The following is a 56,052-nucleotide window of genomic DNA, read 5'->3' as shown; positions in this document are numbered from 1 at the left end:
ACATGTCGAGGCCGCACATCTGGAGTACTACCTTCCCGACGGGAGGGTCCTCCTCGGGGACGCCTCCTTCCGGGTGGGGGAGGGCGCGGTCGTCGCGCTGGTCGGGGCCAACGGGGCCGGCAAGACGACGCTGCTCCGGATGATCTCCGGTGAGCTGCAGCCGCACGGCGGCACCGTCACCGTCAGCGGCGGCCTGGGCGTGATGCCGCAGTTCGTCGGCTCGGTGCGGGACGCGTCCACCGTCCGTGACCTGCTGGTCTCGGTGGCGCCCGCGCGGATCAAGGCCGCCGCGAAGGCGGTCGACGAGGCCGAGCACCTCATCATGACCGTCGACGACGAGGCCGCGCAGATGGCGTACGCGCAGGCCCTCAGCGACTGGGCGGAGGTCCAGGGGTACGAGTTCGAGACCCTCTGGGACATCTGCACGACCGCCGCGATGGGCGTGCCGTACGAGAAGGCCCAGTTCCGCGAGGTGCGCACGCTCAGCGGCGGCGAGCAGAAGCGGCTGGTCCTGGAGTACCTGCTGCGCGGCAACGACGAGGTGCTCCTGCTCGACGAGCCGGACAACTATCTGGACGTCCCCGGCAAGCGCTGGCTGGAGGAGCGGCTGCGGGAGACCCGCAAGACCGTGCTCTTCATCTCCCATGACCGGGAGCTGCTGTCCCGGGGCGCGCAGAAGATCGTGGCCGTCGAGCCGGGCCCGACCGGGTCCGACGTGTGGGTGCACGGCGGCGGCTTCGACACCTTCCACGAGGCGCGGCGGGAGCGGTTCGCGCGCTTCGAGGAGCTGAAGCGGCGCTGGGAGGAGAAGCACGCGCAGCTGAAGAAGCTGGTGATCAACCTGCGGCAGGCCGCCGCGGTCAGCCACGAGATGGCGTCCCGGTACGCCGCCGCGCAGACCCGGCTGAAGAAGTTCGAGGAGGCCGGCCCGCCGCCGGAGCCGCCGCGCGAGCAGGACATCCGGATGCGGCTGCGCGGCGGCCGCACCGGGGTACGGGCCTTCACGGCCGAGAACCTGGAGCTCACCGGCCTGATGAAGCCCTTCTCGCTGGAGATCTTCTACGGCGAGCGGGTCGCCGTCCTCGGCTCGAACGGCTCCGGCAAGTCGCACTTCCTGCGGCTGCTGGCGGGCGACCCGTCGGTGGCGCACACGGGGACGTGGAAGCTGGGCGCGCGGGTCGTGCCGGGCCACTTCGCGCAGACCCACGCCCACCCGGAGCTCTTCGGCCGCTCGCTCGTCGACATCCTGTGGGCGGACCACGCCAAGGACCGGGGCGCCGCGATGTCGATGCTGCGCCGCTACGAGCTGGAGCGCCAGGGCGACCAGCCCTTCGACAAGCTCTCCGGCGGCCAGCAGGCCCGCTTCCAGATCCTGCTCCTGGAGCTGGCGGGTACCACGGCGCTGCTCCTGGACGAGCCGACGGACAACCTGGACCTGGAGTCGGCGGAGGCGTTGCAGGACGGCCTTGAGTCCTACGAGGGGACCGTGATGGCGGTCACGCACGACCGCTGGTTCGCGAAGAGCTTCGATCGCTACCTGGTCTTCGGCTCGGACGGCGTCGTACGGGAGACGTCGGAGCCCGTGTGGGACGAGCGGCGGGTGGAGCGGGCGCGGTAGGGAGTGCGCGGCGGGGCCCGGGAGGGCCGCGGGGGGCCGCCGCGTTTTGACCCGCCGGGGGTGGCGCGGGTACCGTTGCGCTTTGTTGTGCGTATTGGCTTCGTCGTTCTCACGCGAAGGGCCGTTACGCCAAGTTCCCTGGAGCAGTTACCAGTGGCTCGCATACGGGCGGTGTTCCCGGCAGTGCAGGCCCCAGCTGCATGATCGCTTCAGGTGTGTCTGGATTCCATCCACTGAAGAAGCGAAGGCTACGAAGTGCGTACGTTTAGCCCCAAGCCCGGCGATGTCACTCGCCAGTGGCACATCATCGACGCGCAGGACGTTGTCCTGGGTCGTCTGGCGACCACGGCTGCGAACCTCCTCCGAGGCAAGCACAAGCCCGTCTACGCCCCCCACATGGACATGGGCGACTTTGTCATCATCATCAACGCTGACAAGGTGCACCTGTCCGGCAACAAGAAGACCCAGAAGCTGGCGTACCGCCACTCCGGCTTCCCGGGTGGTCTCCGCTCCGTCCGTTACGACGAGCTGCTGGACAAGAACCCCGAGAAGGCCGTCGAGAAGGCCATCAAGGGCATGATCCCCAAGAACTCCCTGGGCCGTCAGATGCTCTCGAAGCTGAAGGTCTACGCGGGCGAGAACCACCCGCACGCTGCTCAGCAGCCGGTCCCGTTCGAGATCACCCAGGTCGCGCAGTAGTTCCGGCCACACCCCCAAAGAACGAAAGAAATCTGAGGAGCATCGTGGCCGAGACCACCCCCGAGACCCCTGTCGACGAGTTCGAGGGCGTCGAGGAGTACACCACCGAGACCGAGACCGTCGAGGGTGAATACACCTCCGAGTCCCTCGCGTCCCGCTTCGGCGACCCGCAGCCGGCTGCCGGCCTGGGCCGTCGCAAGAACGCCATCGCCCGCGTCCGGATCGTTCCGGGCACCGGCAAGTGGAAGATCAACGGGCGTACGCTCGAGGACTACTTCCCGAACAAGGTCCACCAGCAGGAAGTCAACGAGCCCTTCAAGGTGCTCGAGCTCGACGACCGCTACGACGTCATCGCCCGCATCTCGGGTGGCGGCGTCTCCGGCCAGGCCGGCGCCCTGCGCCTCGGCGTGGCCCGCGCCCTCAACGAGGCCGACGTGGACAACAACCGCGGCCCGCTGAAGAAGGCCGGCTTCCTCTCCCGTGACGACCGTGCGGTCGAGCGGAAGAAGGCCGGTCTCAAGAAGGCCCGCAAGGCCCCGCAGTACAGCAAGCGCTAATCGCCTGCTCGGACTGCTTGTACGTACGCCCCGGCGGCACTGCTCGTGCTGCCGGGGCGTACGTCTTTTCTTCACTCTGGGCGTTTTCGGCCGTACAACGGACATGAGGCGCTCGGAGGATTGCATTTTCGGAGCATTTTCGGAGGACAGCTGTGGGACGACTCTTCGGCACGGACGGCGTGCGTGGTGTGGCCAATGCGGATCTGACGGCGGAGCTCGCGCTCGGCCTGTCGGTCGCGGCGGCCCACGTGCTCGCCGAGGCGGGGACCTTCGAGGGGCATCGGCCGACCGCGGTGGTCGGCCGTGACCCGCGTGCGTCGGGAGAGTTCCTGGAGGCCGCCGTCGTGGCGGGTCTCGCCTCCGCGGGCGTGGACGTCCTGCGCGTCGGCGTGCTGCCGACCCCGGCCGTGGCGTACCTCACCGGCGCGCTCGGCGCCGACCTCGGCGTCATGCTGTCCGCCAGCCACAACGCCATGCCCGACAACGGCATCAAGTTCTTCGCCCGCGGCGGCCACAAGCTCGCCGACGAGCTGGAGGACCGGATCGAGACCGTCTACGAGGAGCACCGCACCGGCGCCCCGTGGGACCGGCCGACCGGCGCGGGCGTGGGCCGGGTCCGCGACTACGACGAGGGCTTCGACAAGTACGTCGCCCACCTCATCGCGGTCCTCCCGAACCGCCTGGACGGTCTGAAGATCGTCCTGGACGAGGCGCACGGCGCCGCCGCCCGGGTCTCGCCCGAGGCGTTCGCGCGGGCCGGCGCCCAGATCGTCACCATCGGCGCGGAGCCCGACGGCCTCAACATCAACGACGGCTGCGGTTCCACCCACCTCGGCCTGCTCAAGGCCGCCGTCGTCGAGCACGGCGCCCACCTCGGCATCGCGCACGACGGCGACGCCGACCGCTGCCTCGCCGTGGACGCCGACGGCAACGAGATCGACGGCGACCAGATCCTCGCGGTGCTCGCCCTGGCGATGCGCGAGGCGGGCACGCTGCGTGGCGACACCGTCGTCGCGACCGTGATGTCGAACCTGGGCTTCAAGCTGGCGATGGAGCGGGAGGGTCTCTCGCTGGTGCAGACCGCGGTCGGCGACCGGTACGTCCTGGAGTCGATGAAGGAGCACGGGTACGCGCTCGGCGGCGAGCAGTCCGGCCACGTCATCGTTCTCGACCACGCGACGACCGGCGACGGCACACTGACCGGTCTGATGCTGGCCGCCCGAATTGCCGCGACCGGCCGCTCGCTGGCCGAGCTGGCGGGCGTGATGGAGCGGCTGCCGCAGGTCCTCGTCAATGTGCCGGACGTCGACAAGACCCGGGTCAAGACCTCCGCCGAGCTGGCGAGCGCGGTCTCCGACGCGGAGCGCGAGCTGGGTACGACGGGCCGGGTGCTGCTGCGCCCGTCCGGCACCGAGCCGCTCGTACGGGTGATGGTCGAGGCCGCGGACATCGAGCAGGCCCGTTCGGTGGCCGGCCGGCTCGCGGACGTCGTGAAGTCCGCCCTGGGCTAGTCCTTCTGACGGAGTGTGCGTACGGCCCCGCCGCCCGGTGTCCCGGGTGGCGGGGCCGTACGTCTTTCGGGGGACCGGGGTCGGCCTCAGCGTTTCGAGGGACGGGTCCATTGGCCGCGCTGGGTGCGCCAGAGGGCCTTCTGCGCGTACAGCGTGAGCACCCCCGCGAGCATGATGCCGAACAGGTTCAGCCCCAACTGCTCGACGGAGCCCCACATCTGGCCGAAGTCGCCGTAGCTGAGCGCCACGGCGGCGTTCGCGCCCGCCGGGACCGTCGTCACCGAGATGGCGACGCCCACCAGCGCCCCGGACTTCGACGAGGTCAGCGAGAGCACGCCCGCGATGCCGGCGAGGATCGCCACGACGAACGAGAACGGGTCGGGCTGCCAGATGAAGCTGGTGTTGGGCCGGTCGGCGTCGAGCTGGCTCTTGCTGAACAGGTCCAGCGCGTCCATCCCGAGACTGAAGACGGTGGTGGCGACGATCGCCGCGGCGAAGCCGACGACGAGCGCGATCAGGGACCGTACGGCGAGCTTCGGCGCGCGCTGCACCACCGCCGTGCAGACGCCCGCGAGCGGGCCGAACTCCGGGCCGACCGCCATCGCGCCCACGATCAGGATCGCGTTGTCGAGGACGACTCCGCAGGCCGCGATCATCGTCGCGAGGATCATGAACGCGCAGTAGGTGATGGTGAGGGTGGACTCCTCGTGCGTCGCGCCGGACAGCTGCTCCCAGATCACCGCGTCCGCGGCCTCGCCGGGCGCCTCCTCCTCGGCCGCGTCCGCGCGGGTCGACAGCGAGAAGTCGATGTTCTCGACGGCGATCGAGCCGTCCTGATCGATCCTCAGCTCCCGCATCCCGTGCAGCAGTTCGTCAACCGCCTCGCGGGCGACGTCGCACATCACCAGGTCACCGGCCGGTTCACGGGCCGCGCCCGGCAGCACCACCACGTGCGTGGTGCCCACGGTCGACTCGATGAGCCGGACCGCTTCCTCCGTCCGGTCGGGAGGGACGATCATCCGCAGATGCAGCATCCTCAGAGCTTACGGAGGCTCGGAGCTTACGGAGGCTCGGAGCTTACGGAGACTCAGAGCTTACGGAGACTCAGCCGCTGCACCTTGTGATCCGGTCCCTTGCGCAGCACCAGTGTCGCCCGGCCGCGGGTCGGTGCCACGTTCTCGAGCAGGTTGACCTTGTTGATGGTCCGCCACATCGTGCGGGCGTAGTCCAGCGCCTCCTCCTCGGGGACCTGGGTCCACCGTCGGAAGTAGGACGTCGGGTCCTGGAACGCGGTCTGACGCAGCTTCCGGAACCGGTTGAGGTACCACTGCTCGATGTCCTCGGCGCGGGCGTCCACGTACACCGAGAAGTCGAAGTAGTCCGCGAGACCGACGCGGGTCCGGCCGTCCTTCCCGGGCAGGGCCGGCTGGAGCACGTTCAGCCCCTCCACGATGAGGATGTCCGGGCGGCGGACGAGGAGCTGCTCGCCGGGGACGCGGTCGTAGATGAGGTGCGAGTAGACGGGGGCGGCGACCTCGTCCTTGCCGGCCTTGATGTCGGCGACGAAGCGGGTGAGGGCCCGCCGGTCGTACGACTCGGGGAAGCCCTTGCGGGACATCAGGCCGCGGGCCTTCAGCTCCTCCATCGGGTAGAGGAAGCCGTCGGTGGTGATGCGCTCGACGCGCGGGTGCTCGGGCCAGCGCGCGAGGAGCGCCTCGAGCAGCCGGGCGACGGTGGACTTGCCGACGGCGACCGAGCCGGCGACCCCTATGACGAAGGGGGTGCCGCGCTGTTCGGCCCGCTCGCCGAGGAAGGTGTTGAGGGCGCCGCGCAGACCGCTGGTGGCCTGGACGTACAGGTTGAGCAGCCGGGACAGCGGCAGGTAGACGTCGCGTACCTCGTCGAGGTCGATGACGTCGCCGAGTCCGCGCAGCCGCTCGACCTCGTCGGCGGTGAGGGGCAGCGGCGTCTTGTCCCGCAGTGCGCTCCATTCGGCGCGGGTGAGGTCCACGTACGGCGTGGCCTCGGCCCGCGGCCGGGGCCCGGCGCCATTGCCGTGGCCGTTGCCGTTCGAGCGCGGTGGCGGCGTTGTGATCACCCCGCCATTGTCCGGGGTCCGGCGGGATCGTGGGCCGTGTGCTAGGTCACGTGGGTGCCGGGGGCGCCCTGTGTGTGCGGCGTGGGGGCGTGGACAGACGAAGGGGCGGCGTACTTCGACCGGTGTCGATGTACGCCGCCCTCGGGTGGATCTCGGGTGGGACGCGTCGCGGTTGCGGGAGTGGCCCGCGCTGTCACGGTGGTTACTTCGGGTCGGCGTTGAACTTCGAGGTCGACCAGAAGTAGCCGAGGACCGCGAGGCCCACGCACCAGCCGACGGCGATCCATCCGTTGTTGCCGATCTCGGTGCCGAGCAGGAGGCCGCGCAGGGTCTCGATGGCCGGGGTGAAGGGCTGGTACTCGGCGATCGGCTGGAACCAGCCCGGCATCGCGGAGACCGGGACGAACGTGCTTGAGATCAGCGGCAGAAAGATCAGCGGCATCGCGTTGTTGCTGGCGGCCTCGGCGTTCGGGCTGATCAGGCCCATGCCGACGGCGATCCAGGTGAGCGCCGTGGCGAACAGGACCAGCAGTCCGAAGGCCGCGAACCACTCCAGGACGGAGGCGTCGTGGGAGCGGAAGCCGATGGCCACGCCGACCACGCCGACCAGGACCACGCTGGCGACCGACTGCAGCACGCTGCCGACGACGTGCCCGACGAGCACCGAGCCGCGGTGGATCGCCATGGTGCGGAAGCGGGCGATGATGCCCTCGGTCATGTCGTTGGAGACGGAGACCGCGGTCCCGATCGTGGTGCTGCCGATGGTCATCAGGAGCAGGCCGGGGACGAGGTAGGCGATGTACTCGGCGCGGTCGGCGCCGCCGCCGCCGATGCCGGCGCTCATGGTGTCGCCGAAGATGTAGACGAACAGCAGGAGCAGCATGATCGGCGTGAGCAGCAGGTTCAGCGTGAGCGACGGGTAGCGCCGGGCGTGCAGGAGGTTGCGGCGCAGCATGGTGCCGGAGTCGCGGACGGCGAGGGCGAGGGAGCTCATCGGACAACCTCCGTGGACGGGGCGGACGGGGCGGACTGGTTCGGGAGGGCGGCGGCGCCGGTGAGGGCGAAGAAGACGTCGTCGAGGTCGGGGGTGTGCACGGTCAGCTCGTCGGCCTCGACGCCGGCCGCGTGCAGCCGGTCCAGGAGCTCGCGCAGTGCGCGCTGGCTGCCGTCGCTGGGCTGCTGAAGCACCAGGGCTTCGTCGGTGGGGGTGCCCCCTGCTCGAGCGGAGCCGAGAGCTTGGGGGAGGGCCGCCTCGCCGAGGGCGGCGGCGGCACTGCGGTACGTGGCCGGGTCGGTGAAGCGGAGCCGTACGTGCCCGCCGGGGACGATCCGCTTCAGCTCCTCGGCGGTGCCCTCGGCGGCGATCTTCCCGTCGTGGAGGACGGCGATGCGGTCGGCGAGCTGGTCGGCCTCCTCCAGGTACTGGGTGGTGAGGAAGACGGTGACGCCGCCGGTCACCAGCTCGCGGATGATGCCCCACATGTTGTGGCGGCTGCGCGGGTCGAGGCCGGTGGTGGGCTCGTCGAGGAAGATGATCCGCGGGTCGCCGACCAGGGTCATGGCGATGTCGAGGCGGCGCTTCATTCCTCCGGAGTAGGTGGACGCGGGCTTCTTGGCGGCGTCGGCGAGGTCGAACCGTTCGAGCAGCTCGGCGGTGACGCGACGCCCCTCGGCCTTGGACAGGTGGTGCAGGTCCGCCATCAGGAGCATGTTCTCCTCGCCGGTGATCAGGCCGTCGACGGCGGAGAACTGACCGGTGACGCCGATCGCGGCGCGCACCGCCTGCGGGTCCTTGGCGAGGTCGTGGCCCCCGACGCGGATCGGGCCGCTGCCGGCGCCGGGGGAGATGAGGGTGGACAGGATCTTCACGGCGGTGGTCTTGCCGGCGCCGTTCGGTCCGAGGAGGGAGAAGATCGTCCCCTCCGGGACGGCCAGGTCGACTCCGTCGAGGACGGTCTTGTCGCCGTAGGACTTGCGCAGCCCGGTGGCCGCGATGGCGAACTCGGTCATGAGAGGTACCCCCTGTGGATGACTGCGTGGGTGAGGTGTCAGAGGCTGCGGGCGGAGATGTCGCCGTACGAGGTGGTGGCGCGGATGGCGAGGGCGGCGTCGCCGCTGTTCACGAGGGCGTTGCTGACGCGGCCGTAGGAGGTGCCGGCGTCGAGGGTGGCGGAGACGCCGCGGGCGGCGACGACGGTGATGTCGCCCTTCTGGGTGCTGAGGGTGACGTTGCCGCCGTGGGCCTCGAGGACCTCGACGTCGCCGAGCTGGGTGGTGATGTCGGCCGGGCCGGTGAGGCGGCCGACGACGACGTTCCCGTCGTGGGAGGAGAGGCGGGCGCTCGCGGCCTCGTCGAGCTTGACCGAGCGGTGGCCGCCCTCGAAGACGACGTCACCGAGCCGACCCACGCCGCGGAACTCGGCGGCGGCGGCCTTCGCCTCGACGCTGGAGCCGGCGGGCAGCTGGACGGTGACCTCGACCGCCCCGGAGTGCCCGAACACCGCGTTCCTCGCCTCCGGCGTCTCGATCCGCAGCACGCCGTTGTCGTAACCGATCACGGTCTGCTCGGCGACCTTCACGTCCTTGCTCTTGCCGGCGTTCTCGGGGCGGACCTCGACGGTGGTGTCGGCGCGGTCTGCGGCGATGAACCGGATGTGTCCGGCGGGGATGTCGAGGACGACGGAGATCGCGGCGGTGGTGGCGAACTTCTGCATGATGAGCTCCTTGGTTTTCCTGCTGTCGGCGTTTCCGACAAGGGAAAAGCTACGTTGCGTTCGAAGTCTCGGCAACGCCTTCGTTGCGAAGATTCCCCATCATTGCAGGTGAGGGTATGAATTTCATTGCAACGATCCTGTGGGGTAATGCAACGCGAGCAGTGCGTTCATTGCAATGAACTGAAGCTGAACGCTATGGTGGGGCTGCCACGGACACGAAGGAGGCCGCGATGCCGGGAGGCAGGCTCACTCAGCAGGAACGGCAGCAGATCGCCCTGGGGCTGGCCGACGGCCTCGCTTACGCGGAGATCGCCCGCCGTCTCGACCGCCCCACCTCGACGGTCACCCGCGAGGTCATGCGCAACGGCGGCCCCACCGCCTACCGCGCCGACCTCGCCCAGCGCGCCACCGGCCACCGCGCCCAGCGCCGCCGGCAGCCCGCGGCGCCGGGCCCGCAGACACCCGAGCAGCCGTACGGGCGCGACGCGGCGGCCGTGCAGGCGTACGAGGAGGTGTTCACCACCGTCCTGATGGCCTCGGGCATCCCCAGGATGACGGCCAGGGTCCTGGCCCTGCTCCTCACCAGCGACACCGGCAGCCTCACGGCCGCGGACCTCGTCCAGCGCCTTCAGGTCAGCCCGGCGTCCGTCTCCAAGTCGATCGCGTTCCTCGAGAGTCAGGACCTGATCCGCCGCGAACGCGACGAACGCCGCCGTGACCTCTACGTCGTCGACGACGACGTCTGGTACCAGTCGATGATGGCCAGCGCACGCTCCACCGCCCACATCATGGAGACCGCCCGCCAGGGCGTCGGCGTCCTGGGCGCCGCCACCCCGGCCGGCGCCCGCATGGAGAACATCGCCCGCTTCCTCGACTTCGTCTCCGAGAGCATCGCCCGCGCGGCGGAGCAGGCCCGCGAGATCCTCCACACCAAGCCGGAGCCGCCGGCGGACCCCACGGCGCGCGGCAACGACGCCTGAGCCACCCGCGCGGCCCGGGTCGGTCGTAGGCTGCCGACATGTGCGGAATCGTGGGGTACGTCGGCGGGCAGTCGGCGCTTGATGTGGTCATCGCGGGGCTCAAGCGGCTGGAGTACCGGGGGTACGACTCCGCCGGGGTCGCCGTGCTCGCCGACGGAGGGCTCGCCGCCGCCAAGAAGGCGGGCAAGCTCGTCAATCTGGAGAAGGAGCTGGTGGACCGGCCGCTGCCGAGCGGCTCCACCGGCATCGGACACACCCGCTGGGCCACCCACGGCGGGCCGACCGACGCCAACGCGCACCCGCATCTCGACAACGCGGGCCGGGTCGCCGTCGTCCACAACGGGATCATCGAGAACTTCGCCGGGCTCCGGGCCGAACTCGAGGAGCGCGGGCACGATCTCGCCTCCGAGACGGACACCGAGGTCGTGGCCCACCTCCTCGCCGAGGAGTTCTCCTCCTGCGGGGACCTCGCGGACGCGATGCGCCTGGTCTGCCGGCGGCTCGACGGCGCGTTCACGCTGGTCGCGGTGCACGCAGACCAGCCCGACGTGGTCGTCGGCGCCCGCCGCAACTCGCCGCTGGTCGTGGGCGTCGGCGAGGGCGAGCACTTCCTCGCCTCCGACGTCTCCGCCTTCATCGCCCACACCCGCTCCGCCATCGAACTCGGCCAGGACCAGGTCGTGGAGCTGACCCGCGAGGGCGTGACCGTCACCGACTTCGACGGCGTGCCGGCCGAGGTGCACGCGTACCACATCGACTGGGACGCCTCCGCCGCCGAGAAGGGCGGCTACGACTACTTCATGCTCAAGGAGATCGCCGAGCAGCCGAAGGCCGTCGCCGACACCCTCCTCGGTCGGATCGACGCGTCCGGTTCGCTGTCCCTGGACGAACTGCGGATCCCGGACGCCGAACTGCGCGAGGCCGAGAAGGTCGTCATCGTCGCCTGCGGCACCGCCTTCCACGCCGGACTCATCGCCAAGTACGCCATCGAGCACTGGACCCGCATCCCCTGCGAGGTGGAGCTGGCCAGCGAGTTCCGCTACCGGGACCCGATCCTCGACGCGCGGACGCTCGTCGTCGCGATCTCCCAGTCCGGCGAGACGATGGACACCCTGATGGCGCTCCGGCACGCCCGCGAGCAGGGCGCGAAGGTGCTCGCCATCTGCAACACGAACGGGTCGACCATCCCTCGTGAGTCTGACGCCGTGCTGTACACGCATGCCGGTCCTGAGGTCGCGGTCGCGTCGACGAAGGCGTTCCTGACCCAGCTCGTCGCCTGCTACCTGGTCGCGCTGTACCTGGGGCAGGTGCGCGGCACCAAGTGGGGCGACGAGATCCACGCCGTCGTCCGGGAACTGGCCCGCAGCGCCGAGAAGGTGGAGCAGGTCCTGGAGACGATGGAGCCGGTGCGGGCCCTCGCCCGGTCGCTCGCGGACAAGAACACGGTGCTCTTCCTCGGTCGGCACGTGGGCTACCCGGTGGCCCTGGAGGGCGCGCTCAAGCTGAAGGAACTCGCGTACATGCACGCCGAGGGCTTCGCGGCGGGCGAGCTGAAGCACGGGCCGATCGCGCTGATCGAGGAGGACCTGCCGGTGGTGGTCGTCGTGCCGTCGCCGCGCGGGCGCTCGGTGCTGCACGACAAGATCGTCTCCAACATCCAGGAGATCCGGGCCCGCGGGGCGCGGACCATCGTGATCGCGGAGGAGGGCGACGAGTCGGTCGCGCCGTACGCGGACCACCTGATCCGCATCCCGGCCACGCCGACGCTGCTCCAGCCGCTGGTCGCTACCGTTCCGTTGCAGGTGTTCGCCTGCGAGCTGGCGACGGCGCGCGGCAACGAGGTGGACCAGCCGCGCAATCTGGCCAAGTCCGTGACGGTGGAGTGACGTTTCGAGTGAGGGTTCGATGATCATCGGGGTGGGGATCGACGTCGCGGAGGTGGACCGTTTCGCCACGTCGCTGGAACGGACGCCCGGGCTGCTGCAGCGGCTCTTCGTCGAGGGCGAGCTGTACCTGCGCAGCGGCGAGCGGCGCGGGCCGGCCTCGCTCGCGGTGCGGTTCGCCGCGAAGGAGGCGGTCGCCAAGGCGCTCGGCGCGCCCGCCGGCCTGCACTGGACCGACGCCGAGGTGTACCTGGAGGAGAGCGGGCAGCCGCGGCTGCGGGTGCGCGGGACGGTGGCGGCGCGCGCCGCGGAACTCGGCGTGAAGAGCTGGCACGTGTCGCTCAGTCACGATGCCGGGGTGGCGTCGGCGGTGGTGATCGCGGAGGGTTGAGCCCATGCGTACCGCTCACCGCGTGGAGACCGTACGGGCCGCCGAGGCCGAACTGATGGCGCGGCTGCCGGAGGGCACGCTGATGCAGCGCGCCGCCGCCGGCCTCGCCGCCGCCTGCTGCTCGCTGCTGGGCAAGGGGCGGGTGTACGGGGCGAGGGTCGTGCTGCTGGTCGGCAGCGGCGACAACGGCGGCGACACGCTGTACGCGGGGGCCAGGCTGGCCCGGCGCGGGGCGGGCGTGACGGCGGTGCTGCTCGGCGCGCGGGTGCACGAGGCCGGCCTCGCGGCGCTGCGGGCCGCCGGGGGACGGGTGAGTGACGACCCGTTCGAGGCGCTGGCCGTCGCGGACCTGGTCCTGGACGGGATCACCGGCATCGGCGGACAGGGCGGGCTGCGGCCGGACGCGGTGCCCGTCGCGCGGGCGGCGCGCGGCTCGGACGCGGTGGTGGTGGCGGTGGACCTGCCGAGCGGGGTGTCGGCGGACACCGGGGAGGTCGGCGGGGAGGCGCTGGCGGCGGACGCGACGGTGACGTTCGGGACGTACAAGCCGGGGCTGCTGATCGACCCGGCGCGGGAGTACGCGGGCGCGGTACGGCTGGTCGACATCGGGCTCGACGCGACGCTGCCCTCGGTGCCGGACCTGGAGGCGCTGCAGCACGAGGACGTGGCGTGGCTGCTGCCGGCGCCGGCGGCGGAGAGCGACAAGTACCGGCGGGGCGTGGTCGGTGTCGTCGCCGGGTCGGCGCGGTATCCCGGCGCTGCGGTGCTCGCGGTGGCGGGGGCGCTGCGGGGCGGCGCGGGCGCGGTGCGGTACGTGGGTCCCGCGGCGGACGCGGTGATCGCCCGGCACCCGGAGACGCTGGTGCACGAGGGGCCGCCGGGGAAGGCGGGGCGGGTGCAGGCGTGGGTGGTGGGCCCGGGGCTGGGCGACGACCCGGGTGTGGCGGAGGTACTGGCCTCGGACGTACCGGTGCTGGTGGACGCGGACGGGCTGCGGGACCTGAGCCCGGCGGCGGTACGGCGCCGGGCGGCCCCGACCCTGCTGACCCCGCACGCCGGGGAGGCGGCGGCGCTGCTCGGCGTCGCGCGCGAGGAGGTCGAGGACGGGCGGCTGGCAGCGGTTCGGGAGCTGGCGGCGCGGTTCGGGGCGACGGTGCTGCTGAAGGGCTCGACGACGCTGGTGGCGGACGCGGAGGGGCACGCGGACGGGGTGTCGACGCCGATGTCGCCGGTCCGGGTGAACCCGACGGGCACGTCGTGGCTGGCGACGGCGGGGAGCGGCGACGTCCTGTCGGGCCTGGCGGGCTCGCTCCTGGCCGCGGGCCTGCGCCCCCGCGACGCGGCGTCCTGCGCGGCCTACCTCCACGGCCTCGCAGCCCGCCTCGCCTCGAACGGCGCCCCGATCGCCGCGTCGGACGTGGCCACGGCTCTGCCGAGGGCGTGGGCGGACGTGGTGGGGTAGGGCTCGGATCCGGCACCCCACCCCTCACCGGAACTCTGCCGAGACCGGGGGCTCCGCCCCCAACCCCCGGCGACAGCTGCGCGCCGCGAGACTCGCGGCAGCTTCGGGCCGCGCCCGTCCTCGGCGGCTTCGCGCCGCGAGGGAGCCCCGGGGCCACCGCCCCCGACCCTGCGGCAGCCGCGCGCCGCGCCACACGCGAGAGCTGCGCGCCGCGCCCGCACGCGGCGGCTTCGGTCGCGTGTGGCCGGGGCGGGGCGGTTCTGGAGGGATGGCGTGATCTGGGCTACACCGGAGGTCGGACGTCTGGGGGCGGACACCTGAGAGACTGGGCGCGATGAGTCAGACACCGCCGCCCCGCCGAGCCCGTGCCGAGATCGACCTCGGTGCGCTGCGCGCCAATGTCCGCGCGCTGCGCGCCCGTGTCGCGCCCCACTCCCAGGTGATGGCCGTCGTGAAGGCGGACGCGTACGGACACGGGGCCGTGCCCTGTGCCCGGGCCGCGCTCGAAGCCGGGGCGACCTGGCTCGGGACCGCCACGCCGCACGAGGCGCTCGCGCTGCGCGCCGCCGGGATCGCGGACGCGCGCATCCTGTGCTGGCTGTGGACCCCGGGCGACCCGTGGGACCAGGGCATCGAGGCGGATCTCGACATGACGGTCAGCGGGACGTGGGCCCTCGACGAGGTCCGCGAGGCCGCCCGTCGCGTCGGCCGCCCCGCCAGGATCCAGCTCAAGGCGGACACCGGCCTCGGCCGCAACGGCTGCCAGCCCGCCGACTGGCCCCAGCTCGTCGGCGAGGCCCTCCGCGCCCAGGAGGAGGGGCTCCTCCGCGTCACCGGACTCTGGTCGCACTTCGCCTGCGCCGACGAGCCCGGTCATCCGTCCATCACCCGCCAGCTGGAGCTCTTCCACACCATGCTGGAGCACGCCGAGAAGGCCGGCGTCGCCCCCGAGGTCCGGCACATCGCCAACTCGCCGGCCACCCTCACCCTCCCCGAGACCCATTTCGATCTCGTGCGGCCCGGCATCGCCATGTACGGCGTCTCGCCCAGCCCCGAGCTCGGCACGCCCGCCGACTTCGGCCTCCGGCCCGTGATGTCCCTGGCCGCGAGCGTCGCCCTGGTCAAGAACGCCCCGGCCGGACACGGCGTCTCCTACGGCCACCACTACGTCACCGAGCACGAGACCACCCTCGGTCTCGTCCCCCTCGGGTACGCCGACGGCGTCCCGCGCCACGCCTCCGGTCGCGGCCCGGTCCTCGTCGGCGGCAAGGTCCGCACCGTCGCCGGCCGCGTCGCGATGGACCAGTTCGTCGTCGATCTCGGGGGGGACGTCGTGGAACCCGGCACCGAGGCCCTGCTCTTCGGGCCCGGCGACCGCGGCGAGCCGACCGCCCAGGACTGGGCCGACGCCGCCGACACCATCGCGTACGAGATCGTCACCCGCATCGGCGCGCGCGTCCCGCGCGTCTACATCGACGAGAGCCCGGACGCCCGGGACCACTAGGGGAGCGGTTGTGAGCGAGAGCAGCACGGGGGAGATCGTCACCGCCGCCGGTACGTGGCGGCGCGGCGCGGGCCTCGCAGGCGCCGCGATAGGCGTGCTCGCCGCCGGCGCGGCGGCCGGCGTCGCCGTCGAACGGCTCACCGTCGGGCGCGGCATGCGCAAGAAGGCCCGGCTCGCCCTCGACGCCTCCGCCCCGTACGGCTCCCTGCGCGGCGCCCCGGGCCGCGCGCTCGCCGACGACTCCACCGCGCTGTACTACGAGGTCGACGAGATCGACCCGGAGGCGGGGCCGCCCGGCGCCCAGCGCCGCCGCCGGCTCTTCGGCCGCCGCGCGCCCGCCCCCGTCACCGTCGTCTTCAGCCACGGCTTCTGCCTCAACCAGGACTCCTGGCACTTCCAGCGCGCCGCCCTGCGCGGCCTGGTCCGCACCGTCCACTGGGACCAGCGCAGCCACGGCCGCTCGGCCCGCGGCGTCGCCCAGTCCGGCCCGGACGGCGCGCCGGTCTCGATCGAGCGGCTCGGCCGCGACCTGAAGGCCGTCATCGACGCCGCCGCCCCCGAGGGCCCGCTGGTCCTCGTCGGCCATTCGATGGGCGGCATGACGATGATGGCGCTGGCCGACCGGTACCCGGAGCTGATCCGCGAGCGCGTCGTCGGGGCCGCCTTCGTGGGTACGTCCTGCGGCGGACTCGGCGAGCTCACGTACGGGCTGCCCAGCGCCGGCGTCAACGCGGTGCGCCGGGTGCTGCCCGGGGTTCTCAAGGCCCTCGGCTCGCAGGCCGAGCTGGTCGAGCGCGGCCGCCGGGCGACCGCCGACCTGTTCGCCGGGATGATCAAGAGGTACTCGTTCTCCTCGCGGGACGTGGACCCGGCGGTCGCCCGGTTCGCCGAGCGGATGATCGAGTCGACGCCGATCGACGTGGTCGCGGAGTTCTACCCGGCCTTCGCCGAGCACGACAAGGCCGAGGCCCTGCCGGTCTTCGCCGAGGTGCCGGTGCTCGCCCTGGCCGGCGACAACGACCTGGTGACGCCCAGCTCGCACACCGAGGCGATCGCCGGTCTGCTGCCGGACGCCGAGCTGGTCATCGTGCCCGACGCCGGCCATCTGGTGATGCTGGAGCACCCCGAGGCGGTCACCGACCGGCTGGCCGACCTGCTGGTACGGGTCGGAGCGGTGCCGGCAGCGGCTAACGTTGGCGGGCATGGAAGCTCCGCAGATTCCGGCCGCTGAGGCCACGCTCGCCGTCGACTCCCCCGAGCAGATGCAGGAGATCGGGCGCCGGCTCGCGAAACTGCTGCGCCCCGGTGACCTGGTCATGCTCACCGGCGAACTCGGCGCGGGGAAGACGACCCTGACCCGCGGGCTCGGCGAGGGCCTGGGCGTGCGCGGCGCCGTCACCTCGCCGACCTTCGTCATCGCCCGCGTCCACCCGTCCCTCACCGGCGGTCCGGCGCTGGTGCACGTCGACGCCTACCGGCTCGGCGGCGGTCTGGACGAGATGGAGGACCTGGACCTCGACGTCTCGCTGCCCGACTCGGTGGTCGTCGTGGAGTGGGGCGACGGCAAGGTCGAGGACCTGACGGACGACCGGCTGCACGTGCTCATCCACCGGGTCGTCGGCGACACCGACGACGACCGGCGCACCGTCGTCCTGCGCGGCATCGGCGCCCGCTGGGCGGACGAGGACCTGCGGCTGGGCTGAGGCCGTCCGCCGTCCGCCGTCCGCCGTCCGCCGCGCGTCGTCCGTCGCGCGTCTTACGCCGTGCGTACGTAGGTTCCGACAAGGTGTCGGGAAGATGTTGCGTCGGCCGTACGAGCCGTGGTGACATGGAGGGACGAGCTGGTTAGGTGTACCTAACCTACGGGAGGCCTTCATGTCGACGCCAGAGCGCGAGACCCGTGCGACCGAGGGCCGGCGCGGCGCCGTGACGATGGTCGACCTGCTGGCCTCCTGTGCCGCGGCCGACGCGGTGTCGACTCCGCCCCGGGAGGTCGAACGGGAGACGGAGTCCGAGGCTCAGGGCGTGGCGGAGCCGGTGGTACGGCAGGAAGCCGCCTGACGACGGGTCCCTCGTACGGACGACAGTCTCCTGCGCGACGGCGACGTCCTGGACGACGGCGTCCTACGCGACGACGACGACCTTCGAACCGACCGTGGCGAACAGCCACATCGCGTTCCCGTCCGCCTTCTTCATGCGGATGCCGCCCGTCTTGCGCGCCGGGTCCGGCGACGGGAGCGTGCCGTCCACCGCGGCACTGAAACCGATCGCGGTGTCGTCGACGCTCGTGAACCGGACCACGTGCTCGATCTGGATCCCGTCCGAGCCGCGCACCGTGCCCGAGCGCGAGGTGACGTGGTACGCGCCCGGCGCCGGGTGGACCGTGCTGGGCATCACCGAGAACGTGCTGGTGGCCTGCCCTTTCGCGTCCACCAGCCAGACCCGCTTCTCGCCGAGCGCGTAGACGACGCGCTGACCGGAGCCCGAGGAGGCCGGGATGGCGAGCGGGTCCTTCGGCTTCTGTGTGGGACCGGCCGGCGAGGTCGCGGAGGCGGAGGCCGAGGCGCCGGGGGACTTCGGCGTCGCCGACAGGTCCGACGGGGCGCTGGCCGACGCCTGGTAGGCGAGGAATCCGACCACGGCGAGTGCGGCCGCGGTCAGCCCGGCCACGAATCCCGAGCTGCGACCTGCCACGCTGCCCACCTCTCAGACGTATGTACCCGTGGTGACGTTAGCAGCCGTGCGGCGACGGGACGGGACGCCGTGCCTCGGCCGCCGGAGCCGTAGGCTGTCCGCGTGCTCTTGCTCGCCCTTGATACCGCCACCCCCGCCGTCACCGCCGCCCTCCACGACGGCAGGTCCGTCGTCGCCGAGTCGAGCCGGGTGGACGCCCGGCGCCACGGGGAGCTGCTGCTGCCCGCCGTCGACGAGGTCCTGAAGGAGGCCGGTCGCACGCTCGCCGACGTCACCGGCATCGTCGTCGGTGTCGGGCCCGGGCCGTACACGGGCCTGCGCGTCGGCCTGGTCACCGCGTCGACCTTCGCCTCGGCGCTCGGCGTCCCCGTGCACGGCCTGTGCACCCTGGACGGACTCGCGTACGCCTCCGGGCTGACGGAGCCGTTCGTCGTCGCGACGGACGCCCGCCGCAAGGAGGTCTACTGGGCGCGGTACGACGACTTCCGCACCCGGGCCACCGAGCCCTCGGTCGACCGGCCCGCCGACATCGCCGAGCAGACCGCCGGGCTCCCGGTGGTCGGCGCGGGCGCGCTGCTCTACCCCGAGGCGTTCCCTGACGGCCGCGGCCCCGAGCACCAGTCGGCGGCGGCCCTCGCGGCCCGCGCGGCCGAGGTGCTGGAGGAGGGCGGCACGTTCCTCGACCCGCTGCCGCTCTATCTGCGCCGCCCCGACGCGCAGGTGCCGAAGAACTACAAGGTGGTCACCCCCAAGTGACCGGCGTGGTGCTGCGCGAGATGCGCTGGTGGGACATAGAACCGGTGCTGGCGCTCGAACACGACCTCTTCCCGGAGGACGCCTGGTCCGCCGGGATGTTCTGGTCCGAACTCGCGCACGCCCGCGGCCCGCAGGCCACCCGCCGCTACGTCGTCGCGGAGGACGCCGACGGCCGGCTGGTCGGCTACGCCGGCCTCGCCGCGGCCGGCGGGCTCGGCGACGTGCAGACCATCGCCGCCGCCCGCGACCAGTGGGGGACGGGCCTGGGCGCCCGTCTCCTGACCGACCTGCTCCAGCACGCCACCGCCTTCGAGTGCGACGAGGTGCTGCTGGAGGTACGGGTGGACAACACCCGCGCCCAGAAGTTGTACGAGCGCTTCGGCTTCGAGCCCATCGGCTTCCGGCGCGGCTACTACCAGCCGGGCAATGTCGACGCCCTCGTGATGCGACTGACCGTTCAAGGAACTGAGACTGATTCTGATGGCTGCTGACGAACCGCTCGTACTCGGTATCGAGACCTCCTGCGACGAGACCGGTGTCGGCATCGTCCGGGGGACGACGCTGCTCGCGGACGCGATCGCGTCGAGCGTGGACACGCACGCCCGGTTCGGCGGCGTCGTCCCGGAGATCGCCTCGCGCGCGCACCTGGAGGCCATGGTCCCCACGATCGAGCGCGCCCTGAAGACGGCCGGCGTCTCCGCGAAGGACCTCGACGGCATCGCTGTCACCGCCGGTCCCGGGCTCGCGGGCGCGCTGCTCGTGGGCGTCTCGGCGGCGAAGGCCTACGCGTACGCGCTGGGCAAGCCGCTGTACGGCGTGAACCACCTGGCCTCGCACATCTGCGTCGACCAGCTGGAGCACGGTCCGCTGCCCGAGCCGACGATGGCGCTGCTGGTCTCCGGCGGCCATTCGTCCCTCCTCCTCGCGCCGGACATCACCTCCGACGTCCGGCCGATGGGCGCCACGATCGACGACGCGGCCGGCGAGGCCTTCGACAAGATCGCCCGGGTCCTGGAGCTGGGCTTCCCCGGCGGCCCGGTGATCGACCGGCTCGCCCGTGAGGGCGACCCGGACGCGATCGCCTTCCCGCGCGGTCTGACGGGCGCGAAGGACCCGGCGTACGACTTCTCCTTCTCCGGCCTCAAGACGGCCGTCGCCCGCTGGATCGAGGCGAAGCGGGCGGCCGGCGAGGAGGTGCCGGTACGCGACGTGGCGGCGTCCTTCCAGGAGGCAGTGGTTGACGTGCTCACCCGCAAGGCCGTGCGGGCCTGCAAGGACGAGGGCGTCGACCACCTGATGATCGGCGGCGGCGTGGCCGCCAACTCGCGGCTGCGGGCGCTGGCCCAGGAGCGCTGCGAGCGGGCCGGGATCCGGCTGCGGGTGCCGCGGCCGGGTCTGTGCACGGACAACGGCGCGATGGTGGCGGCGCTGGGCGCGGAGATGGTGGCCAGGAACCGGCCGGCCTCCGACCTGGAGCTGTCCGCGGACTCCTCGCTGCCGGTGACGGACCCGCACGTCCCGGGCGCGCACGACCACGGCCACGACCACGGCCACGACCACGTGCACGAGATCAGCGGGAAGAACCTGTACGCATGAGGGTCACGCTGATGTGGGAGGCGCGCGCGGTCCAGGGCCGCGGCGCCGAACTCCTGGAGTGGACGCGGGCGCAGGAGCTGCCGTACGAGCCGCTGCGCCGCGAGACCTTCCGGGCCGCGCAGGACAGGGTGCTGGTCCTGACCTGGTGGGAGGCGGACGCGCTCGACGCGGAGCTGCCCGAGCTGCCCGAACCGGCCGCGGACCTCATCACCCGTCCGGTGCACCGCTGGCGATTCGAGTCGGTCGACACGATCACGGAGCCCGGGGCAACCTGAGCACCCGTTTCCGCATCAAACACATCGACGTAGGTCGTGTGTTCGGGTGTGGGGGATCGGGTGGACAGGAAAATCGTGGCGTGGGCGGCGCTGACCGTCGTCGCCCTGCTCGTGACGGGGTGCTCCCAGCCGGCGGACGCGGACGCCCCGCCGCCGGCGGCCCTGTCCTCGAAGCCCGCCGGGTCCCCCACGTCCCCCGCGGACGCGAAGCCCTCGACGGCTCCCGACACGGCCGCCGCGTACCGCAAGTGGGGCCTGAAGCCCTTCGCCGCGCCGCCGGCCCCGCCGAAGGTCAAGCCGGTGAAGCGGACGCCGGGCGGGCCCGTCCCGGTCATCAGCGACATCCCGACGAACGAGAAGATCGTCTTCATCACGATCGACGACGGCGCGGAGAAGGACCCCGCGTTCGTCCGGATGATGAAGGACCTCAAGATCCCGGTGACGATGTTCCTCACCGACTCGGCGATACGCACGGACTACGCGTACTTCGAGCCGCTGGCCGGACTCGGCAACGGCGTCGCCAACCACACCCTCACCCACCCGAACCTGCGCACGCTCGGCGCGGACGCCCAGCGCCGGGAGATATGCGGCCAACAGACGAAGCTGAAGGAGCGCTTCGGCAAGACCCCCCGCCTGTTCCGCCCGCCGTACGGCAACTGGAACGAGGCCACCCGGGCCGCGGTGGGGCAGTGCGGCGCCGAAGCGATCGTGCTGTGGCGCGAGTCCATGCAGATCAAGAACATGCAGTACCAGCGCGGCGACAAGAAGCTGCATCCCGGCGACATCGTGCTGGCCCACTTCCGGGGCCCGGCGGAGCTCAAGGGCACCACGATGACGCAGATGACGGCGAACATGCTCCGCCACATCCAGGAGCAGGGCTTCACCGTGGCCCGCCTGGAGGACTACGTCTGAGATTTCCTCTCCCGGTGTGTCGATGTGCGTCGCGGCCGATCGACGTAAGAGTGAGAGGCGGGGAACGGCCCCGCTCGTCACACCGAGGAGAACACCGTGCCGCGCTATCTGACTCTGGTCCGCATCGAAGAGGGCGCCTTCCAGATGGAGGACGCCGACGAAGGCTTCGAGGCGCGCATGGGCGCGCTGTTCGAGGAGATCACCAAGGCCGGGGTGATGCTGGAGACCGCCGGGCTCAAGCCCACCTCCGACTCCACCCGGATCCACTGGTCCGGCGGCAAGATCAGCTACACCGACGGGCCGTTCACCGAGACCAAGGAGGTCGTCGGCGGCTACTCCATCACCCAGTGCAAGGACAAGGCCGAGGCCATGGAGTGGGCCAAGCGCTTCCTGGAGGTCCACCCGCCGTACTGGGACGTCAGCGTCGAGGTCCGCGAGATCGAAGAGATGTGACGCACAGGCACGGGGGTGCTGTGCTGTCATGGTGAGCCGTGACAGCACAGAGCCCGGCCGCGACCGTCGAGACGGTCTTCCGGATGGAGTCCGCCCGGATCATCGCCACCGTGGCGAGGATCGTCAGGGACGTCGGCATCGCCGAGGAGATCGCGCAGGACGCGCTCGTCGCCGCCCTCGAACAATGGCCCCGGACGGGCGTCCCGGACCGTCCGGGCGCCTGGCTGACGGCCACCGCCAAGCACCGCGCCGTCGACCTCGTACGACGCCGCGAGACGTACGCCCGCAAGCTGGCGGAGGCGGGGCGCGAGCTCACCGAGGAGACGTACGACCCCGAGCCGTCCGGGCCGGGGGACATCGACGACGACCTGCTGCGGCTGATCTTCACCGCCTGCCACCCGGTGCTGTCCGCCGAGGCGCGCACCGCGCTGACGCTGAGGCTGGTCGGCGGACTGCGCACGGACGAGATCGCCCGCGCGTTCCTCGTCCCGGAACCGACCGTCGCGCAGCGCATCGTGCGCGCGAAGCGGACGCTGGCGAAGGCCGGGGTGGAGTTCGAGACGCCGTACGGGGAGGAGCGCGCGGCCCGGCTCGGCTCGGTCCTGGAGGTCATCTACCTGATTTTCAACGAGGGGTACGCGGCCACGGCCGGCGACGACCTGCTGCGGCCGGGGCTGTGCGAGGACGCGCTGCGCCTGGTCCGGGTGCTGCAGGGGCTCGTCCCCCAGGAGGGCGAGGTCCACGGGCTGGCCGCGCTGCTGGAGATCCAGGCGTCCCGGACGGCGGCCAGGACCGGGCCCGACGGGGAGCCGGTGCTGCTCGCCGAGCAGAACCGGCGGCGGTGGAACCGGCTGCTGATCCGGCGCGGCTTCGCGGCCCTCGAGCGGGCGGGCACCGGGCCGTACGCGCTCCAGGCCGCGATCGCTGCCTGCCACGCGCGGGCGGTCCGGTACGAGGACACCGACTGGCGGACGATCGCCGCGCTCTACGAGCGGCTGGCCGTCGCCGCGCCGTCCCCGGTGGTCGAGCTGAACCGGGCGGTCGCCGTGTCGATGGCGTACGGCCCGGAGACCGCGCTGGACATGGTCGACCGGCTGGCCGCCGCCGAACCCGGTCTGGGGGACTACCACTTGCTGCCGAGCGTGCGCGGCGATCTGCTGGCCCGGCTCGGTCGCGGGGAGGAGGCGCGGGCCGAGTTCGAGCGGGCCGCGGCGCTGACCCGCAACGAACGGGAGCGGGCGCTGCTGCGGGCCCGCGCGGCGGGGAGCGCCGGACCCGGCCGGTAATGTCGTGGCCATGGCTCGTCGTACCCCCCTGCCGCCGCCTCCGCCGCCCGCCGAGATCCGCGCCTGGCCCGACCGGTCGGCGCTGCTCGCCGACCGGGCGTACGCCATGGGTGAATTGACGAAGCGCCAACTCGGTGCCGGGCGGCTGACGTTCTTCCTGCTCGTGATGGCGCTCGTGCAGCTCGGCTGGGGCTTCGTGGGCGCGGCGCTCATCGGCATCTTCGACGACGGCCTGTTCGACCCGCTGACCGCGATCTTCGCCGCCTTCATGGCCGCGATCGGCGGCGCGGTCATGGTCCCGTCGGTGTGGCTGGTGGTGCGGGGCGTCCGCAACGACATCGCCTGCCGCGAACGCCTCGCGCAGTGGACCGGCCTGGACCACGACCCGGCCCACGACGCGAAGGTCCGCGAGCCGGTGCGCAGCGTCGTCTGGGGGCTGCTCTCCTTCGCGCTCTGCGCGCTGGGCCTGTGGGTGTCCTTCGCGGTGCCGAACATGTTCGTCGGTCCGACGCGCGGCGGATACGGCACCGTCGCGTACTTCCTGGGGGCGGCGCTCATCCTCTGGGTGCACGGGCTGATCGGGCTGACCAAGGCGTACCACCACTACCGGCTGGCGATCCGCCTCGGGAAGTAGCCGGACTACTTCGCCGGGTGGCCGAGCAGCATCGTCGGGGCCCCGGCGACGCGGGTGAGGAACACCGTCGTCGCGTTCTTCCCCTTGAGCTTCACCTTCCGGCGCAGCTCCTCCGGCTCCACGGCCGAACCGCGCTTCTTCACGGTCAGCGTGCCGATCTCGCGCTCCCGCAGCAGCGCCTTCAACCTCTTCAGGTTGAAGGGCAGTTCGTCGGTGATCTCGTACGCGGTGGCGAACGGGGTGGGGCGCTGCTCGTCGGCGGTCACGTACGCGATCGTCTCGTCGACCAGTCCGCCGTCGAGCTCCGCGGCGACCTCGGCGACCAGATGGGCCCGGATGACGGCGCCGTCCGGCTCGTACAGATAGCGGCCCACCTTGCGGACCGCCGGGTCCGGCAGCCCGCGGCCGGTCAGCGAGGCGCCGGACGGCAGCAGGGTGGCGCGGCGCGCGCCCGGTGCGGTGCCGAACCAGAGCACGGCCTCCTTCACGTCGCCGCCGTCCGAGATCCACTCGGCCTCGGCCTCTCCCGGCACCGCCTCGTGCGGCACCCCGGGGGCGATCTTCAGCGCCGCGTGCGGAGCCCGGCGGGCCGCCTCGATCGCCCAGGACAGCGGCGGCGAGTACGCCTCGGGGTCGAAGATCCTGCCCCGCCCGCCGCGCCGCGCCGGGTCGACGAAGACGGCGTCGTACGGGCTCGTGTCGATCTCCGTGACGTCCGCGCAGCGCACCTCGATCAGGTCCGCCAGACCGAGTGCGTCGGCGTTCGCCCGGGCCGCCTCGACGGTCAGCGGATCGCGGTCCACCGCGAGCACCGCGATCCCGGCGCGGGCCAGCGCGATCGCGTCGCCGCCGATCCCGGAGCAGAGGTCCGCCACGCTCCGCACCCCGAGCGCGCGCATCCGGCCGGCCCGGTACGCGCCCACCGTCGCCCGCGTCGACTGCTCGACGCCGTGCGGCGTGAAGTACATCCGGTACGCGTCCTCCGGGCCGAACTTGGCCGCCGCGCGCTGCCGTAGCCGGGCCTGCCCCAGTGCCGCGGTGACCAGTTCCGCCGGGTGCTCGCGGCGCAGCCGGGAGGCGACCGCGAGCTCCTGGGCCGGGTCGTAGTCGCGCAGGGCGGCGAGCAGGTCCTGGCCCTCGGGGGTGAGCAGGGAGCGGAAGGCGGCGAGATCGGTCACCTGCCCCATTGTGGGCCAGCCGGGGGACCGCGCACGCCGGGCGGCGGTGTCGACGCGGGGGAGGGGCTCGGCGCTGACAGGATGCGGCCCCATGCAGCCAGTACGACAAAAGGAAGAAATCGGGATGAAGGGTACGGGTGCCGGAAGGGTGGGGGCGGCGGGCGGGACGGAAGGGGCCGGTGAGGCCGGCAGGGCCCGCGTGACCAGGGCGGGGGCCGGGCGGCGGACCGGCGTGGTGCGGGCGCGCATCGCGCTCGCCGCCGTGCTCACCGCGGCGCTCGCCTCGGCCTGCTCCGGGCCCTCCTCATCCGACGCCGACGGCGCCGCCGCGAAGCGCCCGGCCGAACCGGCGCACGGGAAGCAGGCCCACGGGAAGCCGGCCCCCGCGAACGCCGCACCGGGCAAGCCCGCCCAGGGGCAGCCGAAGGCCGCCGGGGCGCGGGCCGGTGAGAAGGGCACGGCCGGCGCCCTCGCCGCGTACGTGGAGAGGGTCCGCAAGAGCCAGGCCGCCCGCGTCGCCGCGGCGAAGAAGTGGGGGCTCGCCAAGACCCCGTTGCCCGCGCCCCCGCCGCCGACCGTCAAGCCGAAGATCAACACCCGCAAGGGCTTCGAGACGGACGGCGAGGGCCTGCCGCCGGTCTTCACCACCGTGCCGACCAAGGAGAAGATCGTCTTCCTGACGATCGACGACGGCGCGGAGAAGGACCCCGAACTGCTGCGGATGATGTCCGACCTGCAGATCCCGTACAGCGCCTTCCTGAGCGACTACCTCGTCAAGGAGGACTACGGCTACTTCAAGAAGATGCAGGACTCCGGGGTCTCGCTGCACAACCACACCCTGAACCACCGCTACATGCCCGGTCTTTCGTACGCCCAGCAGAAGCACGAGATCTGCGACCAGCAGGCCAACCTCGAGAAGCGGTACGGCAAGCGCCCGCCGCTCTTCCGGCCGCCGTACGGCAACTACAACGAGGACACCCTGCGCGCCGCCCAGTCCTGTGGCGTCAAGGCCGTGCCGCTGTGGGCCGCCGAGGCGTTCCCCGACCGGATGGAGTGGCGCGAGTGGGACCGCGACCTGCACCCCGGAGACATCGTGCTCACGCATTTCCGCGGCAAGGAGGACTGGAAGGGCACGATGCCGGACATGATCCGTCGGGTGATGAAGACGATCACGGACAAGGGCTACGCGGTGGCGAAGCTGGAGGACTACGTATGAGTCCGGCGGTACGGCGGCTGCTCGCCGGACTGCTGGCGGCCGGCGCGCTCTCCACCGCGCCGGGATGCGCGTCCTCCGGGGACGCGGTGGACCCGATCGAGCGGCTCGGCCGGAAGGCCGTCCGCAAGGTGGCGCCCCTGTCGGCCGGGGCCGCGCAGTCGCGGCACGCCGTCGTGAATTGGCACTCCGCTTGACCGAGTGCTAATCGCGGTCATAGTCTCGGCTCTGGCACTCCCCACTGGAGAGTGCCAACACAGCGACGGGCAGGTCCGGCACCCGCGACGACGGATCCACCTGGTCGCCACCTCAGACAGTTAACCCCGTGAGATCTCCGAAGGGGGAGGTCGGATCGTGACGACCACCAGCTCCAAGGTTGCCATCAAGCCGCTCGAGGACCGCATTGTGGTCCAGCCGCTCGACGCCGAGCAGACCACGGCCTCTGGCCTGGTCATCCCGGACACCGCCAAGGAGAAGCCCCAGGAGGGCGTCGTCCTGGCCGTCGGCCCGGGCCGCTTCGAGAACGGCGAGCGCCTGCCGCTCGACGTCAAGACCGGCGACATCGTGCTGTACAGCAAGTACGGCGGCACCGAGGTGAAGTACAACGGCGAGGAGTACCTCGTCCTCTCGGCTCGCGACGTGCTCGCGATCGTCGAGAAGTAATTCGCCGAAGCCAGATGCTTTGAGCTGCGCCCCTCGACCCCGCATTGGGCGTCCTGGGGCGCAGTTCGTTTTCACCACGAGTCACCACATTCGAGAGGGCTGAATCGCTCCCATGGCGAAGATCCTGAAGTTCGACGAGGACGCCCGTCGCGCCCTTGAGCGCGGCGTCAACAAGCTTGCCGACACGGTCAAGGTGACGATCGGCCCCAAGGGTCGCAACGTCGTCATCGACAAGAAGTTCGGCGCCCCCACCATCACCAACGACGGTGTCACGATCGCCCGCGAGGTCGAGATCGAGGACCCGTACGAGAACCTCGGCGCGCAGCTGGTGAAGGAGGTGGCGACCAAGACCAACGACATCGCGGGTGACGGCACCACCACCGCCACCGTGCTGGCCCAGGCGCTGGTCCGCGAGGGTCTGCGCAACGTCGCCGCCGGCGCCTCCCCGGCCGCCCTCAAGAAGGGCATCGACGCCGCGGTCAAGGCCGTGTCCGAGGAGCTCCTCGCGACCGCCCGCCCGATCGAGGACAAGTCCGACATCGCCGCCGTCGCCGCGCTCTCCGCGCAGGACCAGCAGGTCGGCGAGCTCATCGCCGAGGCGATGGACAAGGTCGGCAAGGACGGTGTCATCACCGTCGAGGAGTCCAACACCTTCGGTCTGGAGCTCGACTTCACCGAGGGCATGGCCTTCGACAAGGGCTACCTGTCCCCGTACATGGTGACCGACCAGGAGCGTATGGAGGCCGTCCTCGACGACCCGTACATCCTGATCCACCAGGGCAAGATCTCGTCCATCCAGGACCTGCTGCCGATCCTGGAGAAGATCATCCAGGCCGGCGCCAGCAAGCCGCTGCTGATCATCGCCGAGGACGTCGAGGGCGAGGCCCTGTCGACCCTGGTCGTCAACAAGATCCGCGGCACCTTCAACGCGGTGGCCGTCAAGGCCCCCGGCTTCGGCGACCGCCGCAAGGCGATGCTCGGCGACATGGCCACCCTCACCGGTGCCACCGTCATCGCCGAGGAGGTCGGCCTCAAGCTCGACCAGGCCGGTCTGGACGTGCTGGGCACCGCCCGCCGCGTGACGATCTCCAAGGACGACACCGTCATCGTCGACGGCGGCGGAAGCTCCGACGAGGTCGTCGGCCGCGTCAACCAGATCAAGGCCGAGATCGAGTCCACCGACTCCGACTGGGACCGCGAGAAGCTGCAGGAGCGCCTGGCGAAGCTCGCCGGCGGCGTGTGCGTCATCAAGGTCGGCGCCGCCACCGAGGTGGAGCTCAAGGAGAAGAAGCACCGTCTCGAGGACGCCATCTCCGCGACCCGCGCCGCGGTCGAGGAGGGCATCGTCTCCGGCGGTGGCTCCGCTCTGGTCCACGCCGTCAAGGTCCTCGAGGGCAACCTCGACAAGACCGGCGACGAGGCCACGGGTGTCGCGGTCGTCCGCCGCGCCGCCGTCGAGCCGCTGCGCTGGATCGCCGAGAACGCCGGCCTCGAGGGCTACGTCATCACCTCCAAGGTGGCGGAGCTGGACAAGGGCCAGGGCTTCAACGCCGCGACCGGCGAGTACGGCGACCTGGTCAAGGCCGGCGTCATCGACCCGGTGAAGGTGACGCGCTCCGCGCTGGAGAACGCCGCCTCGATCGCCTCCCTCCTTCTCACGACCGAGACCCTGGTCGTCGAGAAGAAGGAGGAGGAGCCGGCGGACGCGGGCCACGGCCACGGCCACGGTCACTCCCACTGAGCTCCGTAACCGGTAGCTGAGGAGGCCCCCGTTCCCGGGAAGGGAGCGGGGGCCTCGTCGCGTACGGCGCGGGGGCCTCGCCGCGCACGGGAGCACGCGAGGGCGGCTACGCCTCCACGGCGCCGAGCTGACCCATCAGGCCGAGCAGGTCGTACTGCCACCAGCCCTCCACCAGCTTGCCGTCCTCCCGGCAGCGGTGGACGGTCGTGCCGGTCATGGTGACCTGCATGCCGGTGGGCTGGAGGCCCATGAAGTCGCCGGTGTGCGTGGCGTTCCAGGTCCAGCGGGTGCAGACCCGGTCGCCCTCGGCGATCTGGTCGTCGATGGTGAACGCGAAGTCGAAGCCGCCCCGCCACATCTCCACCTCGCGGCGGACGGCGTCCATGCCGATGACGTCCTGCTCGTTGGTCGGGTCGTGGTCGTGGTACCCCTCGGCCAGGACCTGGTCGAGCAGCGCGGTGTCCTCCTCGGTCGCGATCATCTCGAAGAGCCGCCGGGCGTTCGTCTTGTACAGCGCCTCGTCCCGGACCACGTCCAGGTCCGTGAAGGTCGGCATCTCGTCACAGAGCGCGACCATCTCGCGGAAGATCCGATCGGTCTCGGGCAGCTGCGAGTTGCGCATCGCCACGTCGTACGAGGGGAACTCGACGATCTCCACGACGTGCGAGGCGTCCGAGCGGTCCTTGCCGACGATGCTGTGGGTGGCGGTGCGCTTGCCCTCGGTCTGTTCGACCCACTCGTCCATGAGCCGGTTCAGGTCGTCGACCCGGCTGGTCTTGCAGTCGATTATCTGCACGAATGTCATGACGCCTCCCGACCCGGTGGGAACCCCTCCATTTTAGGCGTCGGCCGACATTACGCCGACCTGGTCAGATCGCCCGGCCGTACCGCCTCCGCGAACGGCTCGCCCTGCCCGTACCGGGCCAGCTCGTCCAGCGCGTGGTCCGCCATCCGGTGCAGCTCGTTGCCCAGCGAGCCGGCGATGTGCGGGGTGAGCAGCACGTTGGGCAGCTCGTACAGCGATGAGTCCGGCGCAGGCACCTCGGGGTCGGTGACGTCGAGCACGGCGTGCAGCCGGCCGGAGACGAGGTGCGGCAGGAGGGCGTCCTCGTCGACGAGGGAGCCGCGCGCCGTGTTGATCAGCGTGCCGCCGTCCGGCACCAGGGCGAGCTGACGGGCACCGATCATGGCGTGCGTGGAGGGGAGTTGGGGCGCGTGGACGGAGACGATCGAGCTGCGCGCGCACAGGGTGTCGAGGTCGGTGGCCTCGACGCCGAGGGCCGCCGCCTCGCCCGGGGTGACGTACGGGTCGTACAGCAGGATCTCGAAGTCGAACGGGCGCAGCAGCTCGATCACCCGGCGGCCGATCCGGGAAGCGCCGACCAGGCCCACCGTCCGGCGGTAGTTGCCCCAGCGGGCGGACTCCTCCAGCCAGTCGTGCGGGGCGCGGACCTCCGCGTACCGGCGCGCCGCGTGCAGGGCCCGCTTCCCGGCGAGCAGGATCGCGGCGAGCGTGTACTCGGCGACCGGCAGGGCGTTGGCCGAGGCTGCCGAGGTGACGGCGAGCCCGCGCTCCCAGCAGGCGTCGGTGACGTGGTGCTTGACCGAGCCGGCCGCGTGCACGACGGCCCGCAGGCGCGGGGCGCGGGCCAGGACCTCGGCGGTGAGCGGGGTCGCCCCCCAGCAGGTGAGCAGGACCTCCGCCTCGGCGAGCGCGGCGGCCACCCGGGGGCTCGGGGCGACGAGGTCGTGGGCCACGAGGTGCGGGTCGGTGCGGGCGAGGGCGGTGAGCCGGTTCCGGTGGGCGGGGCCGAGGAGGCGTTCGGCGACGCCGGGGCCCATGGCGAGCAGCAGGGCCGGTCGGTTGTCAGTCGTGTGGTGCATCGTGGAACGCGGGCTCCTCACTTGACGCTGCCGGCGGTGAGGCCGGCCTTCCAGTGGCGCTGCAGGGAGACGAAGGCGACGACGAGGGGGACGACGGCGAGCAGGGATCCGGTGACGACGAGGGGGTAGTACCCGGGTTCGGCGTGGGCGTTGCTGTTCCACGCGTACAGGCCGAGGCTCAGCGGGAAGAGGTTCTGGTCCGAGAGCATCACCAGCGGGAGGAAGAAGTTGTTCCAGATGGCGGTGAACTGGAAGAGGAAGATCGTCACGAACCCCGGCATGACCATGCGCAGACCGATGGACCAGAAGGTGCGCAGTTCGCCGGCCCCGTCGATACGCGCGGCCTCCAGGGCCTCGTCGGGGATGTAGCCGGCGCAGAAGACCCGGGCGAGGTACACGCCGAACGGGTTGACGAGCACGGGGATCAGGACGGCCCAGGCGGTGTTGACCGCGCCGATCTCGCTGGCCAACAGGTACATGGGCAGGGCGAGTGCGGTGCTGGGCACGAGCACGCCGAGCAGCACGACGCCGAAGAGCTTCTCCTTCGCCCGGAAGTCGTAGCTGTGGAAGGCGTATCCGGCGGCGACGCTGATCAGCGCGCAGCCGGCGGCGCCCACGCCCGCGTACAGCAGGCTGTTGAGGTACCAGCGGAAGTAGACGCCGTCGCCCTGTTCGGCGAGGCGGGACAGATTGCCGGCGAGGTCGAAGCCCTCGAAGGAGAAGGCGTCGCCGGCGAGCAGCCCGCCCGCGTCCTTGGTGGCGGCGGTGACCAGCCAGGCGAGGGGGAAGAGCATGTAGCCGACGGCCAGCAGCAGCGCGCCGTTGACGGCGGTCCTCGACAGCCAGACGTTCGGGGTGCGGTTGCGGCGGCTCATGCCGTGCGCTCCTTCCTGCGGCCGGTCAGGCGGGTGACGCCGAAGGAGAGCAGCGCGGCGGTGAGGGCGAGCAGGACGGACGCGGCGGCGGCCAGCCCGTAGTCGTTGCGGTCGAAGGCCGCGGTGTACGCGTACATGTTCGGCGTCCAGGTGGAGGTGACGGCGGATCCGGTGCCCTTGTTGAGGATCAGCGGCTCGGTGAACAGCTGCAGCGAGCCGATGACGGTGAACAGTCCGACCATCACGAGCGAGGCGCGGATCAGGGGGAGCTTGATGCCGAAGGCGATCCGCCAGGCCCCGGCCCCGTCGACCGTGGCCGCCTCCAGGACGGAGCGGTCGATGGCCTGCAGGGCCGCGTAGAAGATGACCATGTTGTAGCCGAGCCACTCCCACAGCGCGATGTTGACCACGGACGGGAGGGAGCCCTCCGGCGAGAAGAAGTCGAAGCCGATCCCGCCGGCCTCCATCGCCTCGACGACCGGGCTGAGTTGCGGGGTGTACAGGTACACCCAGATCAGCGCGGCGATGATGCCGGGGACGGCGTGCGGCAGGAAGAGCGCGAGCTGGAAGAAGCGGCGGGCGCGGGCGAGCGTCGAGTCGAGGAGCAGGGCGAGGCCGAGGGCCCCGGCGAGCAGCAGCGGGATGTAGAGCAGGCAGTATCCGAGCAGCACGCCGAAGCCCTCGCGGAAGGCCCGGTCACCCAGCGCCGCGGTGTAGTTCCCGAGCCCGTTGAACACGGACTCGCTGCCGCCGAAGCCCAGTCCGGACTGCTTCTCGGTGAACAGGCTGAGCCAGACCGCGTATCCGATCGGGATGGCCGTCACCGCGGTGAACAGGACGAAGAACGGGGTCAGCAGGCATATCGCGGCGCGGGTGCGGGCCTTCACCGGATCAGCCCTCGACCTTCAGGCCGCGCTTCTTCAGCTCGGCGACCGTGGCGTCGTGACCGGCCTTGATCCCGTCGGCGAGGGTCGGACCGCCCTTGGCGACCTTGCCGAAGGCGTCCTTGATGGTGGTGTTGGTGGTGCCGGTCGTCGGACCCCAGGCCCACTCCTGGCCGATGGAGGTGCCGGACTGCTCGAAGAGGGCGTAGATGTCCTGGCCGCCGTAGAAGCCCGCGTCGAAGACCGACTTGGCGACCGGGCGCAGTGCGGTGGCGGCGGGGAAGGCACTCGACGTGCCGGAGGCGATGCGGGCCTTCACGCCCTCCTCGGTGGTGGCCATCCACTCGGCGAACTCGACGGCGGCGTCCTTCTTCTTGCTGTCCTTGGTCACCGCGAAGGTGGAGCCGCCGAGCATGCCGCTGGCGGGCTTGCCGTCCCAGGTCGGCACCGGGGCGACGGCCCACTTGCCGCTCTGCTCGGGCAGGGTGCCCTTGAGGACGCCCGCGCCCCAGGACGCGCCGAGGTAGCCGACGGTCGTGCCGTTCTTCAGCGAGCCGGTCCACTCGGGGCTGAACGAGGCGTTCTTGTGGACGAGATCGGCGTCGAGCAGGCCCTGCCAGTAGGTGGCGACCTTGGTGGTGGCCGGGTCGGTGGTGTTCACCTTCCAGGTGTCGTTCTCGGCCTTGAACCACTGGGCGCCGGCCTGCCAGGCCATGGCCTCGAAGGTGGTCGGGTCGTCCGGGAAGAAGGTGGCGATGCGGGCCTTGGAGTCCGCCTTCTTCACCTTCTCCGCCGCGGACTTGAAGGCGTCCCAGGTGGTGGGCACCTCGATGCCGTGCTTCGTGAACAGGTCCTTGCGGTAGTAGAAGGCCTGCGGGGCGGCGTCGAAGGGGACGGCCCAGGTCTTGCCCCCGAGGGTGGTGAGGTCGACGGCCTGCGGCAGCAGCTTCTTGCGGTCCTCGTCGGTGAACTGGTCGCCGATGTCCTGGAGGGCGCCCGAGCTGACGAACTCGGGGAGCGAGGGGTACTCGATGGAGACCAGGTCGGGGGCGTTCCCGGCCTTCACGGCGTTGGAGATCTTGGCGTAGCCGCCGGCGTTGCCGGAGGGGATCTCCTCGAAGTCCACCTGGATGTTCTTGTGCGAGGCGTTGAACGCGTCGACCACGTCCTTGGAGCCCTTGGCCCAGCCCCAGAAGGTGATGGTCACGGGTTCGTTCGACGCGGTGTCGTCGCCGCTTCCGCCGCAGGCCGTGAGGACGGCGAGGGCGGTGGCGGCGCAGGCTATGACACGGGACGTTCTGCTCCAACTAGGGCTCACGGCACGGCTCCTGGGACGGCGGCACGGGGTGTGTGGCGTGATCCTGTGACCGTTCATGACCGAAGTCAAGAGCGAAAGATTGATTGATCGAAAAATAGATCAGATCGATCAGGGATGGCTCATCCGCCCTGCGCCCCGCACGAGGCCCGCACCCGCAGCCGCGGCAGCACGCTCAGATGCCGCCGCGCGGCCGCCTCCTCGTCGGGGCCGGCCGAGCCCTCCGTCAGCCGCTCCACCAGCAGTTCCGCGGCGTGCCGGCCCACCTGGCGCTTGGGCGGGGCGACCGCGGTCAGCGGAATGTCGGCGAGCGCGGCGACCTCGTCGTCGTACGCGATGAGGGCCAGGTCCTCCGGGACCCGTACGCCCGACTCGGCGAGCCGCTGGACGATCTGGATCGCGTCCACGTCGTTGTGCACCAGGGCGGCGGTGGCCCCCGCTCCGACCGCCTCGCGCAGCGCCCGCACCGCCCGCTCGAAGCCCTCCGGGTCCGCCTCCGCCGGCACCGAGTCGATCACCGGACGGGGCGCCTCCAGGCCCAGCACGCGCAGCGCGTCGTCGTATCCGGCGCGCACCGCCAGCGCGGTCGGGCTGTCCGCGCGGGCCACCAGGACCGGGGTGGTGCGGCCCAGGCCCAGCAGGTGCCGCAGGGCGAGCAGGACCCCGTGACCGTGGTCGGAGACCACCCGGTCCAAGCCGTCGAGCGGGGTGCCCGGGTCGGCCCGGCGCTCCAGGAGCACGGCGGGTACGGGCAGTTCGGCGAGCCAGTCCCCGTACGCGAGCCGGTCCTGCGGGCCGCGCCAGCCCGGCGCGACGAGCACGCCCTGCGCGCCCGCGGCCAGCAGGCCCTCCGTGCGGGCCCGGTCCTCGTCCGGCCGGTAGTCCGAGATCCGCAGGATCAGCCGGGCCCCGAACCGTGCCGCGGCCTCGTGCGCACCCCGGATGACCTCGGCGAAGTAGTACGTGGCCGAGGGCGCGAGCAGGCCGAGCACCAGCCCCTCGGCGGCCCCCGGAGCGCCCGGCGCACCCTGCCCGCGGGGCCAGGAGACCTGGCCGTGCACCCGGTCGAGCAGGCCCTTCCCGGCCAGTGTCTCGACGTCCCGGCGGGCGGTGACGGGGGAGACCCCGAGCAGGCCGGCCAGGTCGGAGACGCGGGCCGTGCCGCGCTCGCGCACCAGGGCCAGCAGTCGGTCGTGTCGTTCGGCAGCACTCTCGCGCACGGTGCAGTTCCCCCTCGCGGTGGTGGTGGTCCCTGGAGAGACCTTAGATCAGAATGATCGAACGGCGGGAGTTTCGATCATTCGCTCCGATTGCCTTGACGTTCGATCGGAGCGTGTTCAGGATTCCGGGCGACGCCGACGTCCGCCTCAGGGAGCATCATGCCCACGCCGCCCGAGAACCGTGAGCTCAGCCCGTACACCGGATGGACCCGAGCGCACTGGGAGAACGCGGCCGACGAACTCCTGCTGGCCGTACGCCCCTACGCCTCACCCCGGCACGGCCTGATCGACCTGCCCGGACCCCGCCCCAGCTGGTCCGGCGCACGCTCCGACGGCCTGGAGGGATACGCCCGCACGTTCCTGCTCGCCGCGCTCCGCGTCGCCGGCGCCCACGGCGACGACCCGCAAGGCCACCTCGCCCGCTACGCCGCCGGCCTCGCCGCCGGCACCGAAGCGCCCGGCACGCACCCCGACACCGACCCCGACGCCTGGCCGCAGCCCACCGACGTCCGCCAGGCGATCGTCGAGTCCGCGTCCGTCGCCCTCGGACTGCGCCTCACCCGCCCCTGGCTCTGGGACGCCCTCGACGACCGCACCCGGCAGCGCGCCGTCGACTGGCTGCTCCCCGCCCTCGACCCGTCCCCCGTCGACAACAACTGGTGGCTCTTCGGCCTCACCGTCGCCGGCTTCCTCCAGGACGCCGGCATCGAGACCGACCGTGCCGCCGCCACGATCGAGCGCTCCCTGGACCGGATCGAGCAGTGGTACCTCGGCGACGGCTGGTACTCCGACGGCGACAACCGGGCCTTCGACCACTACAACGCCTGGGCCCTGCACTTCTACCCCGTCCTCCACGCCCACCTCGCCGGCGACAAGGCCCTCCTCGACCGCTACGGCCCCCGCCTGAACGCCCAACTCGACGCCTGCACCCGCCTCTTCGACGCCAACGGCGCCCCCCTTCCGTACGGCCGCTCCCTCACCTACCGCTTCGCCGCGGCCGCCGCCCCCTGGCTGGGCACCCTCACCGGCCACACCCCGCTCACCCCCGGCGCCACCCGCCGCCTCGCCTCCGGCAGCCTCCGGTACTTCCTCGACCGCGGCGCCACCGACGAGCGCGGCCTGCTCACCCTCGGCTGGCACGGCCCGTACGAGCCGGTCCTGCAGAGCTACTCCGGCCCCGGCTCCCCGTACTGGGCCTCGAAGGGCTTCCTCGGCCTGCTGCTCCCGGCCTCCCACCCGGCCTGGACCGATCCCGAGGAACCGCTGCCCGCCGAGACCATCGACGCCGTCACCCCCCTCGCCCCGCCCGGACTGCTCGTCCAGTCCACCGCCGCCGACGGACTCGTCCGCCTCCACAACCACGGCAGCAACCACGTCGGCAGCCACCGGGCCGGCGAGGACGACCCCGGCTACGCCCGCCACGCCTACTCCACCCGCACCGGCCCCACATCCCCGCCCGAACCCGCCGACAACCACTTCGCGCTGCTCCTCGACGGCCGCCTCACCCGCCGCGGCCCCGCCGCCCCGGCCGGCACCGGCCCCGGCTGGGCCGCCTCCCGCCACACCCCGCTCCCCGGCGTCCAGGTCCTTTCCGCGACCCTCGCCCACGGCCGCGCCGAGGTCCGCGCCCATCTCGTCACCGGAGCCCCCGAAGGCACCGCCGTCCGCCAGACCGGCTGGGCCACCACCCCCGGCGGCCCCACCGCCCAACTGCACGCCGTCCACGGCTACCCGCCGGACACCGAGACGGTCGAACTCCCCACCGGCGCCACCCTCCAGGGCCCGCACTCCCGCACCGCCGCCCTGCACGGCACCACCACCGGCCCCGAGACGCTCTTCGTCGCCCTCGCCTCCCTGACCGCCGAACCCGCCCCGGACCCCGTCACCACCCTCGCGACCGTCCAGGTCACCGGCCGCACCATTCACGTGACCTGGGACAACGGCACCACGGCCCAGCTCGCCCTCGCCCCGGAGGACCTGTGAGTGTCCGCGGTACGCACCCCGTCGCGCTCGCCACCGCGACCGCCCTCGCGATCCCGCTGCCCTCCCTCGCCCCCGCCCCCGCCGCCGTACGAGTCAGTTCGGCCCGTACGAGCGGCCTGCCTTGGCGGACACCCCGCCGAGCAGGCCGCGCGGCGCCAGCTTCACGATCCCCATCAGCGCCTTGTACCGCGGGTCCGGGATGGACAGCGACTTCCCGCGGTTCAGGTCGGCCAGCGCCGACGCCACCAGCTTGTCCGCGTCCAGCCACATCCAGCCCGGGATGTTGTCCGTCCCCATCCCGGCCCGCTCGTGGAACTCGGTCCGTACGAACCCCGGGCAGAGCGCCATCAGCCGCACCCCGCTCCCGGCCAGGTCCCGCGCCGCGCCCTGGGTGAACTGCACGACCCACGCCTTCGAAGCGCCGTACGTGCCGCGCGGCACGAACGCGGCCACCGACGCCACGTTCACCACGCCCCCGCGACCGCGCGTCCGCATCCCCGCGACGGCCGCCGAGGTCAGCCGCAGCACCGCCTCGCAGTGCACCGTGAGCATCTTCAGCTCGTCGGCCATGGAGACTTCGAGGAAGCGCCCCTTGTTCCCGAACCCGGCGTTGTTCACCAGCACGTCGACCGGGTTCTTCGGGTCCGACAGCCGCGCCTCCACGGCCGCGATGCCGTCCTCGTCCGACAGGTCCGCGGCGAGCACCTCCGCCTCGACGCCGTGCTTGTCGTGCAGTTCGGTCGCCTGCTCCCGCAGCCGCTTCAGATCGCGCGCCACCAGCACCACGTCGTGACCGTCGGCGGCCAGCCGGCGCGCGAACGCGGCGCCGATGCCCGCCGTCGCACCCGTAATCAATGCAGTCGTCATACGCGGCACGTTAGTGCCCCCGCGAGGACCCCTACGCGCCGCCGTACTTGGCGGTGTACGACTGCGCGGTCTCCAGGAGTCCCGCCTCCATCCACTCCGCCGCGACCAGCGTGCCCGGCAGCAGCGTCCGCTCGACGGTGACGGCCCGGTGCAGCACCGCGACCGTGATGTCGTGGTCGGGGCGGTGCACGACGGCCACCGCGTCGCCGGCCCGGATCTCGCCCGGCTCGATCACCCGCAGCAGCGCGCCCGGACCGGCCTGCGACTGCGTGAAGCGGCGCACCCAGCCGTCCTCCTCGACGAAGCCCGCGAAGGTGCGGCACGGGATGCGGCCGCCGGTGACCTCGACGACCAGGTCGGCGCCGATCCGCCAGCGCTCGCCGATCAGCGCGCCGTTCACGTCCAGACCGAGGGTGGTGAGGTTCTCGCCGAAGGAGCCGTTGGCCAGCGGCCGGCCCAGCTCCCGCTCCCACCGGTCGAGGTCCTCGCGGGCGAAGGCGTACGCGGCGCGGTCCTCGCCGCCGTGGAAGCGCAGGTCGCACACCGCGTCGCCGGCCACCCCGCTGCCCGAGACACCGCGCGCCCCCGGCGACTCGACCCGTACGGGTCCCTCGACCGGACGCTTGTCGATGCCGGTCATGCCCGAGGCGGAGTCGGTGTACTCGACGGTGCGGGCCCGGCCGGCGTTCACGCTCAGAAGCTTCATATCGGCACCCTAGGCCAGACCCCTCAAAGCATCACGGCGATATTCGCTCCCGATCCCAAGACTCGCTTATGCTCGAAGAATGATCGAGGCTCGTCACCTCCGTGTCCTGCGCGCCGTCGCCGCCACGGGATCCTTCTCCGCCGCCGCCCGTGAACTGGGCTGCACCCAGCCCGCGGTGAGCCAGCAGATGAAGGCCCTGGAGACCTCGGCCGGCACCCCGCTGCTGGTCCGCACCGGCCGCGAGATGCGGCTGACCCAGGCCGGCGAGGCCCTCGTCCGGCACGCCTCCGGCATCCTCGCCGGGCTCACCGCCGCCGAGGAGGAGGTCGCCGCGATCGCCGGGCTGCGGGCCGGCCGGGTCCGTCTCGTCTCGTTCCCCAGCGGCAGCTCCACGCTCGTGCCGACCGCGCTCGCCGCGCTGCGCGCCGCCCACCCGGGCACCCGGGTCTCTCTGGTCGAGGCCGAGCCGCCGCGCTCGGTGGAGATGCTTCGCGAGGGCGACTGCGACGTCGCGCTGGCGTTCCGGTACGGCGTGAACGCGACCGAGTGGGACGACCTGGTCGTCCGACCGCTGCTCGCCGACCGCCTGGTCGGCCTGGTTCCGGAGGGCCACCCGCTCGCCGCCGCGGAGTCGGTGGGGATCGCCGAACTCGCCGACGAGTCCTGGATCGCGGGCTGCCCGCGCTGCCGCCGGCAGCTCGTGGACGTCTGCGAGAAGGCTGGTTTCACCCCGCGCATCGACTTCGCCACCGACGACTACCCGGCGGTGGTGGGCCTGGTCGGCGCAGGCCTGGGCGTCGCCGTGCTGCCGGAGCTGGCCATCGAGTCCGTACGGCCCAAGGGGGCCCGGACGGTGGCCGTCGAGCCGGCCGTGGAGCGCGAGATCGTGGCCCTCACGCTCCCGGACCTGGCGCAGGTGCCGGCGGTCGCCGCGACGCTGGACGAGCTGACCCGCGCCGCCGCGCGCTGACGAGCCGGCCCGCGCCGTCGTCACGGGCCTCGGCCCGCGCCGTCGCGCTCCGACGGGGCCGCCTGCCGCGACACGAGCGGGCGCGCCGTGTCGTCGTACGACCCGAATGGGCGTACGGCCATGGCGCCCCGCCCGCCCCGGCGTTGCCTCGGACGGCCGAGCGCGGCCGGCTGCGCCGCACGCCCCCGGGCCGCGTGCGGTGCGGCTCGGCGGGGCCGGTCGGGCGGGTCGCGGCCCTGGCCCCGGGCGCCGTCGGACCGCCTCCGCGCCGGCTCCGGATCGGCTCGGGTTCGACCTCGGAGATCAGCCCGGAATCAGCCCGGAATCAGCTCGGCACGGGCTCGGGACCCGCTCGGGATCCGCTCGGGATCGGTCCGGATCGGTCTGGATCCATCTGAAGAAACGTTCCTTCAGGTGCGCGCCGCGCCTGCCGTGCTCGATGCCGTGGCCGGCGCCGATGCGGTGATGAGGCGGTTGCGGGCCCGCCCCATGAGTTCTTCGCGTTCGTCCTCGGTGAGGCCGCCCCATACGCCGTAGGGCTCTCGTACGGCGAGTGCGTGCGCCGCGCACTCAGCGCGGACAGGGCACCGCATGCAGACCTCTTTCGCCGAGTTCTCACGCGCACTCCGTGCCGCGCCGCGCTCTCCCTCGGGGTGGAAGAAGAGGGAGCTGTCCACCCCGCGGCAGGCCGCGAGGAGTTGCCAGTCCCACAGATCGGCGTTGGGTCCGGGAAGCCGGGAGAAATCTGCCATTGCGCTTGTCCCCTTGTAACCGTGTCGAAAACGGATAGGTGGGCGGGTGGATGGCTGATGGACGGGGGCCGCTGAGGGCCGGCTGCTGTCGGGCGTCCGCTCTCGCGGGCACGCCCCGACGGTACAACTACTGTCGCAGTAGATGTAAATATGACTCATTGCGAATCTAGCCACAGACACTGCAAAAAGGGAAGAAAAGCCGCTGAATGGGGCATAGCTCCAAACGGGGGACGGACGGTGTGCGCCGCTCTGCTCCGCACACGCTCGCTCACGTAGAGTGCCGATCGTCTCTGTCCGACCCGTAACTCTTTCGGGTGACCATCGTTGAGAGTGCGGAGCGGTTGAAGGAACAAGCGATCGGGCAGGTGTCCGAGAGCGTCAACCGCACAGGTGACGATACGTACCAGCCCTGGAGGCTCTAGGTGACGCGCATCAGCTCCGGAGGGCGGCCATGACATCCGTCCTCGTCTGCGACGACTCCCCGCTTGCCCGAGAGGCGCTCCGCCGCGCGGTCGCGACCGTGCCCGGTGTCGAGCGCGTGACCACCGCGGCCAACGGCGAGGAAGTCCTCCGCCGCTGGGGCGCGGACCGCTCGGACCTGATTCTGATGGACGTGCGCATGCCCGGTCTGGGCGGCGTGGAAACCGTCCGTCGGCTGCTCTCCGCGGACCCCGGCGCCCGCATCATCATGCTCACGGTCGCCGAGGACCTGGACGGCGTCGCCCTCGCCGTCGCCGCCGGCGCCCGGGGGTACCTGCACAAGGACGCCTCGCGCGCCGAACTGCGGGCCACCGTCACCCAGGCACTCGCCGACCCGACCTGGCGGCTCGCCCCGCGCCGGCTCCGTTCGGCCGAGATGGGCGCCGCGCCCACGCTCACCGCGCGCGAGATCCAGGTGCTCGAGGGCATGAGCCACGGCCGGTCCAACGCGGAGATCGGCCGTGAGCTGTTCCTCTCCGAGGACACGGTCAAGACCCACGCCAGGCGACTGTTCAAGAAGCTGGGCGCATCGGACCGGGCGCACGCGGTCGCGCTCGGCTTCCGCTGGGGCCTGGTCCGCTAGCGAGTGGCCGGTCGCATCCCCGTCCGCTGTCAGGTGGACGGGGTGGGCCCGGTTCCTCGCCGGGAGCACGGCTTGTGTCACTTCCCCGCGCGATGCCGCATCCTTGAGGTGTGGAGTTCCTCGGGGACGAGTCGATCGAGCGCAAGCGGAAGGGGAGGGCGCAGGAGATGAGTTCCGGCGCACCTGCTCATAACGCTTCGGTGCACAACTACGGACGCGATGCCGCGAACCGCCGCGCGTCGGGGCACGATGGACCGATGCGCGACGACGAGACCGTGGGGTCCCCCACGCCCGCCGGGCCGGGGGAGATCGGAGCACTCGTCCACCGTGCCGTCGAGGGCGACGAGCAGGCCACTCATGACCTGCTCGCCCGTGTGCACCCGCTGGCGCTGCGCTACTGCCGCACGCGGCTGAACCGGCTGCCCGGCGACGCCCGGCACTTCGTCGAGGACCTCGCGCAGGAAGTCTGTGTCGCCGTCCTCATGGCGCTGCCGCGTTACAAGGACACCGGCCGGCCCTTCGAGGCCTTCGTCTTCGCCATCGCCGGGCACAAGGTCGCCGACCTCCAGCGCGCCGCCATGCGGCACCCCGGGTCCACCGCCGTGCCGTCCGACGAGATGCCCGAGCGGCCCGACGACTCGCTCGGCCCCGAGGAGCGGGCGCTGCTCAGCGACGACGCCGAGTGGGCGAAGAAGCTGCTGGCCAACCTCCCGGAGAACCAGCGCGAGCTGCTGGTGCTGCGGGTCGCGGTCGGTCTCACGGCCGAGGAGACCGGGCAGATGCTCGGGATGTCCCCCGGAGCCGTACGGGTGGCGCAGCACCGCGCCCTGAGCCGACTGCGGGCGCTGGCCGAGCAGTAAGTGTTGCCGAGGCTCGGCATCCCTTTCGTACACGTACGAAAGTCCAAAGATTCCCGCTGATCTTGATCGTGGAATGAGACACCGCTCCGGCCCGTTAGCATGGACATCCGCACCGATCAAGGCCATTTGGGGAAGGTGTCATGACTGCCAACGTCGACGGAGTGCCCGAGAAATTCGCGACACTCGGGCTGACCTACGACGACGTGCTGCTGCTGCCGGGCGCATCCGAAGTGCTCCCCAACGCGGTCGACACCTCGTCCCGCATCTCCCGTAACGTCCGGGTCAACATCCCGCTGCTCTCGGCGGCGATGGACAAGGTGACCGAGTCCCGCATGGCGATCGCCATGGCCCGCCTGGGCGGCGTCGGCGTGCTGCACCGGAACCTGTCCGTCGAGGACCAGGTCAACCAGGTCGACCTCGTGAAGCGCTCCGAGTCCGGCATGGTGACCGACCCGATCACCGTGCACCCGGACGCGACGCTGGCCGAGGCCGACGCGCTGTGCGCCAAGTTCCGCATCAGCGGTGTCCCGGTCACCGACCCGGCCGGCAAGCTGCTCGGCATCGTCACCAACCGCGACATGGCCTTCGAGTCGGACCGCAGCCGCCAGGTGCGCGAGGTCATGACCCCGATGCCGCTGGTCACCGGCCACGTGGGCATCTCCGGCGTGGACGCCATGGAGCTGCTGCGCCGGCACAAGATCGAGAAGCTGCCGCTGGTCGACGACAAGGGCGTGCTCAAGGGCCTGATCACGGTCAAGGACTTCGTCAAGGCGGAGAAGTACCCGAACGCCGCCAAGGACTCCGAGGGCCGTCTGCTCGTCGGTGCCGCAGTGGGCGCCAGCCCGGAGTCCCTGGAGCGCGCCCAGGCGCTCGCCGCGGCCGGGGCGGACTTCCTGGTCGTGGACACCTCCCACGGGCACAACAGCAACGCGCTGGCCTGGATGGCGAAGATCAAGTCGGCCGTGAACGTGGACGTGATCGGCGGCAACGTCGCCACGCGTGACGGCGCGCAGGCGATGATCGACGCCGGTGTCGACGGCATCAAGGTGGGCGTGGGCCCGGGTTCGATCTGCACCACCCGCGTGGTCGCCGGCATCGGCGTTCCGCAGGTCAGCGCCATCTACGAGGCCTCCCTCGCGGCGCGCGCCGCGGGCGTCCCGCTGATCGGCGACGGCGGTCTGCAGTACTCCGGCGACATCGGCAAGGCGCTGGCCGCCGGCGCCGACACCGTGATGCTCGGCAGCCTTCTCGCGGGCTGCGAGGAGTCGCCCGGCGAGCTGCTCTTCATCAACGGCAAGCAGTTCAAGTCGTACCGCGGCATGGGCTCGCTCGGCGCCATGCAGTCCCGGGGCCAGGGCCGGTCGTACTCGAAGGACCGCTACTTCCAGGCGGAGGTCGCCTCCGACGACAAGCTCGTGCCCGAGGGCATCGAGGGTCAGGTGCCGTACCGCGGCCCGCTGGCCAACGTCCTGCACCAGCTCGTCGGCGGTCTGCGCCAGACGATGGGCTATGTGGGTGCGGCCACCATCGAGGAGATGGAGTCGAAGGGCCGCTTCGTCCGGATCACGTCCGCGGGCCTCAAGGAGAGCCACCCGCACGACATCCAGATGACGGTCGAGGCGCCGAACTACAGCAGGAAGTAACACCGCGCGACGGGAAGGGGCGGTTCCGGCATGTGGCCGGAGCCGCCCCTCCCGCGTGTGTCGGGGATACTGGTAGGCGCATACGTAGAGGGAAAGGCCACACATCGTGACTGAGATCGAGATCGGGCGCGGCAAGCGCGGCCGCAGGGCGTACGCGTTCGACGACATCGCCGTCGTACCGAGCCGGCGCACCCGGGATCCGAAGGAGGTCTCGATCGCCTGGCAGATCGACGCCTACCGCTTCGAGCTGCCCTTCCTGGCCGCCCCGATGGACTCGGTCGTGTCGCCGCAGACCGCCATCCGCATCGGCGAGATGGGCGGCCTCGGCGTCCTGAACCTCGAAGGCCTGTGGACCCGGTACGAGGACCCGCAGCCGCTGCTCGACGAGATCGCGGAGCTGGACGAGGCCACCGCGACCCGCCGCCTCCAGGAGATCTACGCCGCGCCGATCAAGGAGGAGCTGATCGGGCAGCGCATCAAGGAGGTGCGCGACTCGGGCGTGGTCACCGCCGCCGCGCTCTCCCCGCAGCGCACCGCGCAGTTCTCCAAGGCCGTCGTCGACGCCGGCGTGGACATCTTCGTCATCCGCGGCACGACCGTCTCCGCCGAGCACGTCTCCGGCGCGGCCGAGCCGCTGAACCTGAAGCAGTTCATCTACGAGCTGGACGTCCCGGTCATCGTCGGCGGCTGCGCCACGTACACCGCCGCCCTGCACCTGATGCGCACCGGCGCGGCGGGCGTCCTGGTCGGCTTCGGCGGCGGCGCCGCGCACACCACCCGCAACGTGCTGGGCATCCAGGTCCCGATGGCGACCGCGGTCGCCGACGTGGCCGCGGCTCGCCGCGACTACATGGACGAGTCCGGTGGCCGGTACGTGCACGTCATCGCCGACGGCGGCGTGGGCTGGTCGGGCGACCTGCCGAAGGCGATCGCCTGCGGCGCGGACGCCGTCATGATCGGCTCCCCGCTGGCGCGCGCCACGGACGCCCCCGGCAAGGGGCACCACTGGGGCATGGAGGCCGTCCACGAGGACGTGCCGCGCGGCAAGCTGGTCGACCTGGGCATCGTCGGCACGACCGAGGAGATCCTGGCCGGTCCGTCGCACACCCCGGACGGGTCGATGAACTTCTTCGGCGCGCTGCGCCGGGCCATGGCGACGACGGGCTACAGCGAGCTCAAGGAGTTCCAGCGCGTCGAGGTCACCGTGGCGGACTCGCAGCACCGCCGCTGACCGCCGTCCCGAGCACGCGAAGGGCCCCGCACCGTCACGGTGCGGGGCCCTTCGGGCGTCTGTGCCGTCGGCTACTGGGCGGCCTTGCGGGCGCCACCGAACGCGCCGACGCCGGCCAGCACGAAGAACAGGAACGTCATCGGGTCCTTGGACTCGTTCCAGGCCTGGGTCAGCAGGTCGAAGTGCTGGAAGAACATCTCGGCGAACGGGACGTTCAGCTCCTCGCTGCCGATGACCGCGATGCCGACGAGCTGGCCGAGGTAGACGGCGCCGAGCGAGAACACGGCGGCCGCGACCGCCAGGATCCGGTTCGGGCCGCCGACCTTGCTCGCCGCGAAGCCCGCGAGGAAGCCGACGCCGATGGCGGCCCAGCCTATCTCCCGCTCGATCGACCCGGCGACCACGCCGTAGACGATGCCGCCGACGAGCGCGGCGACCAGCGCCGCCAGGACGCCGAGCGCCACGTTGTCCCGCACGGGTGCGGGCTGGGGAGCGGCGGGGTAGGCGCCGTCGGCGAACGGGTTGCCGGGCGGCGGAACGGGCTGAGACATGCTGCGGATCCCCCCTGGGACGGTTGAGCGCGAACGCACGAACGTGCGATCGAGAAGGCCCGGAGACTAGCACTCCGTTCCGACACTCGTCCTGTGCTAATCCGCGGAGGCCTTCCTGGCGCCCGCGACCGCGCCGACGGCGGCGAGCGCGAAGAACAGCAGCGTCCAGGTGTCCTTGAAGATCTGCTCCCAGGTCTCGGTCACCGGCTCGGAGTGAGAGAGGAACAACTCGGTGACGGGGATGTTCAGTTCCTCGCTGTTGATGACGGCGGCGACGATGAGTTCCCCGAGGTACACGCCCCCGATCGAGAACACCGCGGCGACCGCCGTCAGGAACGGGTTCGGGCCCCCGGTGGCCTTGCTCGCCGAGTAGCCGGTGAGGAAGCCGACGCCGATGGCGGCCCAGCCGATCTCGTACCGGATCTCGCCCGCGACCAGGCCGTAGACGGTCCCGCCGATGAGGGCGACGACCAGCGCCGTCAGGATGCCGAGCCCGGCACTGTCCCGTTCCGGCTCGGGCGGGCCGGGGTAGCCGCCGGGGAACGGGCTGCCGGGCGGCGGGACGTGCAGAGACATGCTGCGGATCCCCCTGGAGCGGTTGCGCACGGATGTGCGGGCGAGACGGGCCCGGACATTAGCAGCCGGGTCCGTCGACCGCCCATGGGATTCCGGTCGGCGACGCCCCTGGTTCCGTCGGTAACCGCCCCTGGGATTACGCCCGTTGTCAGAGCCGGTGCGCCGCGCCCGCGGGGGTGGCACCGCGGGTGTCGAGGAGGAGCTGGGCCTTGACCGCCAGGCCCTGGAGGTCGTACGTGCGGTGGTGCTGGAGCAGCACCGTCAGGTCGGCTTCGGCCGCGGCCTCGTAGAGGGAGTCGGCGCGCGGGACGGGCCGCTCGCGCACCCGCCAGTCCAGGACGTGCGGGTCGTGGTAGCTGACCGCGGCGCCCAGGTCCATCAGGCGGCAGGCGATCTCGGTGGCGGGGGAGCCCTGCCGGTCGGCGAGATCGGGTTTGTACGTGATGCCGAGCAGAAGGACCCGCGCGCCGCGGGCGGACTTGCCGTGCTCGTTGAGGAGGGTGGCGCAGCGCTGGATCACGTACTGCGGCATGCGCTCGTTGACCTGGGTCGCCAGCTCGACCATGCGCAGCGGGCGGTGGGTGCCGAGGGTGTCGACGGGGACGCCGTGGCCGCCGACGCCGGGGCCGGGGCGGAAGGCCTGGAAGCCGAACGGCTTGGTCTCGGCGCAGCGGATGACGTCCCACAGGTCGACGCCGAGTTCGTGGCAGAGCACCGCCATCTCGTTCACCAGCGCGATGTTGACGTGCCGGAAGTTCGTCTCCAGGAGCTTGACCGTCTCCGCCTCGCGCGGGCCGCGGGCGCGGACGACCTTGTCGGTGAGGCGTCCGTAGAACGCGGCGGCGGATTCGGTGCAGGCCGGGGTGAGGCCGCCGATGACCTTGGGGGTGCCGGTGAAGCCGCGGGTGCGGCTGCCGGGGTCGAGGCGGTCGGGGGAGTACGCGAGGTGGAAGTCGCGTCCGGCGCGCAGGCCCGAGCCCGCTTCGAGCAGATCGCGCAGCAGGCCCTCGGTGGTTCCGGGCGGGACGGGGGACTCCAGCAGGACCGTGGTGTGCGGGCGCAGCCGGGCGGCGAGCGCGCGGGCGGCGTCGGTGACGGCGGTCAGGTCGAGGGAGCGGTCGGCGCCGAGCGACGTGGGGGCGCAGATGACGGCGGTGCGGACGCGGCCGAGTTCGGCCGGGTTGGTGGTCGGCCGGAAGCCCCCCGAGAGCATCCGGCGGATCTCCGAGGCGCTGAGCGAGCCGTCGACCGGAGGGCGGCCCGCGGCGAGTTCGGCGACCGGGCGGGGGTCGGTGTCGAAGCCGATGGTGTCGATGCCGGCGGCGGTGGCGGCCTGGGCGAGAGGGAGTCCGTGGTGGCCGAGGCCGATGACGGCGAGATCAGCGGGCATGAAGGTGGGCCGTCCTTCCCAGTAGCCGGAGGGAACGCGACGCGCAAGCCCCGTGGACAGAACGGGGCGAGTGCAATGTCAGACTAGGCGTAAATATGACCGATATGCGGCATTGTGGTGCCGAAGTTCGCCGAGTGTTATCCACAGAACGTGACGGGCGGTGGCTGAAGTCGGAGGGCCGGGCCAGAATCGTGTGTGTGAGCCGGACCACACGGGTGCTCACGCGGGGGACGACGGGAGGCAGCGGTGAGGACAGCGACACTGGGGCCGACGGAGCGCGTCGAGGCGCTCGCGGCGATGGCCGAGCAGGAGCTGGACGTGCTGGTCGTGGGCGCGGGCGTGGTCGGCGCCGGGACCGCGTTGGACGCGGCCACGCGGGGGCTGGCGACCGGGCTCGTCGAGGCCCGCGACTGGGCGTCGGGCACGTCCAGCCGGTCGAGCAAGCTGATCCACGGCGGACTGCGCTACCTCGAGATGCTCGACTTCGCGCTGGTGAGAGAGGCGTTGAAGGAGCGCGGCCTGCTCCTCGAACGGCTCGCCCCGCACCTCGTCAAACCCGTGCCCTTCCTCTATCCGCTGCAGCACAAGGGATGGGAGCGGTTCTACGCGGGCTCGGGTGTCGCGCTGTACGACGCGATGTCGGTCTCGTCCGGGCACGGCCGCGGCCTGCCCGTGCACCGCCACCTGAGCCGCCGGAACGCCCTGCGCGTCGCGCCCTGCCTGAAGAAGGACGCCCTGGTCGGGGCGTTGCAGTACTACGACGCCCAGATGGACGACGCGCGCTTCGTCGCCACGCTCGTGCGCACCGCCGCGAGCTACGGCGCGAAGGTGGCCAGCCGGGCCAGGGTGATCGGCTTCCTGCGCGAGGGCGAGCGGGTGGTCGGTGCCCGCGTGCAGGACGTGGAGGCGGGCGCCGAGTACGAGATCCGCGCCCGGCAGATCGTCAACGCGACCGGGGTGTGGACGGACGACACCCAGGCGCTCATCGGCGAGCGGGGGCAGTTCCACGTCCGCGCCTCCAAGGGCATCCACCTCGTGGTGCCCAAGGACCGGATCCATTCCAGCACCGGTCTGATCCTGCGGACCGAGAAGTCCGTGCTCTTCGTGATCCCGTGGGGGCGGCACTGGATCGTCGGCACCACGGACACCGACTGGGACCTCGACAAGGCCCATCCGGCGGCCTCCAGCGCCGACATCGACTACCTGCTCGAACACGTGAACACCGTGCTCGCGGTGCCGCTCACCCGGGACGACGTCCAGGGCGTCTACGCGGGCCTGCGGCCGCTGCTCGCCGGGGAGTCGGACGCCACCAGCATGCTCTCGCGCGAGCACATCGTCGCCCATCCCGTGCCCGGGCTCGTGGTCGTCGCCGGCGGCAAGTACACGACGTACCGGGTGATGGCGAAGGACGCCGTGGACGAAGCGGTGCACGGGCTGGACATGCGCGTCGCCGCCTGCGTCACGGAGGACGTGCCGCTGCTCGGCGCGGAGGGCTACCAAGCGCTGTGGAACGCGCGGGCGAGAATCGCCGCCCGAACCGGGCTGCACGTCGTACGGGTCGAGCATCTGCTCAACCGGTACGGGTCCCTGACGGAGGAACTGCTCGACCTGATCGCCGCCGACCCGGGGCTCGGCCGGCCGCTCGCCGCGGCGGACGACTACCTGCGGGCGGAGGTCGTGTACGCCGCCTCCCACGAGGGCGCGCGCCATCTGGACGACGTGCTGACCCGGCGCACCCGGATCTCCATCGAGACCTTCGACCGGGGCACGCGCAGCGCCCGGGAGTGCGCCGAGCTGATGGCGCCGGTGCTGGGCTGGGACAAGACCCAGATCGAGAAGGAGATCGAGCACTACGAGAAGCGGGTGGAGGCCGAACGGGAGTCGCAGCGGCAGCCGGACGACCTGACGGCGGACGCCGCGAGACTCGGGGCGCCGGACATCGTGCCCATCTGAGCCGGCGCGGGGTGCGGTAGCCGGCGCGGGGGCGGCCGGTGGCTCAGGGGCAGAACGCGGATTCCAGCAGGGCCCGTTGGAGACCGCGGTCGGCCTGGCGGTCGGTGGTTACCCGGAACACGAGGGTGCGGCGGCCGTCCGCGGTGGTGGCGGCCCGGACGGCGCTGCCGGTGATCCGGCCGTTGTGCCCCCACACGGTGAGCCCGCACGAGAGCCGTTCGGGAAACACGGCCATCCCGTACCGGCCGCCGGTGGCCGAGGTGTCGAGCAGTTCGCGCATCTGCTCGGCGGGCAGCAGCCGTCCGCCGAGCAGGGCGGAGTAGAAGCGGGTGAGGTCGTCGAGCGTCGACACCAGCTCGCCGGCCGCGCCCGCGACGCGGGGGTCGACGTCGGGTTCACCAGGGCGGTGCGGGGTGGGCAGGGCGCGGCGCGCGCCGGGGAAGGAGGTGCCGGTCAGGGCGAGGGGGGTGAGGATGCGGCGTTCGGCCTCGACGGCGTACGGGTGGCCGGTGACACGCTCGACGAGCATGCCGAGCACGACGTAGTTGGTGTTGGAGTACGCGAACGAGCCCACCGGGCGCGGGACGTGGGTCAGGGCGGTCCGCAGCGCGGCGCGGGGTGAGGTGGGCGCGGGGGAGGTGGTGACGCGGACGTAGTCGTACAGGCCGCTGGTGTGGGTGAGCAGCGTGCGGACGGTGACGCGGTCGTCGAGCCGGTGGCCGGGGACGGGGTCACCGAGTCGGGCGCGGACCGGTTCGTCCAGGCTCAGCCGGCCCTCGGCGACGAGCTGGAGGACCACGGTCGCGACGAAGGTCTTCGTGACGCTGCCGGCCCGGAAGTGCTCGTTCCGGCGGACGGTGGGCCCGCCGGCCGTCGTGTACCGGTCCGGTGAGCCTGGGGCGGTGGTCAGCAGGGCCGCGGCGGGGGCGCCGCCCTGGGTGACGAACCGGGCCAGGACGGGAGGAGACGGTTCGCCGGCGAGGGACGCCGGGGTCAGCGCGAGGAGCGCCGCGACCAGGAGTGCGGCGATTCGGGTGCGGGCCGGTGGCATGGTGGGAGTCCCTTTCTCCGTGGCCATCCTCCCGGAGTGCGGACCCGGGAGCAGCGCCGGTCCCGGAGTGAGGGACAATGGGCTCTCTTCCAGGGCGGGTTACCGCATCAGGTGGGGAAGCGGCTGACGCGGGCGAAGACGAGGGATCGCAGAGGGGACGCATGTCGGAGGCGGAGCAGTCGCGGGACATGGCACCAGAGGTCGCCGGGACCGACGACAACCGGGGTGTGGTTCCCGCGGCGCGCGAGGCGGAGCGCGCCGACGGCGGGACGTCCGACGAGGCCGCCGGCCCCGCCGCGGCGTCGCCGGAGGCGTCGGACACGACGGACGCGGCCGACACGCCGGACGCGAACGAAGCGAAGGACAGAGCGGCGGCGGCCGACCTCGCCGACGCCGCGCCCGAGAAGCCGGCGCCGGCTCCGGCGGCTGCCGCGCGGAAGGGCGGCTCCTACGGGAAGGTTCCCGCGCCGACCGTCGAGGGGCGCTTGCTGGCGGGCCGGTACCGGCTGGGCAAGGTGCTCGGGCGGGGCGGCATGGGCACCGTGTGGCGCGCCGTCGACGAGACGCTGGGCCGGACCGTCGCCGTCAAGGAGCTGCGGTTCCCCAACAGCATCGACGAGGAGGAGAAGCGCCGCCTCATCACCCGCACCCTGCGGGAGGCGAAGGCGATCGCCCGCATCCGCAACAACGGCGCGGTGACCGTCTTCGACGTCGTCGACGAGGACGACCGGCCGTGGATCGTGATGGAGCTGGTCGAGGGCAAGTCCCTCGCCGAAGCCATCCGTGAGGACGGCACGCTCACTCCGCGCCGCGCCGCCGAGGTCGGCCTCGCCATCCTCGACGTGCTGCGCTCCGCGCACCGCGAGGGCATCCTGCACCGCGACGTGAAGCCGTCCAACGTGCTGATCGCCGAGGACGGCCGGGTCGTCCTCACCGACTTCGGCATCGCCCAGGTCGAGGGCGACCCGTCGATCACCTCCACCGGCATGCTCGTCGGCGCACCCTCGTACATCTCGCCCGAGCGCGCCCGCGGCCACAAGCCCGGGCCCGCCGCCGACATGTGGTCGCTCGGCGGCCTGCTGTACGCGAGCGTCGAGGGCAGCCCGCCGTACGACAAGGGCTCCGCCATCGCGACGCTCACCGCCGTGATGACCGAGCCGGTCGACCCGCCCAAGAACGCGGGGCCCGAGCTGGAGAAGGTCATCTACGGCCTGCTCGCCAAGGACCCCGAGCAGCGCCTCGACAACGCCGGCGCCCGCGCGCTGCTCGACGCCGTGCTCGCCGCGCCCGACGCGGCGGCCGTCGCCGAGCCGTCCCCGGAGGCGACCCGCGTCGTCCCGCTGCCCCCCGTCCCGCCGGCCGACGCGCCCGCGACGTCCCGCACGGAGGAGCCCGCCGCCGCCGAGCGGATGCGCGGCGCGCTGAAGTCCGTACGGGACGCGGCGGCCGCGGCCGCCGCACAGCAGAAGCAGCAGCGGCAGCAGAAGCAGCAGCAGAAGCAGCAAAAGCCGGAGCCGGTGCAGGGCGGCGGTCGGCCCGCGCCGGTCCGCGCGCCGTTGACCGACGTCGTCCCGCGCCGCACGCTCGTGATCATCGCCGTGGTCGTGGCCCTCGCCGTGCTCGCCACCGTCCTCGCCATCGTGCTCAGCGGTGGCGACAAGGGGAATGCGGGTAAGGGGACGGGTTCCGGCAAGGGCGGCGACAAGGTCGCCTCCTCCGGGGCGACCACCGGTGACGCCGGGACGGGGACGGACCGGTCGTCCGGCGGCCCCGGTCAGCAGGGCGGCGAGAAGGGGTCCGGCGACTCCGGCACCGGCGGCACCAAGCAGCCGTCCGGCACCCCGTCGACCGGCGGCAACGGCGCCGGAAGCAGCACCGGCGGCGCCGGGGCCCAGCTGCCCGCGGGCTACGCGCAGGTGACCAACGACCGATTCCACTTCACCATGGCCATGCCGTCCACCTTCAAGCTCACCGGCATAGCCGGCCAGAACTCCGGCGGGATATTCAGCGCCTCCGGCGGCTTCCCGCGAGTCCAGGTGGACTTCAACGACAGCCCCAAGGACGACGCCGCCGCGGCCTGGGCCGGCGCGGTCTCCGCGGTCTCCGCGTCGAGCAACGGCTACAAGCACTTCGGCATCAAGAAGGTCGCCTACAAGGGGTACCCGACCGTCGCGGACTGGGAGTTCGAGCGCAACCAGGGCGGCATGCGCGTCCACGTCCTCAACCGCGGCTTCAAGGTGGACGCCGACCACGGCTACTCCATCATGGTCAGCTGCAAGGCGAGTGAGTGGAACGGCCCCGAGTGCCGGACGCTGCGGGAGACCGCGTTCGCGACATTCAGCCCCAAGGACTGACCGACGCCACGTATCGTGAGAGGCAGCGGACCGTACGCAGCCGAGCCGAGCCCTCAAATGTACGGGACCTGACCGGATTTGACGGTTTCGCACGATCTGTAGGGCCGGGGGGACAGCACGCTGCTGGGGAGGCGTCGTGGACGACTACGCGGGAAGGGTGCTCGCCGACCGTTACCGCCTGCCGTTGCCGCCCTCGGACGAGTACGAACTCGTCGAGACCCGCGCCTTCGACACGTACAGCGGTCAGGAGGTCCTGCTCCGCCAGGTGCCGTTGCCGGAGGTCGTCGACGCCGAGGTGCTGGACGCCGACGGCAGCGCGTACGGGTACGGTGGCGCGCCGCGCCGCGCGCAGGGGCGGGCGACCCGGCGGCCGAACGACCCTGCCGTCCGGCGGGCGATGGAGGCGGCGCAGGCCGCCGCGCAGATCCCCGACCACCCGAGCCTCGACCAGGTCTTCGACGTGTTCGCGGAGGCCGGTTCGCTGTGGATAGCGAGCGAACTCGTCGCGGCCCGCCCGCTCGCCGCGCTGCTCGCCGAGCGCCCGCTGAACCCGTACCGCGCCGCCGAGATCGCCTCCGACCTGCTCACCGCGCTGCGCGCGCTGCACGCGCACGGCTGGACGCACCGGAACATCACCACCCGCACGGTCCTGGTCTGCGACGACGGCCGTGTCGTGCTCACCGGGCTCGCGGCGGGCGCGGCCGAAGAGGCTCTGTGCGGCTACGTACCGGTGCCGTCGCCGGAGCCCGAGTACGAGCACGACCACATGCCCGACCACGAGTACGAGTACGAGCCCGCGCCGGAGCCGGGGCGCGAGCCCGAGGGCGCGGGGTCCCTGCTCCCCGCCGCGCGGGAGGCGGGCGCGGAGACGGTGCCCGTACGGGCCGAGCTGCCGGCCGCCCCGCCGAGCTCCGCCGCCGACGTACGGGCCGCCCGTGCCGGGGCGATCGCCGCGTACCGGGCCGGTGCCCGCGCCGCCGCGCGGATCTCCGAGACCGGCACCCTGCCCCTCCAGCCCGGCCCCGGCCGGCCGGAGCCCACGGAGCCGACCGCCGAACCGACCGCCGAACCGAGCGCCGAACCGAGCGTCGAGCCGACCGCCGCCCCGGTCGCAGCCCCCGCCCCCGTCCCGGCCGACGGCGCGCCCGAGCCGCAGTGGTGGAGCCGGGACGCGGACGACGAGGACGACGAAACCGACGACGGCGACGACTTCGGCCAAGGCCAAGGCCAAGGCCAAGGCCAAGGCCAAGGCCAAGGCCAAGGCCGAAGCCAGGCCCAGGGCCATCGTCCCGACGCCGGTGGCAACTCGCGCGCGCTCCTCGCCGGGACCTGGAGCGACGGCCCGCACGTCTCCCGCGACGGGGCGGCGCCCGTCCCCGCCGGCGGCACCAGGGCGCGCCCCGCGCTCCCGGCCCCGGCTCCCCGCCGCGCCCCCGAGTCGTCCGACGCCCCCGAGGGCCGCGGCGCGCTCGTGCCCGCGTCCGGTCGCTGGGACGAGGTCGTCGCCGCGGGCGGCCCCGCCCCCGCGTACCGCGGGCCCGCCACTCCGCTCGCCGCCGAGCGCGCCCGGCAGGCCCGGATCGCCGTCGTCGGTCCGGTCACCGAGCGCTGGGCGCCGGAGCAGGCCGGGCCGGTCCACGAGAACTGGCAGCTCGCGCCGCCCATCGGCCCGGCCACCGACCTGTGGGCCCTCGGCGCGCTGCTCTACCGCGCCGTGCAGGGCCACGCCCCGTACCCCGAGGACAGCGCGGTCGAGCTGGTCCAGCTCGTGTGCGCCGAGCCGCCCGCGTTCGCCGAGGAGTGCGGGCCGCTGCGCCCCGTCGTCGAGTCCCTGCTGCGCCAGGACCCCACCGAGCGCCCGGACTTCGAGGAGCTGCGCGGCTGGCTGCGCTCGCTCGTCAGGTCCGCCCCCGAGCCGGAGGCGGGCACCACGGTCGTGCCGCTGCTGTCCGAGGACCCGTCGCGGCTGCCCATCGTCCGCCGCCGCGGCGAACTGGTCCGCAAGCGCCGGGGCCGCGGGGCCGCCGCGCAGGGCCGGCACCGGCACAAGAAGGTCAAGGAGTCCCGTCGTACTCAGGCGCGGGCCGACCGGCAGGACCACCAGGACCACCACGATCACCAGGAGTTCCGCGAGGAGCTCCCCCAGCGCGCAGCCAAGGCGCCCAAGGCCCCGAAGGCTCCGAGGGTCCCCAAGGCCGCCCGGACCCAGAAGGCCCCCCGCGCCCTCGGCCGCACCCTCCTGGTCCTCATCCTGCTCCTGCTCGCCGGAGCGGTGGCGTACGCGATGCTGTTCCTGCCCAAGAGCGGCACGGAGGGCGACGGCGGCGACGCCGCCGAGAACCCGCAGCAGTCACAACAGCCCCAGCAGCCCCAACAGTCGCCCCAGTCCCCGCAGTCGACCCCCAAGGCCTCCGAGGCCCCCAAGCCCACGCCCACGCCCACCAAGCCCCCCGCTGTCTCCCTCGCCCCCGGCTACACGCTGCGCCAGGACCCCGAGGGGTTCCAGATCGCGGTCGCGAAGGGCTGGAAGCGTTCGGGGAAGAACGAATCCGGGCAAATCCGCTACACCAGCGGAGACTTCACGCTGCTGGTCGTCCCCGGCCGGGACACTGTGCAGGCCGAGGGCTCCGACCCGATGGCGTACCAGCGCACCAAGGAGCGCGAGCTGCAGCCCTGGCGGGACTCCTCCTGGTCCGGCGCGACCGGGCTGCGCCGCGTCGACGTGGGCCGGCAGGCCATGGCCGAGGGCCAGTTCACCTGGCAGGACGGCGACGGCCGCGACCTGTACGTGCGCAACCTCGCGCTGATCGTCGGCGGCCGGTACCACGTCGTCCAGGTGATCGGTCCTGACGGCCAGCGCGACAAGGTCACCGAGGTATACCAACAGGCCGTCAAGGCCTACCGGTCCACTCGCTGAGGCCCGTCTCCGGTCACGGTGCGGTTCCTATGACCGCCCCGAGGTTCCGCCCCCCGTACCCCGCTCCGTAACCTGGCATCCGAAGGATCGGGGCGGGGGACAGTGGAACATTCTCAGAGCACAGGAACCGGGCTCCTGCTCGCCGGTCGGTACCGGCTGAGCGAGTCCATCGGGCGCGGCGGCATGGGC

At 72.2% G+C, this 56,052-nt stretch carries 54 protein-coding genes (2 of these 54 running past the window's edge); 34 read left to right on the top strand and 20 right to left on the bottom strand.

The annotated features are described in order from the left end of the window. The 4 genes from R2D22_RS15110 to glmM all read left to right on the top strand — a co-directional run. On the top strand, positions 1-1,618 hold the 3' portion of the coding sequence (locus R2D22_RS15110) for an ABC-F family ATP-binding cassette domain-containing protein (RefSeq protein WP_318103790.1). 5 nt of this gene lie to the left of the window's left edge; 1,618 of the gene's 1,623 nt are visible here — the last part of the coding sequence; its start codon lies off the left edge, out of view; the stop codon is at positions 1,616-1,618. A gap of 255 nt (positions 1,619-1,873) precedes the next feature. Next, positions 1,874-2,317: a 50S ribosomal protein L13 gene (gene rplM / locus R2D22_RS15105; protein ID WP_318103789.1), complete on the top strand. Its 444-nt coding sequence runs from the start codon at positions 1,874-1,876 to the stop codon at positions 2,315-2,317. Positions 2,318-2,361: 44 nt separating this feature from the next. Beyond that, positions 2,362-2,874 carry a 30S ribosomal protein S9 gene (gene rpsI / locus R2D22_RS15100; protein ID WP_318103787.1) on the top strand — a complete coding sequence of 171 codons (513 nt, stop codon included), beginning with the start codon at positions 2,362-2,364 and terminating at the stop codon, positions 2,872-2,874. 152 nt (positions 2,875-3,026) lie between these two features. Further along, entirely contained in the window at positions 3,027-4,385 is a 1,359-nt protein-coding gene (gene glmM / locus R2D22_RS15095) for a phosphoglucosamine mutase (RefSeq protein ID WP_318103786.1), read from the top strand. Between the two features lie 86 nt (positions 4,386-4,471). On the opposite strand, the gene R2D22_RS15090 is transcribed toward glmM, so the two are convergent. The 5 genes from R2D22_RS15090 to R2D22_RS15070 form a co-directional block, all read right to left on the bottom strand. Then, entirely contained in the window at positions 4,472-5,419 is a 948-nt protein-coding gene (locus tag R2D22_RS15090) for a DUF389 domain-containing protein (protein ID WP_318103784.1), read from the bottom strand. Between the two features lie 53 nt (positions 5,420-5,472). Continuing rightward, entirely contained in the window at positions 5,473-6,480 is a 1,008-nt protein-coding gene (coaA, locus tag R2D22_RS15085; protein WP_411977139.1) for a type I pantothenate kinase, read from the bottom strand. A 205-nt stretch (positions 6,481-6,685) separates the two neighbouring features. Beyond that, the gene (locus R2D22_RS15080; protein WP_318103782.1) at positions 6,686-7,477 is read right to left on the bottom strand and encodes an ABC transporter permease; all 792 of its coding nucleotides are present in this window, start codon (positions 7,475-7,477) and stop codon (positions 6,686-6,688) included. Continuing rightward, positions 7,474-8,493, bottom strand: coding sequence for an ATP-binding cassette domain-containing protein (locus tag R2D22_RS15075; protein ID WP_318103781.1), 1,020 nt, complete (start codon positions 8,491-8,493; stop codon positions 7,474-7,476). Before R2D22_RS15075 ends, R2D22_RS15080 begins: the two co-directional genes overlap by 4 nt. Before the next feature lie 38 nt (positions 8,494-8,531). Continuing rightward, positions 8,532-9,197: a DUF4097 family beta strand repeat-containing protein gene (locus R2D22_RS15070; RefSeq protein ID WP_318103780.1), complete on the bottom strand. Its 666-nt coding sequence runs from the start codon at positions 9,195-9,197 to the stop codon at positions 8,532-8,534. Between the two features lie 230 nt (positions 9,198-9,427). Here R2D22_RS15070 and R2D22_RS15065 point away from each other — a divergent pair, with 230 nt between their 5' ends. The 8 genes from R2D22_RS15065 (at position 9,428) to R2D22_RS15030 (ending at position 17,478) form a co-directional block, all read left to right on the top strand. After that, on the top strand, positions 9,428-10,177 hold the full coding sequence (locus R2D22_RS15065; RefSeq protein WP_318103778.1) for a GbsR/MarR family transcriptional regulator: 750 nt from the start codon (positions 9,428-9,430) through the stop codon (positions 10,175-10,177). Between the two features lie 38 nt (positions 10,178-10,215). Next, entirely contained in the window at positions 10,216-12,063 is a 1,848-nt protein-coding gene (glmS, locus tag R2D22_RS15060) for a glutamine--fructose-6-phosphate transaminase (isomerizing) (protein ID WP_318103776.1), read from the top strand. A 19-nt stretch (positions 12,064-12,082) separates the two neighbouring features. Then, on the top strand, positions 12,083-12,451 hold the full coding sequence (locus R2D22_RS15055; protein WP_318103774.1) for a holo-ACP synthase: 369 nt from the start codon (positions 12,083-12,085) through the stop codon (positions 12,449-12,451). A gap of 4 nt (positions 12,452-12,455) precedes the next feature. Further along, positions 12,456-13,913 carry an NAD(P)H-hydrate dehydratase gene (locus R2D22_RS15050; RefSeq protein WP_318103773.1) on the top strand — a complete coding sequence of 486 codons (1,458 nt, stop codon included), beginning with the start codon at positions 12,456-12,458 and terminating at the stop codon, positions 13,911-13,913. A gap of 334 nt (positions 13,914-14,247) precedes the next feature. Further along, a complete protein-coding gene (gene alr, locus R2D22_RS15045; protein WP_318103771.1) occupies positions 14,248-15,417 on the top strand; it encodes an alanine racemase in 1,170 nt (389 codons plus the stop codon). A 10-nt stretch (positions 15,418-15,427) separates the two neighbouring features. Further along, positions 15,428-16,648, top strand: coding sequence for an alpha/beta fold hydrolase (locus R2D22_RS15040; protein WP_318103770.1), 1,221 nt, complete (start codon positions 15,428-15,430; stop codon positions 16,646-16,648). Next, positions 16,620-17,120, top strand: coding sequence for a tRNA (adenosine(37)-N6)-threonylcarbamoyltransferase complex ATPase subunit type 1 TsaE (gene tsaE / locus R2D22_RS15035; protein WP_318103767.1), 501 nt, complete (start codon positions 16,620-16,622; stop codon positions 17,118-17,120). The genes R2D22_RS15040 and tsaE overlap by 29 nt, the downstream gene beginning before the upstream one ends. A gap of 172 nt (positions 17,121-17,292) precedes the next feature. Next, entirely contained in the window at positions 17,293-17,478 is a 186-nt protein-coding gene (locus R2D22_RS15030; RefSeq protein ID WP_318103766.1) for a hypothetical protein, read from the top strand. Positions 17,479-17,541: 63 nt separating this feature from the next. On the opposite strand, the gene R2D22_RS15025 is transcribed toward R2D22_RS15030, so the two are convergent. After that, the gene (locus R2D22_RS15025) at positions 17,542-18,111 is read right to left on the bottom strand and encodes a hypothetical protein (RefSeq protein WP_318103764.1); all 570 of its coding nucleotides are present in this window, start codon (positions 18,109-18,111) and stop codon (positions 17,542-17,544) included. A gap of 102 nt (positions 18,112-18,213) precedes the next feature. On the opposite strand from R2D22_RS15025, the gene tsaB reads away from it, so the two are divergent. The 8 genes from tsaB (at position 18,214) to R2D22_RS14985 (ending at position 24,023) form a co-directional block, all read left to right on the top strand. After that, positions 18,214-18,867 (top strand): tRNA (adenosine(37)-N6)-threonylcarbamoyltransferase complex dimerization subunit type 1 TsaB, encoded by a 654-nt coding sequence (gene tsaB, locus R2D22_RS15020; protein ID WP_318103763.1) that lies wholly within the window; start codon positions 18,214-18,216, stop codon positions 18,865-18,867. Between the two features lie 20 nt (positions 18,868-18,887). Beyond that, entirely contained in the window at positions 18,888-19,358 is a 471-nt protein-coding gene (rimI, locus tag R2D22_RS15015; RefSeq protein WP_318109772.1) for a ribosomal protein S18-alanine N-acetyltransferase, read from the top strand. Further along, positions 19,348-20,463 (top strand): tRNA (adenosine(37)-N6)-threonylcarbamoyltransferase complex transferase subunit TsaD, encoded by a 1,116-nt coding sequence (gene tsaD, locus R2D22_RS15010; RefSeq protein ID WP_318103762.1) that lies wholly within the window; start codon positions 19,348-19,350, stop codon positions 20,461-20,463. Before rimI ends, tsaD begins: the two co-directional genes overlap by 11 nt. Continuing rightward, positions 20,460-20,738: a hypothetical protein gene (locus R2D22_RS15005; protein WP_318103758.1), complete on the top strand. Its 279-nt coding sequence runs from the start codon at positions 20,460-20,462 to the stop codon at positions 20,736-20,738. Before tsaD ends, R2D22_RS15005 begins: the two co-directional genes overlap by 4 nt. A 60-nt stretch (positions 20,739-20,798) precedes the next feature. Further along, positions 20,799-21,650 (top strand): polysaccharide deacetylase family protein, encoded by an 852-nt coding sequence (locus R2D22_RS15000; protein WP_318103755.1) that lies wholly within the window; start codon positions 20,799-20,801, stop codon positions 21,648-21,650. A 96-nt stretch (positions 21,651-21,746) separates the two neighbouring features. Then, positions 21,747-22,103, top strand: a complete 357-nt coding sequence (locus tag R2D22_RS14995; protein WP_318103754.1) for a YciI family protein — start codon at positions 21,747-21,749, stop codon at positions 22,101-22,103. Positions 22,104-22,186: 83 nt separating this feature from the next. After that, positions 22,187-23,389 carry an RNA polymerase sigma factor gene (locus R2D22_RS14990; RefSeq protein ID WP_318109770.1) on the top strand — a complete coding sequence of 401 codons (1,203 nt, stop codon included), beginning with the start codon at positions 22,187-22,189 and terminating at the stop codon, positions 23,387-23,389. A 10-nt stretch (positions 23,390-23,399) separates the two neighbouring features. After that, a complete protein-coding gene (locus R2D22_RS14985; protein WP_318103752.1) occupies positions 23,400-24,023 on the top strand; it encodes a hypothetical protein in 624 nt (207 codons plus the stop codon). A gap of 5 nt (positions 24,024-24,028) precedes the next feature. Here the strand turns inward: R2D22_RS14985 and R2D22_RS14980 are convergent, their stop codons facing one another. Next, positions 24,029-25,210 (bottom strand): THUMP-like domain-containing protein, encoded by a 1,182-nt coding sequence (locus tag R2D22_RS14980; protein WP_318109768.1) that lies wholly within the window; start codon positions 25,208-25,210, stop codon positions 24,029-24,031. Positions 25,211-25,325: 115 nt separating this feature from the next. Here R2D22_RS14980 and R2D22_RS14975 point away from each other — a divergent pair, with 115 nt between their 5' ends. From R2D22_RS14975 to groL, 4 genes are all read left to right on the top strand, one after another. Further along, positions 25,326-26,417, top strand: coding sequence for a polysaccharide deacetylase family protein (locus tag R2D22_RS14975; RefSeq protein WP_318103750.1), 1,092 nt, complete (start codon positions 25,326-25,328; stop codon positions 26,415-26,417). Continuing rightward, positions 26,414-26,611 carry a hypothetical protein gene (locus R2D22_RS14970; RefSeq protein ID WP_318103748.1) on the top strand — a complete coding sequence of 66 codons (198 nt, stop codon included), beginning with the start codon at positions 26,414-26,416 and terminating at the stop codon, positions 26,609-26,611. The genes R2D22_RS14975 and R2D22_RS14970 overlap by 4 nt, the downstream gene beginning before the upstream one ends. Positions 26,612-26,768: 157 nt before the next feature. Beyond that, positions 26,769-27,077 (top strand): co-chaperone GroES, encoded by a 309-nt coding sequence (gene groES / locus R2D22_RS14965; protein ID WP_017239619.1) that lies wholly within the window; start codon positions 26,769-26,771, stop codon positions 27,075-27,077. A 112-nt stretch (positions 27,078-27,189) separates the two neighbouring features. Next, positions 27,190-28,818 (top strand): chaperonin GroEL, encoded by a 1,629-nt coding sequence (gene groL, locus R2D22_RS14960; RefSeq protein ID WP_318103743.1) that lies wholly within the window; start codon positions 27,190-27,192, stop codon positions 28,816-28,818. A gap of 106 nt (positions 28,819-28,924) precedes the next feature. On the opposite strand, the gene R2D22_RS14955 is transcribed toward groL, so the two are convergent. The 6 genes from R2D22_RS14955 to R2D22_RS14930 all read right to left on the bottom strand — a co-directional run bounded on the left by R2D22_RS14955 (position 28,925) and on the right by R2D22_RS14930 (position 34,996). Continuing rightward, positions 28,925-29,623, bottom strand: coding sequence for an ester cyclase (locus R2D22_RS14955; RefSeq protein ID WP_318103740.1), 699 nt, complete (start codon positions 29,621-29,623; stop codon positions 28,925-28,927). Between the two features lie 50 nt (positions 29,624-29,673). After that, complete coding sequence (locus R2D22_RS14950) at positions 29,674-30,702, bottom strand: hydroxyacid dehydrogenase (protein WP_318103738.1); 1,029 nt, start codon at positions 30,700-30,702, stop codon at positions 29,674-29,676. A 17-nt stretch (positions 30,703-30,719) separates the two neighbouring features. Next, positions 30,720-31,577, bottom strand: a complete 858-nt coding sequence (locus R2D22_RS14945) for a carbohydrate ABC transporter permease (protein ID WP_318103736.1) — start codon at positions 31,575-31,577, stop codon at positions 30,720-30,722. Beyond that, entirely contained in the window at positions 31,574-32,464 is an 891-nt protein-coding gene (locus R2D22_RS14940; protein WP_318103733.1) for a carbohydrate ABC transporter permease, read from the bottom strand. Before R2D22_RS14940 ends, R2D22_RS14945 begins: the two co-directional genes overlap by 4 nt. A gap of 4 nt (positions 32,465-32,468) precedes the next feature. Then, complete coding sequence (locus R2D22_RS14935; RefSeq protein WP_318103731.1) at positions 32,469-33,779, bottom strand: ABC transporter substrate-binding protein; 1,311 nt, start codon at positions 33,777-33,779, stop codon at positions 32,469-32,471. A gap of 119 nt (positions 33,780-33,898) precedes the next feature. Then, positions 33,899-34,996, bottom strand: coding sequence for a substrate-binding domain-containing protein (locus R2D22_RS14930; RefSeq protein ID WP_318103729.1), 1,098 nt, complete (start codon positions 34,994-34,996; stop codon positions 33,899-33,901). A gap of 159 nt (positions 34,997-35,155) precedes the next feature. On the opposite strand from R2D22_RS14930, the gene R2D22_RS14925 reads away from it, so the two are divergent. After that, on the top strand, positions 35,156-36,979 hold the full coding sequence (locus tag R2D22_RS14925; protein ID WP_318103727.1) for a DUF2264 domain-containing protein: 1,824 nt from the start codon (positions 35,156-35,158) through the stop codon (positions 36,977-36,979). A gap of 93 nt (positions 36,980-37,072) precedes the next feature. Here R2D22_RS14925 and R2D22_RS14920 read toward each other — a convergent pair whose 3' ends face one another. Together R2D22_RS14920 and R2D22_RS14915 are read right to left on the bottom strand one after the other, a co-directional pair. Then, positions 37,073-37,846 (bottom strand): SDR family NAD(P)-dependent oxidoreductase, encoded by a 774-nt coding sequence (locus R2D22_RS14920; RefSeq protein WP_318103725.1) that lies wholly within the window; start codon positions 37,844-37,846, stop codon positions 37,073-37,075. 31 nt (positions 37,847-37,877) lie between these two features. Beyond that, complete coding sequence (locus tag R2D22_RS14915) at positions 37,878-38,552, bottom strand: MOSC domain-containing protein (RefSeq protein WP_318103724.1); 675 nt, start codon at positions 38,550-38,552, stop codon at positions 37,878-37,880. Between the two features lie 79 nt (positions 38,553-38,631). Between R2D22_RS14915 and R2D22_RS14910 the strand changes: the two genes are divergently transcribed. Next, on the top strand, positions 38,632-39,522 hold the full coding sequence (locus R2D22_RS14910; RefSeq protein WP_318103723.1) for a LysR family transcriptional regulator: 891 nt from the start codon (positions 38,632-38,634) through the stop codon (positions 39,520-39,522). A 410-nt stretch (positions 39,523-39,932) separates the two neighbouring features. On the opposite strand, the gene R2D22_RS14905 is transcribed toward R2D22_RS14910, so the two are convergent. After that, complete coding sequence (locus tag R2D22_RS14905) at positions 39,933-40,274, bottom strand: WhiB family transcriptional regulator (protein ID WP_318103720.1); 342 nt, start codon at positions 40,272-40,274, stop codon at positions 39,933-39,935. Between the two features lie 451 nt (positions 40,275-40,725). On the opposite strand from R2D22_RS14905, the gene R2D22_RS14900 reads away from it, so the two are divergent. The 4 genes from R2D22_RS14900 to R2D22_RS14885 all read left to right on the top strand — a co-directional run bounded on the left by R2D22_RS14900 (position 40,726) and on the right by R2D22_RS14885 (position 45,071). After that, positions 40,726-41,337: a response regulator transcription factor gene (locus R2D22_RS14900; RefSeq protein ID WP_003948568.1), complete on the top strand. Its 612-nt coding sequence runs from the start codon at positions 40,726-40,728 to the stop codon at positions 41,335-41,337. Between the two features lie 257 nt (positions 41,338-41,594). Next, entirely contained in the window at positions 41,595-42,197 is a 603-nt protein-coding gene (locus tag R2D22_RS14895; RefSeq protein ID WP_318103718.1) for a sigma-70 family RNA polymerase sigma factor, read from the top strand. Positions 42,198-42,337: 140 nt separating this feature from the next. Beyond that, positions 42,338-43,840 (top strand): IMP dehydrogenase, encoded by a 1,503-nt coding sequence (gene guaB, locus R2D22_RS14890; RefSeq protein WP_318103716.1) that lies wholly within the window; start codon positions 42,338-42,340, stop codon positions 43,838-43,840. Between the two features lie 106 nt (positions 43,841-43,946). Beyond that, positions 43,947-45,071 (top strand): GuaB3 family IMP dehydrogenase-related protein, encoded by a 1,125-nt coding sequence (locus tag R2D22_RS14885; RefSeq protein ID WP_318103714.1) that lies wholly within the window; start codon positions 43,947-43,949, stop codon positions 45,069-45,071. A gap of 71 nt (positions 45,072-45,142) precedes the next feature. Here the strand turns inward: R2D22_RS14885 and R2D22_RS14880 are convergent, their stop codons facing one another. The 3 genes from R2D22_RS14880 to R2D22_RS14870 all read right to left on the bottom strand — a co-directional run bounded on the left by R2D22_RS14880 (position 45,143) and on the right by R2D22_RS14870 (position 47,588). Further along, positions 45,143-45,622, bottom strand: a complete 480-nt coding sequence (locus tag R2D22_RS14880; protein WP_318103711.1) for a hypothetical protein — start codon at positions 45,620-45,622, stop codon at positions 45,143-45,145. A gap of 96 nt (positions 45,623-45,718) precedes the next feature. After that, entirely contained in the window at positions 45,719-46,198 is a 480-nt protein-coding gene (locus tag R2D22_RS14875; RefSeq protein ID WP_318103710.1) for a hypothetical protein, read from the bottom strand. Between the two features lie 148 nt (positions 46,199-46,346). Beyond that, positions 46,347-47,588, bottom strand: coding sequence for a nucleotide sugar dehydrogenase (locus tag R2D22_RS14870; protein ID WP_318103708.1), 1,242 nt, complete (start codon positions 47,586-47,588; stop codon positions 46,347-46,349). 246 nt (positions 47,589-47,834) lie between these two features. Here R2D22_RS14870 and R2D22_RS14865 point away from each other — a divergent pair, with 246 nt between their 5' ends. Further along, positions 47,835-49,541: a glycerol-3-phosphate dehydrogenase/oxidase gene (locus R2D22_RS14865; RefSeq protein WP_318103707.1), complete on the top strand. Its 1,707-nt coding sequence runs from the start codon at positions 47,835-47,837 to the stop codon at positions 49,539-49,541. A gap of 43 nt (positions 49,542-49,584) precedes the next feature. Here R2D22_RS14865 and R2D22_RS14860 read toward each other — a convergent pair whose 3' ends face one another. Beyond that, positions 49,585-50,592, bottom strand: a complete 1,008-nt coding sequence (locus R2D22_RS14860; protein ID WP_318103706.1) for a serine hydrolase domain-containing protein — start codon at positions 50,590-50,592, stop codon at positions 49,585-49,587. A 161-nt stretch (positions 50,593-50,753) separates the two neighbouring features. Here R2D22_RS14860 and R2D22_RS14855 point away from each other — a divergent pair, with 161 nt between their 5' ends. From R2D22_RS14855 to R2D22_RS14845, 3 genes are all read left to right on the top strand, one after another. Continuing rightward, positions 50,754-52,946, top strand: coding sequence for a serine/threonine-protein kinase (locus R2D22_RS14855; protein WP_318103705.1), 2,193 nt, complete (start codon positions 50,754-50,756; stop codon positions 52,944-52,946). A gap of 136 nt (positions 52,947-53,082) precedes the next feature. Continuing rightward, entirely contained in the window at positions 53,083-55,863 is a 2,781-nt protein-coding gene (locus R2D22_RS14850) for a serine/threonine protein kinase (RefSeq protein ID WP_318103703.1), read from the top strand. Positions 55,864-55,965: 102 nt separating this feature from the next. Beyond that, positions 55,966-56,052, top strand: partial view of a serine/threonine-protein kinase gene (locus R2D22_RS14845; RefSeq protein WP_318103701.1) — the start only. Its footprint extends 1,545 nt past the window's final position; 87 of the gene's 1,632 nt are visible here — the first part of the coding sequence; the start codon lies at positions 55,966-55,968; the stop codon falls past the right edge of the window.

The sequence above is a fragment of the Streptomyces sp. HUAS YS2 genome, from assembly GCF_033343995.1.
GTDB classification, from domain to species: Bacteria; Actinomycetota; Actinomycetes; order Streptomycetales; family Streptomycetaceae; genus Streptomyces; species Streptomyces solicathayae.
The sequence above is the reverse complement of the archived record's forward strand: the minus strand, read 5'-3'. Positions and strand labels throughout refer to the sequence as shown.

Bases quoted from the DNA above. Each gene is read 5' to 3' on its own strand.
- R2D22_RS14910 (WP_318103723.1), top strand. From the start codon at position 38,632: ATGATCGAGGCTCGTCACCTCCGTGTCCTGCGCGCCGTCGCCGCCACG.
- R2D22_RS14970 (WP_318103748.1), top strand. From the start codon at position 26,414: ATGAGTCCGGCGGTACGGCGGCTGCTCGCCGGACTGCTGGCGGCCGGC.
- R2D22_RS15005 (WP_318103758.1), top strand. From the start codon at position 20,460: ATGAGGGTCACGCTGATGTGGGAGGCGCGCGCGGTCCAGGGCCGCGGC.
- alr (WP_318103771.1), top strand. From the start codon at position 14,248: ATGAGTCAGACACCGCCGCCCCGCCGAGCCCGTGCCGAGATCGACCTC.
- R2D22_RS14895 (WP_318103718.1), top strand. From the start codon at position 41,595: ATGCGCGACGACGAGACCGTGGGGTCCCCCACGCCCGCCGGGCCGGGG.
- R2D22_RS15050 (WP_318103773.1), top strand. From the start codon at position 12,456: ATGCGTACCGCTCACCGCGTGGAGACCGTACGGGCCGCCGAGGCCGAA.
- R2D22_RS15075 (WP_318103781.1), bottom strand. From the start codon at position 8,493: ATGACCGAGTTCGCCATCGCGGCCACCGGGCTGCGCAAGTCCTACGGC.
- R2D22_RS15080 (WP_318103782.1), bottom strand. From the start codon at position 7,477: ATGAGCTCCCTCGCCCTCGCCGTCCGCGACTCCGGCACCATGCTGCGC.
- R2D22_RS14980 (WP_318109768.1), bottom strand. From the start codon at position 25,210: ATGGGGCAGGTGACCGATCTCGCCGCCTTCCGCTCCCTGCTCACCCCC.
- R2D22_RS14955 (WP_318103740.1), bottom strand. From the start codon at position 29,623: ATGACATTCGTGCAGATAATCGACTGCAAGACCAGCCGGGTCGACGAC.
- R2D22_RS14985 (WP_318103752.1), top strand. From the start codon at position 23,400: ATGGCTCGTCGTACCCCCCTGCCGCCGCCTCCGCCGCCCGCCGAGATC.
- R2D22_RS14905 (WP_318103720.1), bottom strand. From the start codon at position 40,274: ATGGCAGATTTCTCCCGGCTTCCCGGACCCAACGCCGATCTGTGGGAC.
- R2D22_RS15065 (WP_318103778.1), top strand. From the start codon at position 9,428: ATGCCGGGAGGCAGGCTCACTCAGCAGGAACGGCAGCAGATCGCCCTG.
- R2D22_RS14855 (WP_318103705.1), top strand. From the start codon at position 50,754: ATGTCGGAGGCGGAGCAGTCGCGGGACATGGCACCAGAGGTCGCCGGG.
- R2D22_RS15070 (WP_318103780.1), bottom strand. From the start codon at position 9,197: ATGCAGAAGTTCGCCACCACCGCCGCGATCTCCGTCGTCCTCGACATC.
- R2D22_RS14915 (WP_318103724.1), bottom strand. From the start codon at position 38,552: ATGAAGCTTCTGAGCGTGAACGCCGGCCGGGCCCGCACCGTCGAGTAC.
- R2D22_RS14870 (WP_318103708.1), bottom strand. From the start codon at position 47,588: ATGCCCGCTGATCTCGCCGTCATCGGCCTCGGCCACCACGGACTCCCT.
- R2D22_RS14900 (WP_003948568.1), top strand. From the start codon at position 40,726: ATGACATCCGTCCTCGTCTGCGACGACTCCCCGCTTGCCCGAGAGGCG.
- rimI (WP_318109772.1), top strand. From the start codon at position 18,888: ATGCGCTGGTGGGACATAGAACCGGTGCTGGCGCTCGAACACGACCTC.
- R2D22_RS15090 (WP_318103784.1), bottom strand. From the start codon at position 5,419: ATGCTGCATCTGCGGATGATCGTCCCTCCCGACCGGACGGAGGAAGCG.
- R2D22_RS14950 (WP_318103738.1), bottom strand. From the start codon at position 30,702: ATGCACCACACGACTGACAACCGACCGGCCCTGCTGCTCGCCATGGGC.
- R2D22_RS14880 (WP_318103711.1), bottom strand. From the start codon at position 45,622: ATGTCTCAGCCCGTTCCGCCGCCCGGCAACCCGTTCGCCGACGGCGCC.
- tsaE (WP_318103767.1), top strand. From the start codon at position 16,620: ATGGAAGCTCCGCAGATTCCGGCCGCTGAGGCCACGCTCGCCGTCGAC.
- tsaD (WP_318103762.1), top strand. From the start codon at position 19,348: ATGGCTGCTGACGAACCGCTCGTACTCGGTATCGAGACCTCCTGCGAC.
- groL (WP_318103743.1), top strand. From the start codon at position 27,190: ATGGCGAAGATCCTGAAGTTCGACGAGGACGCCCGTCGCGCCCTTGAG.
- guaB (WP_318103716.1), top strand. From the start codon at position 42,338: ATGACTGCCAACGTCGACGGAGTGCCCGAGAAATTCGCGACACTCGGG.
- R2D22_RS14945 (WP_318103736.1), bottom strand. From the start codon at position 31,577: ATGAGCCGCCGCAACCGCACCCCGAACGTCTGGCTGTCGAGGACCGCC.
- glmS (WP_318103776.1), top strand. From the start codon at position 10,216: ATGTGCGGAATCGTGGGGTACGTCGGCGGGCAGTCGGCGCTTGATGTG.
- R2D22_RS14875 (WP_318103710.1), bottom strand. From the start codon at position 46,198: ATGTCTCTGCACGTCCCGCCGCCCGGCAGCCCGTTCCCCGGCGGCTAC.
- R2D22_RS14990 (WP_318109770.1), top strand. From the start codon at position 22,187: ATGGAGTCCGCCCGGATCATCGCCACCGTGGCGAGGATCGTCAGGGAC.
- R2D22_RS14920 (WP_318103725.1), bottom strand. From the start codon at position 37,846: ATGACGACTGCATTGATTACGGGTGCGACGGCGGGCATCGGCGCCGCG.
- R2D22_RS14860 (WP_318103706.1), bottom strand. From the start codon at position 50,592: ATGCCACCGGCCCGCACCCGAATCGCCGCACTCCTGGTCGCGGCGCTC.
- R2D22_RS14975 (WP_318103750.1), top strand. From the start codon at position 25,326: ATGAAGGGTACGGGTGCCGGAAGGGTGGGGGCGGCGGGCGGGACGGAA.
- R2D22_RS15030 (WP_318103766.1), top strand. From the start codon at position 17,293: ATGTCGACGCCAGAGCGCGAGACCCGTGCGACCGAGGGCCGGCGCGGC.
- R2D22_RS14925 (WP_318103727.1), top strand. From the start codon at position 35,156: ATGCCCACGCCGCCCGAGAACCGTGAGCTCAGCCCGTACACCGGATGG.
- R2D22_RS15055 (WP_318103774.1), top strand. From the start codon at position 12,083: ATGATCATCGGGGTGGGGATCGACGTCGCGGAGGTGGACCGTTTCGCC.